Source organism: Acidobacterium sp. S8 (assembly GCF_009765985.1).
Taxonomy (GTDB): Bacteria; Acidobacteriota; Terriglobia; order Terriglobales; family Acidobacteriaceae; genus Alloacidobacterium.
Genome location: NZ_LMUM01000027.1, coordinates 321,777 through 364,696 on the forward strand (window position 1 = coordinate 321,777; position 42,920 = coordinate 364,696).

32 protein-coding genes and 1 pseudogene (1 of these 33 only partly in view) are annotated in these 42,920 nt (G+C 55.9%); 16 read left to right on the forward strand and 17 right to left on the reverse strand.

The genetic code is table 11. The features are described from left to right. From shc to GSQ86_RS11615, 3 genes are all read left to right on the forward strand, one after another. Positions 1-449, forward strand: the 3' portion of a protein-coding gene (gene shc / locus GSQ86_RS11605) for a squalene--hopene cyclase (protein WP_158750093.1). It extends 1,576 nt beyond the left edge of the window; the window shows 449 of its 2,025 coding nt (coding positions 1,577-2,025); its start codon lies off the left edge, out of view; it ends in the stop codon at positions 447-449. A gap of 138 nt (positions 450-587) precedes the next feature. Further along, entirely contained in the window at positions 588-1,727 is a 1,140-nt protein-coding gene (gene hpnH, locus GSQ86_RS11610) for an adenosyl-hopene transferase HpnH (protein ID WP_158750094.1), read from the forward strand. 5 nt (positions 1,728-1,732) lie between these two features. After that, positions 1,733-2,179: a hypothetical protein gene (locus GSQ86_RS11615; RefSeq protein WP_158750095.1), complete on the forward strand. Its 447-nt coding sequence runs from the start codon at positions 1,733-1,735 to the stop codon at positions 2,177-2,179. Positions 2,180-2,295: 116 nt separating this feature from the next. On the opposite strand, the gene GSQ86_RS11620 is transcribed toward GSQ86_RS11615, so the two are convergent. The 7 genes from GSQ86_RS11620 to GSQ86_RS11650 all read right to left on the reverse strand — a co-directional run bounded on the left by GSQ86_RS11620 (position 2,296) and on the right by GSQ86_RS11650 (position 6,791). Beyond that, positions 2,296-2,664, reverse strand: coding sequence for a hypothetical protein (locus GSQ86_RS11620; RefSeq protein ID WP_158750096.1), 369 nt, complete (start codon positions 2,662-2,664; stop codon positions 2,296-2,298). Further along, on the reverse strand, positions 2,661-3,458 hold the full coding sequence (locus GSQ86_RS11625) for a thioredoxin family protein (protein WP_216841122.1): 798 nt from the start codon (positions 3,456-3,458) through the stop codon (positions 2,661-2,663). The genes GSQ86_RS11620 and GSQ86_RS11625 overlap by 4 nt, the downstream gene beginning before the upstream one ends. A gap of 93 nt (positions 3,459-3,551) precedes the next feature. After that, positions 3,552-4,280, reverse strand: coding sequence for a thioredoxin family protein (locus GSQ86_RS11630; RefSeq protein WP_216841123.1), 729 nt, complete (start codon positions 4,278-4,280; stop codon positions 3,552-3,554). Between the two features lie 110 nt (positions 4,281-4,390). Continuing rightward, positions 4,391-5,071, reverse strand: a complete 681-nt coding sequence (locus tag GSQ86_RS11635; RefSeq protein ID WP_158750098.1) for a hypothetical protein — start codon at positions 5,069-5,071, stop codon at positions 4,391-4,393. Positions 5,072-5,094: 23 nt separating this feature from the next. Next, positions 5,095-5,562 (reverse strand): SRPBCC domain-containing protein, encoded by a 468-nt coding sequence (locus GSQ86_RS11640; RefSeq protein ID WP_158750099.1) that lies wholly within the window; start codon positions 5,560-5,562, stop codon positions 5,095-5,097. Further along, the gene (locus tag GSQ86_RS11645; protein ID WP_158750100.1) at positions 5,559-5,936 is read right to left on the reverse strand and encodes a helix-turn-helix transcriptional regulator; all 378 of its coding nucleotides are present in this window, start codon (positions 5,934-5,936) and stop codon (positions 5,559-5,561) included. The genes GSQ86_RS11640 and GSQ86_RS11645 overlap by 4 nt, the downstream gene beginning before the upstream one ends. Before the next feature lie 141 nt (positions 5,937-6,077). Then, positions 6,078-6,791 (reverse strand): hypothetical protein, encoded by a 714-nt coding sequence (locus GSQ86_RS11650; RefSeq protein ID WP_158750101.1) that lies wholly within the window; start codon positions 6,789-6,791, stop codon positions 6,078-6,080. Positions 6,792-7,035: 244 nt separating this feature from the next. On the opposite strand from GSQ86_RS11650, the gene GSQ86_RS11655 reads away from it, so the two are divergent. Together GSQ86_RS11655 and ligD are read left to right on the forward strand one after the other, a co-directional pair. Further along, positions 7,036-8,343: a M23 family metallopeptidase gene (locus GSQ86_RS11655; protein WP_254062316.1), complete on the forward strand. Its 1,308-nt coding sequence runs from the start codon at positions 7,036-7,038 to the stop codon at positions 8,341-8,343. A 118-nt stretch (positions 8,344-8,461) separates the two neighbouring features. Next, entirely contained in the window at positions 8,462-9,784 is a 1,323-nt protein-coding gene (ligD, locus tag GSQ86_RS11660; RefSeq protein ID WP_158750102.1) for a non-homologous end-joining DNA ligase, read from the forward strand. Here the strand turns inward: ligD and GSQ86_RS11665 are convergent. Continuing rightward, a complete protein-coding gene (locus tag GSQ86_RS11665) occupies positions 9,771-10,913 on the reverse strand; it encodes an ATP-dependent DNA ligase (RefSeq protein WP_254062317.1) in 1,143 nt (380 codons plus the stop codon). The two genes, ligD and GSQ86_RS11665, sit on opposite strands and share 14 nt — an antisense overlap. A 211-nt stretch (positions 10,914-11,124) precedes the next feature. Here GSQ86_RS11665 and GSQ86_RS23475 point away from each other — a divergent pair. The 5 genes and pseudogenes from GSQ86_RS23475 to GSQ86_RS11685 all read left to right on the forward strand — a co-directional run. Further along, positions 11,125-11,703 (forward strand): annotated as a pseudogene (locus GSQ86_RS23475) (ATPase domain-containing protein); the annotation flags it as partial. A gap of 263 nt (positions 11,704-11,966) precedes the next feature. Further along, positions 11,967-12,674: an ATPase domain-containing protein gene (locus GSQ86_RS23480; protein WP_254062327.1), complete on the forward strand. Its 708-nt coding sequence runs from the start codon at positions 11,967-11,969 to the stop codon at positions 12,672-12,674. A 228-nt stretch (positions 12,675-12,902) separates the two neighbouring features. Continuing rightward, positions 12,903-13,823, forward strand: coding sequence for a sensor histidine kinase (locus tag GSQ86_RS11675; RefSeq protein WP_158750103.1), 921 nt, complete (start codon positions 12,903-12,905; stop codon positions 13,821-13,823). 523 nt (positions 13,824-14,346) lie between these two features. Next, positions 14,347-15,048, forward strand: a complete 702-nt coding sequence (locus GSQ86_RS11680; RefSeq protein ID WP_158750104.1) for an SRPBCC family protein — start codon at positions 14,347-14,349, stop codon at positions 15,046-15,048. Positions 15,049-15,061: 13 nt separating this feature from the next. Next, the gene (locus GSQ86_RS11685) at positions 15,062-16,255 is read left to right on the forward strand and encodes a zinc-dependent alcohol dehydrogenase (protein WP_158750105.1); all 1,194 of its coding nucleotides are present in this window, start codon (positions 15,062-15,064) and stop codon (positions 16,253-16,255) included. 94 nt (positions 16,256-16,349) lie between these two features. On the opposite strand, the gene GSQ86_RS11690 is transcribed toward GSQ86_RS11685, so the two are convergent. Further along, on the reverse strand, positions 16,350-17,783 hold the full coding sequence (locus GSQ86_RS11690; protein ID WP_254062318.1) for a glucoamylase family protein: 1,434 nt from the start codon (positions 17,781-17,783) through the stop codon (positions 16,350-16,352). Positions 17,784-17,929: 146 nt separating this feature from the next. Here GSQ86_RS11690 and GSQ86_RS11695 point away from each other — a divergent pair, with 146 nt between their 5' ends. After that, positions 17,930-18,943, forward strand: coding sequence for a carboxypeptidase regulatory-like domain-containing protein (locus tag GSQ86_RS11695; RefSeq protein ID WP_158750106.1), 1,014 nt, complete (start codon positions 17,930-17,932; stop codon positions 18,941-18,943). A gap of 45 nt (positions 18,944-18,988) precedes the next feature. On the opposite strand, the gene GSQ86_RS11700 is transcribed toward GSQ86_RS11695, so the two are convergent. The 7 genes from GSQ86_RS11700 to GSQ86_RS11730 all read right to left on the reverse strand — a co-directional run bounded on the left by GSQ86_RS11700 (position 18,989) and on the right by GSQ86_RS11730 (position 30,373). Beyond that, on the reverse strand, positions 18,989-20,575 hold the full coding sequence (locus GSQ86_RS11700) for a multicopper oxidase family protein (RefSeq protein ID WP_254062319.1): 1,587 nt from the start codon (positions 20,573-20,575) through the stop codon (positions 18,989-18,991). Positions 20,576-20,586: 11 nt separating this feature from the next. Next, entirely contained in the window at positions 20,587-22,200 is a 1,614-nt protein-coding gene (locus GSQ86_RS11705) for a phospholipase C (protein WP_254062320.1), read from the reverse strand. Positions 22,201-22,260: 60 nt separating this feature from the next. After that, positions 22,261-23,424, reverse strand: a complete 1,164-nt coding sequence (locus tag GSQ86_RS11710) for a sugar MFS transporter (protein ID WP_158750107.1) — start codon at positions 23,422-23,424, stop codon at positions 22,261-22,263. 526 nt (positions 23,425-23,950) lie between these two features. Further along, positions 23,951-25,999, reverse strand: coding sequence for an alpha-L-arabinofuranosidase C-terminal domain-containing protein (locus tag GSQ86_RS11715; protein ID WP_158750108.1), 2,049 nt, complete (start codon positions 25,997-25,999; stop codon positions 23,951-23,953). 438 nt (positions 26,000-26,437) lie between these two features. After that, positions 26,438-27,247 carry a response regulator gene (locus GSQ86_RS11720; RefSeq protein ID WP_158750109.1) on the reverse strand — a complete coding sequence of 270 codons (810 nt, stop codon included), beginning with the start codon at positions 27,245-27,247 and terminating at the stop codon, positions 26,438-26,440. After that, complete coding sequence (locus GSQ86_RS11725; RefSeq protein ID WP_158750110.1) at positions 27,237-29,381, reverse strand: sensor histidine kinase; 2,145 nt, start codon at positions 29,379-29,381, stop codon at positions 27,237-27,239. Before GSQ86_RS11725 ends, GSQ86_RS11720 begins: the two co-directional genes overlap by 11 nt. Then, the gene (locus GSQ86_RS11730; protein ID WP_158750111.1) at positions 29,378-30,373 is read right to left on the reverse strand and encodes a substrate-binding domain-containing protein; all 996 of its coding nucleotides are present in this window, start codon (positions 30,371-30,373) and stop codon (positions 29,378-29,380) included. Before GSQ86_RS11730 ends, GSQ86_RS11725 begins: the two co-directional genes overlap by 4 nt. Positions 30,374-30,714: 341 nt before the next feature. Between GSQ86_RS11730 and GSQ86_RS11735 the strand changes: the two genes are divergently transcribed. Both GSQ86_RS11735 and GSQ86_RS11740 read left to right on the forward strand, forming a co-directional pair. Then, positions 30,715-34,335: a carboxypeptidase regulatory-like domain-containing protein gene (locus tag GSQ86_RS11735; protein ID WP_158750112.1), complete on the forward strand. Its 3,621-nt coding sequence runs from the start codon at positions 30,715-30,717 to the stop codon at positions 34,333-34,335. A 158-nt stretch (positions 34,336-34,493) separates the two neighbouring features. After that, positions 34,494-36,683, forward strand: coding sequence for a tetratricopeptide repeat protein (locus GSQ86_RS11740; RefSeq protein WP_158750113.1), 2,190 nt, complete (start codon positions 34,494-34,496; stop codon positions 36,681-36,683). Positions 36,684-36,735: 52 nt separating this feature from the next. On the opposite strand, the gene GSQ86_RS11745 is transcribed toward GSQ86_RS11740, so the two are convergent. Then, entirely contained in the window at positions 36,736-37,284 is a 549-nt protein-coding gene (locus GSQ86_RS11745) for an FKBP-type peptidyl-prolyl cis-trans isomerase (protein ID WP_174239959.1), read from the reverse strand. An 89-nt stretch (positions 37,285-37,373) separates the two neighbouring features. On the opposite strand from GSQ86_RS11745, the gene GSQ86_RS11750 reads away from it, so the two are divergent. The 3 genes from GSQ86_RS11750 to GSQ86_RS11760 form a co-directional block, all read left to right on the forward strand. Beyond that, a complete protein-coding gene (locus GSQ86_RS11750; protein ID WP_158750114.1) occupies positions 37,374-39,068 on the forward strand; it encodes a 30S ribosomal protein S1 in 1,695 nt (564 codons plus the stop codon). A gap of 379 nt (positions 39,069-39,447) precedes the next feature. Further along, entirely contained in the window at positions 39,448-40,266 is an 819-nt protein-coding gene (locus tag GSQ86_RS11755) for a hypothetical protein (protein ID WP_158750115.1), read from the forward strand. 57 nt (positions 40,267-40,323) lie between these two features. Beyond that, positions 40,324-42,920: hypothetical protein (locus tag GSQ86_RS11760; protein WP_158750116.1), on the forward strand; the 2,597-nt coding region annotated here is incomplete at its 3' end.

The following is a 42,920-nucleotide window of genomic DNA, read 5'->3' on the forward strand; positions in this document are numbered from 1 at the left end:
ACATCTACGGAACATTCCTCGTCCTGCGCGGCCTCGAGGCCATCGGCGTCTGGAACCACGAGCCGCAGATTCAGCAGGCCGCCGAATGGATCCGCATGGTGCAGAACTCTGATGGCGGCTGGGGCGAGAGCTGCGGCAGCTACGACGATCCCAACACTCGCGGTGTCGGAATAAGTACGCCCTCGCAGACTGCATGGGCCATCCTCGGGTTGCTCTCCGCAGGCGACAATCGCAGCGACAGCGTAGCTAAGGGAGTTCGCTGGCTGCTTGAGCACCAGATGGAAGACGGTAACTGGGACGAAAGCACCGGCGAGGGGATGGAGCGTCAGGCCATCTATACCGGCACTGGTTTCCCGCGAGTCTTTTACCTCGCTTACCACCAATACCGGAACTACTTCCCGCTGCTGGCGTTGACGAACTACAAGAAGGCCATGGAACGGAGCAATTAGTATTCGTTGTTGTTCTGTGCGCAGCGAAGGATCTGTTTTTAGGCATTTAGGTAGAAGGACCGGACTTTAGCCCGGTGAAATATATATCAAGATCAGGGCCTTCAGGCCCGGGCTTTGCCAAGCCCCTCAAGGAGGAAAATGGCTGTACCAGTTTCCCAGGCATGGACCGTAGCCAGCTACGTCCTCAAGCAAAAGATCAAGGGCCGCAAGCGGTATCCGCTTGTGCTGATGCTGGAGCCGCTCTTCCGCTGCAATCTGGCCTGTGCCGGCTGCGGCAAGATTCAGTATCCCGCCCACATCCTCAAGCAGGACCTGACCCCGGAGGAATGCTTCCGTGCAGTCGAAGAGTGCGGCGCGCCGATGGTTTCCATCCCCGGTGGAGAGCCGCTGCTGCATCCCAAGATGCCGGAGATCGTAGCCGGACTTGTCGAGCGCAAGAAGTACGTTTATATGTGCACGAATGCGCTGCTCCTTAAGGAAAAGCTGCACCTCTTTAAGCCGAGCAAGTATCTCTCGTTCTCGGTCCACGTTGATGGCCAGCGCGAGCACCATGACTTCTCTGTCTGCCGCGAAGGCGGATATGACATCGCGATGGAAGGCGTTCATGCCGCCGTGGCTGCAGGCTTCCGCGTCACGACCAATACGACCCTCTTCGATGGTGCCGATCCGAACTCTGTGCGCGCTCACTTTGACGAGCTCATGGAAGCAGGCGTAGAGAGCATGATGGTGTCGCCGGGCTATACCTACGACAAGGCTCCCGATCAGAACCATTTTCTTGGCAAGGCAAGATCGCGCAAGCTCTTCCGCGCCATTCTTTCCAACCGTAAAAAGAGCTGGCAGTTCAACACCCATCCCCTGTTCTCAGAGTTTCTGATGGGCAAGCAGAACTTCGAGTGCACGCCCTGGGGCATGCCCACGTTCTCCATCTTCGGCTGGCAGAAGCCCTGCTATCTGTTGCAGGACGGCTATGCTGATACCTTCGAAGATCTGATGGAAGCGACCAACTGGGAAAACTACGGTGCGAAGAGCGGCAATCCGCAGTGCGCCAACTGCATGGTGCATTCCGGCCATGAGGCTAGCGCTGTTGACTACAACTTCAGCTCGCTCAAAGGCTTTCTTGTAACGGCGAAGAAGTACATGTTCCCGTCGCTTTACCCGGATGCGGGAGCGCAGAAGCTGCTGAACGAGTGGAAGCCGGAGCATACGAGTCCGCTGGTTCAGATACAGTCTCCCTCCACCACATCTGACAAGAGCCTGCAGACCGTTTCAGGAGATTAAGAAATATGGCGACAGAGCAGCAGGAACAATCGAGAATCGAACAGCTGCGGCACCAGAATGCAGATGAGCTGGAGCATATAGCAGGACGCGAAAAGGAAAATCTTGAGGGCTGGATACCGAATCTAGCTTCGGATGCAGAAGTACGCGAAGCGCTGGAGAAAGCCTTCGATTATCGCGGTGACATTACGGTTACCCGCAAGGACGGTTCACAGGTCACGGGTTATCTCTTCGATCGTCGCACTGGTACGTCGCTGGCCGACTCAGCGGTACGCATCATTCCATCGACCGAGCGCACCAAGCTGACCATCCCATACTCTGACATTGCAGCTCTGGCTTTTACTGGCCGCGACACCGCTGCCGGAAAGAGCTTTGAAGCGTGGGTCAAAAAATATTGGGAGAAAAAAGCGGCAGGCGAAAAGAACATCGCCATCCAGCCGGAAGCTTTGGACTAATTTTCTAAATCACTAAGCATTCTACTTGCCGTCATCCTGATGACTAACGGGAGGAAGAATCTCAAGCCAAGTTGGTTTAAGATTCTTCGCCTGCGGCTCAGAATGACGTTTTGTTTTCATGGAATGAAGAATGAAGTGGATGACCCACATCTCGAAGAGATGTGGGTTTCAAAAGTCAGGATTTCACCGGGTGCCCCATCCTTTCGCGCTGTCCGGTGTTTAGCAAGAAGGGCGCGCTGCATATACCATCCTGCAAGCAACACCATCGCTCCGACACACAAAACTATCATCGCTTCTCTTAAATAAGCAGCAGTTGAAACCGAAACTCCGACTCCGCCAATCAACGCAACATAGGCGGCAATGCACATCGGGCATTTCGGAATCAACACCAGCAGCACGCCGGAAATGACACCACCCGAGGCGGATCGCCAGAGACCGCGCCGCGCTGCTGCGGCCTTGTGACCGCAGCAGGCATGCGCGTTCATTCGTCCCCCTCGCAGCCGCAGGCCATCTTCTTCGGTGCCGCTACATAACGCCCCTGCTCATTTACTGAGCCGCCGGCTTCATAACGATCATGGTGCCGCACCCAGTCCGTCAGGTTGTAGCGAGGCCCATTTTCATTGCGGCCCTTCGGCGTAATGTCGAGATACATGTAGGCTCCCACGAACATCTCATCTCCACGCCCATGCGTCGAGTAGGTATGGAAGATGTCGCCACTTGAATCGCGATAAAAGACGCTGTCGCCGGAAAGCTCTTCGCTGAATGCGGAAATGAAATTGTAGTTGTAAGAGACTTGTCCGCTTGCGATTTGCTCTGGCGTATATGACACATGAAAGTCATAGTTGAAATCGCTGCCGAACGACGATACCCACTTGAAATTCCAGCCCATGCGCTTTCTGAATGCCTCGATCTCGGGAATCGGAGCCCGCGATACAGAAACGAAGCTCACGTCATGGTGTTCCAGGTGTGCAAGCGTCCCATCGATATGGTCCGACTTGAACGAGCACCCGACGCAGCCTTCTTTCCATCCCGGGCCGAGCATGAAGTGTTGAACAATGAGCTGACTGCGCCCATCAAACAAATCCGCCAAAGTCAGCTTGCCATCTGGCCCTTCGAATTCGTAGCTCTTTTCAACACGCACCCACGGCAACTCGCGCCGTTCGCGCCGCAGTGCATCGAGTTCGCGGGTTAACTCTTTTTCCCGAGCCAGCAGTGCTCTGCGGGCTGCCAGCCATTCCGTTTCTGACACTATTTTGTGGCTTACGCTCATCGTGGTCATTCGCAGATTCTCCTTTTAGGAACTTATTCAGATTTGTGATCCTCTCCGCAGTGCTAAAGCATCACGGAGAGGCGATCTCACAGGTTTTCATCTCTATCTACTGGTTTTGTAGCGGTCGTGATGCCGAACCCACGCCATCGGGTCGGGGCGCAGGTGTTCTTCATCGCGGCCCTTCGGTACTAGATCAAGGAAGTGATAGGGCAGCAACATCCCTTCGCCACCGCGCGCATAAGAAGAGTAAGTGTGAAAGACATTTCCCGCTTCGTCTTTGTAAAAGACGCTGGTGCCGGTCGCCTCATCGGCAGGGAAGCCTTTCGTATTGTAGTTGTAATCAAATTGGCCGCTCCGCATCTCCTCCGGCGTAAAGGAAACGCGATAATCAAAGTTGAAATCGCTGCCGTACGACGAAGCCCATTGAAAGCTCCATCCCATGCGTTTTTTGAACTCGGTGATCTTCTCAAGCGGCGCGCGTGAAATCGCCATCAGCGTCACATCGCGCTGCGCCAGATGTACCACCGCGCGATCAAAGTGATCGGCTGCCATCGAGCACCGCGGGCATCCTGCGTCCCACTCCGGCCCGAACATGAAGTGATACACAATCAACTGACTCCGCCCATCAAAAAGCTCAGCTATCGTCTTTTGACCTTCAGGTGTTGCGAAGAGGTAGTACTTTTCAACCTTTACCCAAGGCAATGCAAGCCGTTTCTTGCTTAACGCATCATGTTGTCGTAAAAGTGCTTTTTCTTCGGCCAGCAGGGCCTTGCGTGCTTCGACCCAATCCTGCTCTGAGACGATTTCGTGATTTTCCGTAACTACACTCATGACATTCTCCATAAGATAGATAAAAATCCACAGTTTAAGACCAAGCGGTGCCTACATTAGCTTTCGCTGTTGTATGGCCCGTCTCTCATCCTTTTCGAAGACGATTGCTGTTACTTTAGCTGCGCCTTTACCGCCAGCGTGCGATCCACAGGAATCACCGTGATGGCGAATGGCGTTCCCGCATCGTCGGAAATGACTGGCAAGCCGCTGTTTCCCTCATTGCCGCCAAGCATGGCGTTTGTGTAATACGGCGTGTAGACCATCATGTGTGGACGCCATGCCCCTGCAGGTCCCAGCTTCTGGTCTGCAGAGAGCATGTAGGCAAAGCCGACGGTCTCCATTCGTGGCAATTCGCCGCGGGAATAGGCTGCCTCAATCGCATCTGCGATTTCGTCAGGTCCTTTGCCTTCCATGGCAAGGCGTGCCCTCATTTCCTGGTATGGCATGACCGTGCGGACCGCCACCGGGTTGAAGCAGATGGGCGCGCGCGTCTGCGGATCATACACAAGATTGCGATTTGCTGACGGCGTAAACGTCGGCGCCCCCCAGCCGCGCATCACCATGCACACAAAACCGTTGTCTCCTTCTTTGGCAACTTTATAACCAGACGCCGTAAGTAATTTAATCGTCGCGTGCGCTGAAATATTATCTGGAGCTGCGCTTCTCGCCAGTGCTATTTCGGCTTCTGGCGACATCATGTACTCAGGTAGCGGAGGATACTTCGGAGCCTGTGCCAGTGCGCCTGCAATCCAGAAACAGGTCATCAGGGTGACCGGCAGAACGGCGCGCATTATATTTCTCGTGGCGTTGTGCCTCATATCCTCTCCATTCGCCGCTCAATACCAGCCGTTACATTGCTGAAGAAGTTGTCCCAGCCCTTATTCACCTCAAGGCCGTCCATCAGATGGTGTGGAATCAATCCAATCGCACGGTGCGAAAACTCGATGCGCGTAAGGCCGCTCTCTTCGTTCAGCCGGAAGATCACGTGGTTGACCGCAGGCGCTGACATGAACATGGGTCCATGCATCTCCAACAGCTCAGGCGGTTTGATTGACTGGACGATACCCCAGCAATGTCCAGTGTTGCTGCCGAAATCGCGATACCATCGCCCACCTGGCCACGCTTCCAGAGTCAGGTTGTGACGCTCTTTGGTTGGCGACTCATTCAGAGGACCCATGTTTTCTAACACCGTCTCCCAGACGATATCGATAGAAGCGGCAATCTCGATCTCGCGAACAACCTCAAGTATTTCCACCGCTTGCTCTGATACTTTCGTGCTCATTTCTCCTCCTTGTCTCTTCCGATCTGATTTTCGCGGGCAATCCGCTCCGCCATCTTCTGCTCGGCGCGTATCTTGATCCTGTCGAGCTGATGGGTCCAGTAGCGCTCATATACCTTCACCCAGTCATGCACAGGCTTCAACTCCTTTGCGTTAAGACGGTAAAGGCGCATCTGTCCGCGCTTGCTCACTGTCACCACGCCCACCTTGCGCAACACGCCAAGATGCTTCGAAACGGCAGGCTGCGGCAGCTTGAGTCGCAGCACAACGTCGCCCACAGCATGCTCTCCGCCGTCTGACAGCATGCCGATAATCTCCCGCCGGCGCGGTTCAGCAATCGCGTTAAAAACATCGGCGGTAGTTGCTGCTCTTGCCATGAAGAGAACTGTATATTCCTATATAGGAATATGTCAAGTTGATTGAAGAGATTTTTTTGGAGCGTAAAAGTGCATAGATTAGATAGGGAAACCGATACTAATCCGGTGGAAAAATGCTGCGAGACGCAACGCTTTTTCCGGCTAGTCAGCGACCATCAACTCGCCGGGCAAAATCGGTCTTGTGCGAGGCAACAGCCCAAAGACGGCGGCCATTCCAACCCCGCCAAGCATAAGGATATAAACCACCAGCTTCGTGACATCGGTGGTGTGTGTTTTAGGCAGCGCCTTCCAGAGAACTAGCAGTACCGCCTGCGCCAGCGTCACTGCCCAGACCGTTCCGTAGAAATAACGCCGCTCCGTGCCTTCGCCCTTTGTGGAACGCCGGACACGCGGAAGCATAGCCAACAATCCAAGCAGCAGAATCAACCCGCAAAGAGGGAAATACCCGTACCGGTAAATCTGCATCATGTGCCAGCGCCGATTCACAGCCGCATCCACCAGTCCCGCCAGATTCAGCAGCGCAAAGCTGAGTGCGGCATTCCAGGCAAATGTGTAGCAAACCCGGCGATAGAGCGGGTTTGACCGGTCCTCATCGAAACGCAGTATGTAAGGTGCAGGCTCAGCGCCTGGCAGCTTGCCGCGGTACGCAGCAATCCCGGTACCGACTAACACCACACCCAGCCATAGGACGTTCCTCACGCTTCCGCCAGCAGCAAATAAATCAAACATCAGCCATCCGGGAGCAAGGAAGAAGACCCAGATCCATATCGGCCAGTGTGCCAGCCGGTAAATCCGCGTATTGCGTTCGCGTATCCTGCGATGCGCCGCATATTCCACTTTGATCGAATAGGCCATGGGTGAAAGCGGTCTCCGGACCGAGGTCGAGGAAAAGAGTGTCTTCTGATCGAGTGCTGTCTTAGACGTTTGACACGACATCAGTCGATAGATCTTGTTTGCCAGCCATCGTACTTGCTCTGCCAACCCGGAGCAAGCTGCGTTGTCCATGGTCGCTGAGCGGCACGATTACGTGGTTGGTACATGGACGGCGATACGCTGAATGCCGACCACAGAATTTGCTCATCAGACGCTAAAATGACTTGTGCGAAAAATCCTTCTTATTGTCCTTGTCCTCGTAATTTTGCTGCCGATTGTCCTTATCTTTGCGCGTTCAGCTACGCCAGTAGTCGACGTGCCGACGCCTATGGTCTCTCTCGGTCAGGCCACTCCCATCACCGTGCGCGTGCGTGATCCACGCGGAATTCGGAGTCTCGCTGCATCTGTCGAGCAGAATGGTGTGCGTTATTCCGTCTGGAAAGCCGATCAGCCTTCACAGGCCACGGACAGCACCTGGAACTTCACTGCCGGAGTAAAGACCACACCGCAGCTGAAAGATGGCAAGGCTAAACTGATTCTTGAAGCTACATCGAACGATCTGCTCCGGAAGACCGGACGATGGGAGCATGAGCTCACCGTAGTAACGCAGCCGCCCAGCGTCAGCGTCGATTCCGAGCAGCACTACCTGTATCTTGGCATGGCTGATCTGGCTACGTTCAACATCTCCGGTGCATGGACGGAAGCAGGCATGCGTGTCGGCGATCAGACCTTCCGCGCATGGCCCATGCCTGGTGGCAAGCCCGGCTATTTTTCGCTCTTCGCTTTCGCGTGGAATATGCCGCCGGATACGGTTCCCGTGGTCTACGCTTCAAATGGTGCGGGAAACGATGTAACCAGCCCGATCGTATTCCAGTTCCCTAAAAAGGAGCAGCCGAAGTACACCGTTCACGACCTGCAGATCACCGATGCCTTTGTCCATAAAGTGGTGAATGAGCTTGATCCGAACGGCTCCGGCGATCCTGTGGCGCGCTTCGTAAAGATCAACAACGAAATGCGTCGCGCGAACAATAAGGTGCTCGCAGATCTGCGGCTCAAAACCGCCGATAAGTTTTTGTGGTCGCAGCCTTTCGCGCGCCAGGCCCATGCTCAATCAGAGGCGACTTTCGCCGACCTGCGAAATTACATCTATCAGGGGAAGAAGATCGATCAGCAAGTGCATCTTGGATACGACCTGGCAGTTACTCAGCATGTGGGTGTAGAGGCATCGAACGATGGCCGGGTAGTATACGCGGCGCCGCTTGGCATCTATGGTAACTGCATTGTGGTCGACCATGGCTATGGACTGCAAACGCTTTACGGTCACCTGAGCCATATCGATGTGCATGAAGGCGACATGGTGAAACGAGGGCAGGTAATGGGCACTAGCGGACAGACAGGAATGGCCGGAGGTGATCACATCCACTTCGGCATGCTGCTCGATGGCGTGCAGATCGATCCCAAGGAATGGTGGGACAGTCATTGGATTAAGGATCACATCGCAAAGCGCATCGATTTGCCTGGCTTCCATGACTAAGTAATTGCGATTCTTCATATGGTGATTAGTCGATCGCAGCGGATGGAAGGATATTCCTGCGATCGACCTTGGTCCGTGGATCGGCATCTATTCAGTTGGCTGGAGGGAAACAGATCCCGTGAGCAAACAGGAAGATGTCGAGATACTTTCGATCGATGGCTACGAGGTGCGCGTCACTCATCCCGGGAAGCTCTATTTTTCGAGAGAGGTAAAGCTCTCGAAACTCGAACTCGTGCGGTATTACCTTGCAGTTGCACCAGGGGCTCTCAACGGCATTCGCGACCGGCCAATCGTACTCAAACGCTTCGTCAACGGAGCGGAAGGCGAAGCTTTCTATCAGAAGCGAGCACCTTCCGAACATCCGGAATGGCTCCAGACCGTGACGCTATCGTTTCCTTCGGGAAGGACAGCCGAAGAACTTGTTGTAGAAAATACCGCGGGTCTTGCATGGATCGTCAACCTTGGATGCATTGAGCTTCACCCTCACGCCATTCGTTCCAAAGATCTGAACCACCCCGATGAGCTGCGTATCGATCTGGACCCGGGGCCGGGAATAGGCTGGGCAGACGTACGGCGAGTCGCTCTTGAGGTGAATGCGTTTCTCGAAGAGCTCGGGCTTCGCGGGTGGCCCAAGACGAGTGGTTCGCGCGGGATGCATATCAACGTGCGCATCGAGCCACGCTGGACCTTCGACGAAGTCCGCCGCGCGGCGCTCGCGCTGTCGCGTGAAATCGAACGTCGCGCTCCTGCTCTGGCCACTTCGAAGTGGTGGAAGGAAGAGCGGCATGGCGTCTTTCTCGATTACAACCAGAATGCAAAAGATCGCACCACTGCGTCGGCATATTCGGTCCGACCGCTTCCTGATGCCCGCGTCTCGACTCCGCTCAGATGGGATGAAGTGGCAGAGTGTGACCCCGCCGATTTCACTGTGCTGACGGTGCCAAAGCGCTTCGCAGAAATCGGAGATCCGCATGCGAACATGGACTCCGACGCAGGTTCTCTGGAGAAGCTTCTGGATTTCGCAGCCAGAGACGACGCCGCAGGGCTGGGCGACGCGCCCTGGCCTCCGCACTTCAAAAAGACGGCTGATGAGAAATCGCGAGTAGCTCCCTCCCGCGCCAAAAAAGCGACGACAAAGCCAAGAGAAAAAATGCCGCTTCTGGTTGTAGCGAATTCGCCTGATAAAGCAGCCGCTATCGCCGGTTTGGAAAGATGGAAAGCCAGCTATCCAAAAGCCGCCCAATTTTTAGCGGTGGAAGATGTGCTGATCGATTCCATGCGCGGCCGATCTTCTACATGGACACGAGTTCGTGTAAACCTGCGCAACGTTCCGGAAGATCTGCGACCGGATCAGGGGACTCCCGATCCTGACGATGATCCCACGCGAAAGCAGCGCGCCGAGCGTCCATCGCGAAAGCGGAAGGCAGTTACCGGTTCTTAGGAAAGATAGCCATCAGCTCTTCCGGCGGCACTACTTCCAGTTGCGCGTAGGTGCAATCCTTCGGAGGCTTATCGAAACGCCATCTGAGAAACTGCGCCATATGTCGAAAGCGCCCGCTTTGCATGTGCTCATAAGCGACTTCTGCCACCAGCTCAATCCGCAATGGTTCCCAGGAGAGATCCTTGCCTTGGCTCCAGCGGCTTTGGCCACCGGGCATTCTCTGCGGCCCATCACCGCTTGCGGTTTCGTCATCCGTCGAGTTGTTCCAGGGATGATCGGCAAGAGCATTCTCTCGATAAGGCGCCAGGTAATTCACCAGCTCATAACGCTTTTCAAGAGGAAAGCTCCCGCATACGCCGACATGTTGCAACGAGCCCGCATCATCGTAAAGGCCGAGCAGCAACGAGCCTACAGCAGGGCGGTCGCCCTTCCGATACCAGCGAAAGCCTGCAACCACGCAATCACAATCGCGCTCGTGCTTGACCTTGAACATCACCCTTTTATCCGGTTCATAAACGCCGCTCTTCGGCTTCGCCATTACGCCATCCAATCCAGCGCCCTCAAAACGGCGAAACCAATCCAGAGCCATCTTCGGATCATCGGTCGCTGGAGTGATATTCAGCGGCGGGGAGGCCGACGACAGAATGGACTCCAGCTCGCTTCGCCGCTCGATGAAAGGCTTCTCTCTAAAATCGTGGTGGTCCTTTGAAAGCAGATCGAAAAATACGATAGAAGCCGGCATCTGATGGCTGAGAAGCTTTACTCTCGATGCCGCCGGATGAATGCGCAGTTGAAGAGCATCGAAATCCAGCGCGCCACGATTTGCTATGACGATTTCGCCGTCGAGAACGCATCGATCAGGCAACTGTGAGCGCAGCGGATCAAGCAATTCCGGAAAATAGCGATTCAGCGATTTCTGCTCGCGGCTTTGAAGCAGAATCTCATTGCCGTCGCGGAATATCAGTGCCCTGAAGCCATCCCACTTCGGTTCATAAATCCAGTCTGCTCCCAAAGGTAATTCCGAGACGCGTTTGGCGAGCATCGGCAGAATGGGCGGGTTGGCAGGCAGCGACATGTTGAGCGCCAGATTTATTTCATCGTCCGATTTTTTTGGAGCAATCTTTGCCATAACTCCTCTTCTCCATCAGGCCCGCAGCCAGCCGCTGCTCATCTCTTTTTTTGCGCCGTCGCTTTCTTGGATGCGGTCGAGGTTTTTACGTCGGCAATTTCTGGCATGAGGCTTTTGTTTCAAGCAACCGCGTGCCGCAAAAAGTTAATCAAAAATATTTTGGAAAAACAGACAATCGTTGAATTCCTTGGAGTATAGAGCGACTGTAATTATGAATGATTCGCAGGATGGTTTTCTTGGTGACGAGAATTCTTTGCAAGTAGACAGTCGCCTCACGCAGCGACTAGTGACGGGTATCGATGGGCTTGACGACATCCTGCACGGTGGTCTCCCTGTAGGTCATCTTTATCTGGTCGAGGGGGATCCAGGTACCGGGAAAACTACGCTGGCTCTGCAGTTTCTTCTCGAGGGCGTACGGCGAGGCGAAAAAACGCTCTATGTGACTCTTTCCGAATCGAAAGAGGAACTTGAGCAGAGCGCCAGATCTCACGGATGGTCGATGGGAGCTCTGCATATAGCTGAAATGATCCCGGCTGAGAATGATCTGGGGCCAGAAGCGCAATACACGGTCTTTCATCCCTCTGAAGTCGAACTCGCGGATACCGTCAGTTCGATTTTCAAACAGGTGGACGCCGTGCGACCGCAGCGGCTTGTTTTCGATTCACTTTCTGAACTCAGGATGCTGGCGCGCGATCCTTTGAAGTATCGCCGTCAGATTCTTGCCATAAAGCGGCATCTCTCCGGCCGCGACTGCACCGTGCTCCTGATCGATGACGGCACCGCGGAACGAGGGAACGATTTGCAGCTTCAGAGTATCGCTCACGGTGTGATCCAAATGGAGACATCGACCGTGACTATGGGGTCAACCGTCGTCGAATCCAGATTCGCAAACTGCGTGGCACATCATTTCGCGAAGGTTTCCACGATTACACAATCGTCACCGGCGGCATTTCGATCTATCCGCGTCTCATCGCAGCAGAACATAAACCGGGCTTTGAACGAAAGCATGTACCCAGCGGCATTCAGGAACTGGACGATCTCTTTGCCGGAGGCATCGATACCGGTACAAGTACGCTTCTCACTGGCCCTGCCGGCTGTGGCAAATCAACTCTTGCATTTCGTTATGCAGTTTCCGCCGCGCAGCGAGGCGAAAAAGCAGTTTTCTTTGCGTTTGATGAATCTGTCGAAACGCTACTGAACCGTGCTGACGGCCTGGGCATGAACCCGCGGCCGTACGTTGCCAGCGGGCTCCTCGAAATTCAGCAAGTAGATCCAGCTGAACTTTCTCCCGGCGAGTTTGTATCCAGGGTTCGAGGGCTGGTGGATGGCCAGAAGCTTCATGTCATGGTCATCGACAGCATGAATGGTCTGCTGAACGCCATGCCTGACGAGCAATTTCTAGCGCTGCAGCTACATGAGCTGTTTTCCTATCTAGGCCAGCAGGGCATTGCCACCATTGTTACTCTGGCACAATATGGCGTCATCGGGACAACAATGACTTCGCCGATCGATGTGAGTTACCTCGCTGATACTGTCTTGCTCTTCCGCTATTTTGAAAGAGCGGGTGAGATACGGCAGGCATTGTCGGTGATAAAGAAGCGTAGTGGTCCTCACGAAAGGGCGATTCGCGAGCTTATTTTTGGCAAGGGCAGGATTTTCGTGAGTGCCCCGCTCACAAATTACGAAGGAGTTCTGACCGGAGTGCCACGACCAATTGAATCGCCTTCCCCGGTGGAGGGCTCTCCAGTTGCTGGTGTCTAATACCTCGCTGCTCGATCAGCGAACGATCGTGTTAACGCCGACGGGGAAAGACAGTCATCTCATTGTCAACCTGCTCGAACGGAGCGCTTTGTTCGGTTATCCGGTCGGATCTGTACGCTCACTTTGTGTTGAAGTCGCGAAGGGAGCCGGGGCATCCATCATCTCTGAGGAGGCTCTCACAGGCGATGCGGTCGCCGAGATCCTTAATCTACTTAGGGAACAGCCGTCGTGGTCGGATTTTCCGTTACTGCTTTTGACAGTCGGGGTCGTGTCACGATAGAGAGTGAACGGCTGCGTCAGCTGCGTCGTCCTTTAGGCAATCTTTTTCTGCTTGAACGTCCAATTCGGCCAGAGACACTGCTGGGAACTCTTGAGATCGCCCTGCGAGGACGTCAAAGGCAGTATCAGATTCGTGATCAAATTCTCCAGTATGCAAATGCGCAGGAGGCGCTTCTTCGATCAGAAAAATTAGCGGTTACCGGGCGTCTGGCAGCAAGCATTGCACATGAGATCAACAATCCGCTCGAAGCAGTCACCAATCTGCTCTACCTCATACGGATGAACCAGTCGCCGGAAATGATCAATGGATACCTTGACAAGGCTGATCAGGAGCTTGCCCGCGTAACTGAGATCACGAAGCAGACGCTCCGCTTCTACCGGGAGCCTAATAAATTGGCGCAGACCGATGTCGCGAGCGTCGTGGATTCGGTGCTCGTTCTTTACCACTCGCGCCTGGTAGCTGCGAATGTAACAGTCGAGTTTGAAGTCCTTACGCCTTCCGTTTCGGTTCTTTCGAGCGCCGGGGAGTTGCGGCAGATTCTCGCGAACCTTGTCGGCAATGCCGTCGACGCAATGAAAAGCGGAGGCCGGCTACGCATTCGCATCGCGAAAGAGAAAGCATGTCGGCAGGATGGTAACGAGCGAGTACGTCTCACCATCGCCGATACAGGCTCCGGAATCCCGCACAATCTTTTGCCCAAGATATTTGAGCCATTCATCAGTACCAAGGGAGAAACTGGGACAGGGCTCGGACTATGGGTCACGCAAGAGATTATAAAAAGAAACGGATGGAAAATTACTGTACGCAGCCGGTCAGATTCCGACATAACCGGAACAACTTTCTCACTTCAAATGCCCATCGTGGCCTGACGATAGGCAATCCAAATTGCATCTTGCCCTGAGAGGGCATCAGGCATTTTGCAGGCTTGACAATATCCTTCACTTCTAATTTTTTTGGATGGCCATTGCCAACAGCATTGATCGTGGCTCGTCCTACTTCCTGCAGGATACAAATTCCTGCCGGGTAAAGTGCGCGGCAAAAGGGGGATAGGGCCTGCTAGAAACTTGTAATAGGTCTTAATATTTTTCTGGCCGGGTGCCGCTTTCATAAAGCGGGGACCGGAACATATAGGAATTCTTAAATAACCCATCAAGACGTTTGGGTAGCGCCCTTTACGCGGGCCCATGCGACTCGTCTTTGTTCAGTGCTGTCGGTACCCGCACCAGTGAGCGTCATCTGCTAAAAGAGGTCCGTTTTGACGGGCCTTCTTTCCTTTGAGAACGCCAGGCCACGCGAGTTCTCATTTGTGCGTCTACTTGAGTACGTCTGCGGAAAGCGAAGGCTGACGATCCTGAAGAATCGGCGTTGCACGCGACACGCTGAGGAGATCCTATGTCAAATGCATTGAATGAAAAGCCGAATGCCGAGAGCCTGCCGGTATCTGCAAGTGCGGGCATCCTTTTAGACGGGCGTTACATACCACCGCCGCAAGACAAAGATGGAAAGATCTGGGTTAGGACAACAGCATTGGTGCAGGCGGATGCAGAGGAGTTATACACGGTTTGGCGGAACGTTGAAGCCGCTCCCCTCTGGCAGGAAGAGTTGACGCAGGTTACTGCAACGGGGCCGACCACCTCTCGTTGGGTGATGGAATCGAGAGGGAAGACGATTGAGTGGGACTCCGAAATATTGGCTGATGAGCCGGGAAAACGAATCGCATGGCGCTCAATTGGCGGCGACTCGGAGAACGCAGGCGAGGTGATTTTTGAAAACGCGCCTGGAGGTCGAGGAACCATGGTGACGGTGCTGCAAGAGTTTCGCATGGGAAAAATGACGAGTGCATGGGAAACGCTAGTCGGGCGCAGCCCCAAACAGGCGATCATTGAAAATCTTCGTCACTTCAAGGCGCTCTTAGAGACAGGCGAAATCCCAAGAACGCAGGGCCAACCGCACGAGGATCGCGGAATGATTGGAAAGATGAAGGGATCAGCTTACGGCGAGAACATAAAAACGCGCCGGGAAGCGATCGCCTTGCAAGTTGAATTGGATCCTTGCTTAAGGAAGATACGGCCTCACCTATTACCGAGAAGCTGAAAATGGAGGAATTATGAAGGCTGTTTGCTGGATGGGAACAGGAAAAGTTGAAACTTTGACGGTAGCGGACCCCGCACTGTTAAATCCTCACGATGCAATCATAAAAATTACGCGTACAGCGATCTGCGGGTCCGATCTGCATCTTTATGATGGCTTCATTCCGACAATGGAATCAGGTGATATTCTCGGCCATGAGTTTATGGGAATTGTAGAGGAGGTCGGCCCGGAAGTTACTAATCTTCAGCGGGGCGATCGCGTCGTAGTGCCGTTTACCATCGCCTGTGGCAATTGCCTCTTCTGTAAAAAGAAAATCTGGTCAGCCTGTGACAACACAAATCCCAACGCACATCTCATGGAAGCGGCATATGGATATTCGGGATCGGGCCTCTTCGGATATTCCCACATGATGGGCGGTTATGCAGGTGGGCAGGCACAGTATGCGCGCGTTCCGTTCGCGAATGTTGGGCCTCTGAAAATCGAAAGCGACCTGCCTGATGAGAAAGTGCTGTTTCTTTCGGATATCTTTCCAACCGGATATATGGCGGCGGAAAACGCGCAGATCGAACCAGGTGACACGGTTGCCGTGTGGGGGTGCGGGCCGGTGGGACAATTTGCAATTGCGAGCGCCTTCATGCTCGGCGCAGCTCGCGTGATTGCGATTGACAGATTAGAAGAGAGAGTTGAATTAGCCCGGAGTTTGGGTGCCATCACAGTTAATTATTCAGATGAAGATGTAAGTGTGTTGACCGCCCTGAAAGATCTTACAGGCGGAGTTGGACCAGACAGCTGCATTGATGCCGTCGGACTCGAGGCGCATTCGGCTCAGCTACAGGGCGTATACGATAAAGTTAAAACCGCTCTGATGATGGAGACGGACAGACCGAGTGTGCTGCGGCAGGCAATTCAAGCGGTGAGGAAGGGTGGAACTTTGTCTATCCCGGGCGTGTATGGCGGTTTGTTAGATAAAGTGCCCTTTGGGGCAGCGTTTGGCAAGGGGATCACGATGAAGATGGGTCAAACCAATATGCACAATTACATGAAGCCGCTTTTGGAAAGAATTGAGAGTGGTCAGATCGATCCGAGCTATATCATTTCTCACCGCATTACGCTGGATGAAGCTCCAGAGATGTACAAGATCTGGCGGGACAAAAAAGAAAAAGTGACGAAGATTGTCATTGATCCATGGATGGAAAAAAGAGCGGCGTAATTAGTCGATAGGGCTTTAAACGACCAGGCCTGCGATCTCGATTTTGAGATTGCAGGCCTGTTTCATTCCATCGCATTAGACTCCATGGACAAATCTACTTAGGCGGTGGATAGCTCTTAAAGCCTGCATTGGTCATTCCGCGTTGCGCTTCGGGGTTTTTCATAAAGGTTTCCCAAACAAATGCAGTGCGCGCATTTTCCACCATAAGCATGATGATTCCAGCATCGATACCGACGATGTCAGTGTCATACCATTTTTTTAGCGGATTGAAGGCATCCACAAAGCCGTAGGGGGTCCAGGCTTGTGGGTAGCGATTTTTTATATTTTTCAGAACGCGTAAAGTGGCATCCGGAAGAAACGGCAGCGAACCCCCGGCAGCGGCGGGTACCACTGTCCCATCAATAGGGCCCATGGCCGGAGGGCCACCCCAGATAACGTAGCCTTTGTCGGAATCTGAGGCGGTAATACCCCAGAGATCATCGCTGTAATCGGGAAAGTTTTTGCCGAGTTCTATACAAAAGCGCCGATGGACATCGGTGGCGATGGCCGAGTTTTGAAAATAGTCCGCGTATTTGTCGCGTTTATAACGAAAATCAAACCAGGCCTGGGAATATTGATGCACAAAGAGGGGCGCAAACGAGCCTATGTAGCGCATGCCGTCATACTCAAAAGTTGTTCGTTTCCAAGCCAACCATGCCTCAGGCCGCAGTGGATGCCTGGAAGAACCCATCCCTAGCAGATAAATCATCATTAATTCGCTGTAGTAGTCCCACTTGTTAGGAAGAAATCCAAATTCAGGTGTCCAACCGAGAGGCAGCAGTGCCGTGTCTTCCGAGAGCCAGGTCCAGTCCACGCGGTCAAAAATAGCCTTCGCGAGTTGGCTAATGTCGCGATCGCGAAAATGCTGCCGGCAGGTAAGAATGCCGCAAAGTAATATCGCGGTATCGACAGAAGAGACTTCAGAATCCCAGATTCTTTCGCCCGTGTTGATGTTGGCGAAGTGATAGAAAAATCCGCGATGTGTGGGCAGTGTTTTCCAAAGAAAGGCGAGCGTCGTAATCACGCGCACTCGCGCGTCCTGGTGGGAAACAAAGCCGCGCTTTTCTGCGATGCATATTGCGGTCAGACCAAAGCCGATCGATGCGATGCTGGCAACCACGCTGGCGTCATCCACCCGCACATTGCAGCGGTCTTTAATCAGGCCGGTCTGCGGGCTGGCCTGCTCCCAGAAGTAGAGAAACGTTCTACGTTGCAGGTCATCCAGAAACTGCTCATCTTCCGGCGAGAAATTAGCCTGCCCAGAAACCGATTTTGCCTCTTCACGCTTTCGATCCGGTTGCTGTTGCGCGGCTGTCTGTGCCAACACAGGTAAAAATTTCGATTGTGCCAGCGGCAGACCGACAGAAACCCCAGCGATCTGGCGCAGCAGGTGACGTCGGGAAGTATGGCTGATGGGTCTGTCGACTATTTTGCGACTTTGTACTTCGTTGCATTCGCTTGTTTCATCGACACTTTCATCCATGCTCATTCAGTCCATCCACTTTTGGCTGGCAATCAGTTACCGGCAATGCCCCTGCATTGAATAATAGATGCACGGATGCATGATAAGACTTGCCATGGGCGGCATTTACTATGAGTTAAGCGTCCAACCTGTTTGTTCGCCGGGATTGCATAATGGGGAAGAAAATTGTCTGGACGGTCATCGCGGTTACAGCAGTCGTCGTAACTCTACTGTTATTGCACGTGCACCGCTTGAAATCGATCTATGTGCGGCAGTCGATACCGATTGAAGGCGCTGTGATCCAGCGCGATGTTGATTCAAAAAAAGAACTGCCTATAGCCGATGTGGTGATAACAGCATCGGACGGGGTGAAAACTGCCGTGACGCGGTCCGATGCCTCGGGATACTTCAAGGTTGTTCTGCAGAAGGGAGTGCTGTCTGGAAAGCCTGTTACGGTAACCTTCCGGCATTCGTCTTACGAGCCCCTCGACTTGAATGTGCAAACAGGAAGATTAGGAACTCAAAACATCCTGTATGTAGCGAAAATGGTTCCGCTCTCTACCAACATGAAAACAGCCGGATCGAGTCGTCCCGAAACAGTGGTCTCCAATGTTCGAGTGAGATATACGATCAATTCCCGAACGGAAACCAATGTAGGGAGTGCGGTCAAGACGTTTCAGGTGGTCAATGAAGGCAATGTGCCCTGCGATCATCAATCTCTGTGTTCACCGGACGGGAAGTGGAAAGCGTCGTCCGCATCTGCGATGCTGGATGCTGGAGCGGACAACGCCTTTGGAAGTGTACGGGCTTCTTGTATCGCCGGGCCGTGTCCATTTACGCGGATTGACTCAAGTGGATTTATTCATGGCGGACGCAACATTCACGTCTCAGCTTTGAACTGGTCGGACACAGCTACCTTCCTGATGGAAGCTGAGGTCTTTCACACGGCAATCAGTTCCAATGTCCGCGAACTGTACCCTGTCATCTTTGGCAGGGCGTTGAACTTTACTCTGCCTCCCACTCAGGAAGGCGTGAGTCTTGAGGCGGAAGTGAATGGTTCCCCGATGGTATTTCCACTTGGACCGGATCTTAATTTAAGCTGGGCCGTCTGCAATGTCCGAACGGGTACGGACAAAGAAAAAACCGCCGTTTACCGTTGTGAGCTCAAGCCGGACTATAGATTCTGATCGCGGTACATAAATATGCTGCGAGCAGGGGCGGCATCACGCTTCTCAGGCAATTACCTCGTAAGGGCGCATCATGTCATTGGCTTCATGTTCAAGGATGTGACAATGCCATAGATATCTGCCCGCATATCCTTTGAATGGAACGATGATGCGCGTCACCATTTCCGGAGGGCATTGCACCACATCTTTCCAACCCATTTCGTGTGCGGCGGGAGCTATCTTTTCGCCCGTGAATGTCAGTTGTTCATTCGACAAGTAATCATAAGTTGCAAAGCTCTGGCGATCGAGAACCTGAAAGCGCACCATGTGCAGGTGGATGGGGTGCGTATCCTGCGTGAGATTGATGAGACTCCAGATTTCTGTCGAATTCAGCTTTACGATCTCGGTCACCGGATCGGCCCAATGTTTGCGGTTAAGCAGCATCACCATCGGCTCACCGTTATCGCCGTCATATTCGTTCAAAGTCATCTCGCGGGTACGAATGGATTGGCTCTCAGCAATCCGCGTTATCGGGTGCAGTGTTTTTGGTACGCGGCTCTCGTCAAGCGTTTTCTCTCTGCTCACGCGGAACTCCATCAACTGCAACGCATCGCTGATGAGTCGAACACTTTCGTCGCGTGACTGGCTGAAGTCGATGACAATATCGGTGCGCTCCGATGGCGATAGCACCAGCCGATTCAACTCGACCGGCATGTCAAGTAATCCCTGATCTGAGCCGATGACCTGAAAGCTCAAGCCATTGGAAAACGCGAGCGAAAAGAAGCGTGAGTTCGCCGTATTTGCAATGCGCAGCCTGTACCTTCGCGCTTCCACATCGTGATATGGCTGCACTTTGCCATTCACCACCATGGCATCCCCAAGATATTCCTGCGCCCAGGCTCCTTCGTCCGGTGGATACGGATAATACAGTTGGCCCTGCGGATCGAAGCTGCGGTCATAGATAAGTAGCGGCAATTCGTACTTGCCGGAGGGGAGGCCTAGACTGTCCTCAACCTCGTCCCGCAGGAGATACCAACCCATCAGTCCGGCAAAGATGTTCAATCGGCTCACGCCCATCGCGTGATCGTGACACCAGAGGGCTGTGGCATCCTGATGGTTCGGATAAAAGCACAGCTTATTTTTCCCTGGGCCATACCAATCTTCCGGATAGCCATCACTGATCGACGGCACCCGCGCACCGTGCAGGTGTGTGGAAGTGCGAGTCGGCGGAGCGTCGGGCATCTGATGGATAGGGAAGTTCAGAGGCAGAAAATGCTTGTCCGGCAATTCGTTCCACCAGTCGATCAGTACACCTTCGTCCTTCCTGGATTCGAAGAGAACGGGTGCTCCACTGCTGCCATAACTCCATATCTGCGAAGCCGGCAAATCGCGATGCAGCTTCCATGAAATGCTGCGTATTCCAATTTTGTAATAAGGTGCGTTGTCAGCGCCGGGGATGGCTGAGGAGCGTCGTCCGGTTGGAAGCATGCGTTCCGGCAGCGGCAGAGGATCGACGAAAGGCTGCAGCTTCATCGCGTCCAACGTTCTTGGGCGCTGCATCGCGTGCATTGCTGAGCCCTTCGCATGCCTGTTCAGCAGAATGCTTCCGGCGGCGAAACCTGACCGCTTTATTAATTCTCTGCGTGTCAGCACGGAATCACTACCTAATTCCCCTTAGTCTTGACGAGACCGGTTTCCGGATCGACGATCAATGGCTGCGTATTCTGCGGCTTGTTTTTACTGAAGTCGAGCATGCTGTTTAGCGAGCCGGACCTGGCATCGAACGAACCTTGGCCAATCCGATTTCCACTCAGAAAGATATCTTCAATCAAGCGGAGAATGGATGTCTGATCGGTCACGGTGTGGTCTACGTAGTTCGGCTTCGCCCATGGTGAAATCACCAGCAACGGGAGCCGCGGGCCGAATCCGCAGCGTCCGTAGGCATGCTTCGTCCTGGCATCGACGCCTCCCAGAGCGGTCGAACCATTGCCGCATTTCCCTGCACCATTCAATTGATCCAGCTTCGACTCAGAGCCGTTTACGGTTGGACCCATCAGATGGTCATACCAGCCATCGGAGTCATCGTAGGCAATGATGATCACGGTGTTCTTCCATTCCGGCTGCTGCTGAATGAGGTTGACCATTTCGACTACGAACTTCTGTTCATCCAGTGGACTGGAATAACCTGCGTGACCATCCTCGTAAGCAGGCGCCTTAAGAAAGGCGATAGCGGGGAAATTGCCTGCCTTCACAGCATCGACAAAGTCGTGCGCGTCATATTGATGGTTCGCGGTTCCGTCGGCATTTGTGCCGATGGTGGTTACAGACTTCGGTCGAACATGCAGAGGGTTGGCTGTCGACTTGTAGTACTGGAATGGTTCGTGATGCGGCAGGTAATCGCGTGTGTAGAAGCCGGCCAGCGACTTCGAACTGCGTCGGCAGCCTGTTGTGCCGTTTGGGTTCACCGCGGTCAGGTCGAATCCACCCTGGAAGAATCCCCATGAGACGTTGGCTGCGGTCAGCATGTCTCCAATGTTGCGGCTCGTCATATGGACGAGCGAGTCGGAGGTGCTGGAGCAGAAGTCGCCCGATGGGAGCGGGTCGGCGATGAGTGTGTACCCGCCGTTGCCATCGTCGACGATTCCGCCCTGTGCATTCTGGTCATTCACAACACCGTTTGTCTGGCCTGAGGCCAGGTTGATGGCTCCCAGTGTCGATGGGCCGAACTCTACGTCGAACTGGTGGTCGCTCATGGCGAAGTGCTGGGCATAGTTCCAATAAGCGGTGACGGTGTTGCCGTCAAAGTAGCCCATTGTTAGCCCGCTGGTGGCGGCTACGCCGGATTTCTCACCGGGCACGCGAGGACCGTCCGCATGGCCAACCGACTTGGGAAAGAGATCCATCTTGCCGTTGTTGAAGGCGAGTTGTTCGGCGCGGTAGCCGTGATCCTGGTCGGCGGTGACGGCCTGATCGCGGCGCAGTCGAAATGGATTGGCGCGTCCCGCGCCGTTCTCCTCGTTCAGGAAGTTCGGGTTCTTCGTCAGCAGATCACCTGATAATCCTTCGACGGATGGCGTTCCGGGAAGGGGCGTGAAGGCTGGTTCTCCTGACGGATTCACAGCATGCGGATAGGTGGCGAAGTAATGGTCGAACGAGACGTTCTCCTGAAAGATGACGACGATGTGCTTGATGGCATCTTTCGGCTGAATCGCCTGGGCCTGATACATGGCAGATGTCGTCAGAAGCACTCCCACGATTGCCAGAGAAGCTTTTAACAATATTCTTTCCTTTCGTGCGCTGGTTCTTATTCTTACGCTATCAACTTCATCGCTGCACATTCAAACCTTGACCTCGCTTCGCTCGATTCTCGCCTGCGTGCGTAGTTGCAGGAGGAGCATGATGCAGGAGGCTATGAGTGGGACCGCCAGCCCGGTTCGTAAGGAGCCGCGCATGGTGGCGATCTGTCCGGTGAGCCACGGAAGTGCTGCGCCGCCGAGGCCGCTGATGGCGAAGACCCACTTCGATTCCGATGGACGGCTGGTAATCGCGAGCACCTTCGAGAGGCACAGCGGGAAGATCGGTGCCATCATGAGGCCGGAGAGTGTTGCGCTGGTGATGCTCATGGCCGGCGTTTGGCTGATAAGCAGCAGAGCGTTGCTCGCGATCAGCGCACAGACGCAGAACATCAGCAGTTGGGTTTCGGTGACGCGCCGCAATACAACGGGCGCTGCAAATCTTCCGGCGAGAAGCGCGATCCAGAAGAGGGAAGTCACGATGGGCGCATAGAGTCCGCCGGAATGGAGCAGGCGGCCGATGTAGGTCATCATCCATCCGCTAACGGAAGACTCGACGCCAACGTAGAGAAAGGCGAAGACGGCCAGCGGTATCAGCAACGACCATCGCGCGCCGCGAGTCTCGAGGACGCTGGTTTCATGGCGCACGGCGGAGAGGCTGGAAAATTCGATGACGAAGAAAATCAGCGGCAATACGGCGGCGAGAGCCAGCCCGGTATAGATGGTGATGGAGGCGTGATCGCGCTCCCATAGTGTAGCCAGGCCGGGGCACAGAACAGCGCCGAGTCCCCAGACAGCGTTGAGCGATGAGAGCACGGAACCGCGCTTTGCGCGATAGATGCTGGCGATGATCATGCTGGTGGAGGTCATCGACGAGCCGAGGCCAAGGCCAAAGCAGAACAAAAGAACTGGCGCAAGGTATCCGTGACAGAGCGCGACCAGCACAGCGCTGATGATGAGCACGACGTATCCGCCGATGAGGCTGCGATAGAGGCGAGACTGCACAAAGATCGAGCCGGAAGAAGAGCCTGCAAACTGCGCGGCGATGAGGAAGCCGGAGTGGCTGTCGCTCAATCCCCATGCGTGGCTCAGCGCTGGAAGTACGCAGCCGAGCAGATTGGTGCCAATGCCGGTGAGGACGAAGCCAAAATACAAGCTGGCGATCAGCGCAACCGGTGGCTTGTTGTTATCTCTCGCTGGAACTCCCATGCCCACTTTCCGGAGAGGCCGTTTCGCCGGGAAATTCGGCAATATGGCGGTCCCGTGCCATCGTATCGCATGTGCCGGGGGTTTTACCCCTCCCCCTCCTCGGGGGGCTCCGTTTCATTTGTTTTCAATAGTTTAGCGGGGGATCATCCCACGCTATGCTGCTGATTCTGTTTAGGTTAGGTCCGTTCTAGTGTTTTCAGTCACTTAGCGGGGGGTCCTGTTCTGCTGTCGGTTTTATGTCCTAGTTTCAGTTTAGCTTTTTATGCGGTAATTCTCTGCCATTGATTGTTGTCACGATTATGTAGTGGTGTCAGTGATTTACGGAAGATTGTGGGTTAGAGGGGGCTTGACACGCGTTTTTCCGGGTATGAAAAGCCCGGCTCTTCCTGCCTGATTTCGGGTAGCTTATTTGCTTGGCCGAATGTCAGTGTTTGGAGTGTTTGCTTCCCACCCTTTCGCAAAACGCGCGAAAGGATGGGGCACCCGGCACCCGGCTTTTTGCGCGCGCCAGCCTGTCGGCGTTTGGTCATCCTTTGCGGTGGAGGGTGATGACGGTGATGCTTTCGTGGGGGAAGACGTGGTGCAGGCCGTCTTTTGACACCTGGCCTTCGGTTGTCACCGGAGTGACGCGATCGGGTTCGTCTTCGTCGTTTTCATCGCCAATACTGCTTCCTTGCAGCGTTTTTACTTCCGCTTTGGCGCCAGAAGTGAAGCCGGAGACGCGAAGGTTGGCGGGGATATCGGTGTCGAGGCTGCGGTTGACGCAGAAGAGGGTGAGGGCGTCGCCCTTCTCGTTCAATGCGGCGACGACATCGAGGTAGGGCACGTTGGCGATATCGGGGATGCGGCCAACGCCGTGCTGGACGGAGTAGCTGCCTGCATCGGTTTGAACGGAGACCGGGCGCGTGGCGTGCGCGGTGGAGTACATGCGGAAGGCCCAGTAGCCGGGCGCGGCATAGACCTGGCTGCGTTTTTTCCAGATTCCGGCGAACTCCATGACGCCGGTCATGTCAGAGATGGGAACGATGGAAGTGTTGCGCATGAGCATGTTGAAGAAGCCGGCGGTGTCGATGGCGCCGCCCATATTCGCGAAGCTCGGCGTGCCGGGTTGGTGACCGATGAAGAGCCATTCCGTAAAGGCGATGTGCGCCTTGTTGGCGAAGGCCGGATTCTGATTGATCTGCTCCTGCATGGTCTTCAGGCGTTCTTCAAGGCCGATGGGCAGGGCGAAGGCTGCCTGCGCGATGAAGTCGTTGTCGGCGTGCGGGGTGCGCGTGTCAGTGTTGGTGACGACGAAGTGGGTGGAGAGATAGTCGAACGTTCCCGCGGGATTGGTGAGCTGGGTGGCGTTCCACTTGCTGTAATTGTCAGGGTCCTGACCGGTGGCGATGAGCTTCGCATCGGGATCGACGGCGCGAAGGGCCTTGCTGAAGGCGGCGGTGCGTGGGGCGAGTTGTTCGAGGGTGGGATAGCCGACGTTCCAGCTGCCCCATAGCTCATTGCCTAATTCCCAGGTGAGGCCGCTGTGCTTGTGCCCGTGCGCGTAGATGTAACGCGCCCACTCGGCTGCTTCTTCGGGAGTGCCGCTGCCGAGATTGAGAGCGACCTGCGGCTCCGCTCCAATCAGATCGCAGAAGTGCAGGAACTCGTCGGTGCCAAAGGTGTTGTATTCGGGAATGCCCCAGGCGACGTTGAGCATGCTGACGCGCTTGTCGCGCGGGCCGATGCCATCTTTCCAGTGATAGGACGAGGTGAAGTTGCCCCCGTAGCGCAGGAGCGGCGTCTCCATGGCTTTGGCCATCGCCACTTCATCGGGGTCGAGTCCGTCGAGCGCGTCCTTCGGCATGAGCGAGAACTGATCGACTTCCATCATGGCGTCGCCTTCGACTTCGAGCACGAAGTCGGCAGGATCGAGGCGATGAATCTGGCCTTCTTTTAGCTGGAAGGTGAAGTTGTATTTCGTCCATTGATCGGAAGCGGCGTCGATGTGCGCGGTGGCGAGGACTTCGCTGCTGTCATGCGGGCGAATCGAGACCGTGAGTCCAGATTGGCCGCTGAGGTGGCGCGCGTAGAGGCTGCCAACGTAGTCGAGCGTGCGATGGACGGGGAGATAGACGCGCTGACGAATGCCGGTTGGCTGATCGGGCAATCCCATGATGACGAGGGAGCGCCAGGAATTTGCTGCGCTGCCATAGCGGAGTTCATAGCGATTGCCCTGGCCGTAATTGAGCGGCTCCCACGGCAGTGGCAGCCCGAGTTGCGAGGCGCGGGTGAGTGCCGGATCGTCATGCAGCATGCGGGTGACGTTTCCGGCGCTCCACATGCCGGATTCGAGGCTGGGGTTCTGGAGAATCTCTGCCCAGAGGCCGTTGTAGGTCGAATTGCCGATGGGTTCGAGGAAGCTGCCGAAGATGGTGCGGGGAATTTCGCTTCCGGCTGTTTTTGAGGCGTCGACCTGGATGGTGGCCGTGGGAGGGATGGGGTGATTGACGGTGATTTGAGCAGCGGTGAAGATGGAAGCGCTTACACATGCGAGTACAGGCAGTAGCCGGGAGATCGGAATTCTGTGTTTCAAAAATGCCTCCGGGAAGTCTTTCTGGAATGCTCCAACACTATAAACGGTTTGGTTGGTGGTTGACCAAAGGGAGGTGCGCGCTTTGCGCGGACGGAGAAGCAGCTTCGCTGCGGGTCCTTCGACTGCGACTCACTTCGTGAGTCTCCGCTCAGGATGACGGCATTAGAAGTAAACTTCGGGCGCTCAGGGTTCGCTCAGGATGACGGCATTAGAAACAAGTTTCGCTGCTTCCCATTCCCTGCGACTCGCAAACTGCGCGAGATGATGGGCCCAGCCCGGTGCTTTTATCCTTCAGGCTTACTGGCTTGTCTTAATTGAGAGTTTTGCTTTCCCACCCTTTCGCAAAATCGCGAAAGGATGGGGCACCCGGCACCCGGCGTTCGGTCGCTTTGCTTAGGAGGACAGTTCTTTTTGCTTTCCTCTTATATTTTCAGGTGCCTAGTTTTCGGAGCCGGGGGTGTTGCGCATCATGGCGAGGGAGGCGGCGGTGCTGTTGAGCTGGAAGTCGTATTCGCGGACGACGCGCATGACGGCGCGGCGTGTGTCTTCAGTGTGTTTGCCTTTGTTGTGCAGGACGCGGGAGACGGTGGCCATGGAGACGCCTGCGCGGCGGGCGATGTCGGCGATGGTGGCGCGGCGGCCCGGAGCTGCGGTTTCGCTTTCAGATTCGCTGGTCGATTCGAGGGTTTCAATGATGGCGTTGAGATGCTGCCATACTCCGGCTACGCTGGTGTGCAGCTTCTGAGCTACTTCTTCGTCGGTGAGCCCGTCGGCGATGAGGTCGAGGATTCCGGCCTGACGCGAATCGAGGTTGGCGCGGGGCACACGGTCGGCGAAGCGCGCTGCGATGTGAGGAGGGAAGTAGCGTCCGCCGGCGTGGACGGCGTGGATGGCTTCGATCATCTCTTCTTCAGAAGAGGCCTTGAGCAGATAGCCGTGGGCGCCGGCGCGGATGGCCTGATAGATGTCTTCATCGCTTTCATAGGTGGTGAGGACGATGGCGCGCGGGGCATCTTTCTGCTGGCGCAGCTCGCGCAGCACTTCGAAGCCGGTCATGGTGGGCATGCGGAGATCGAGCAGAATGATATCGGTTGTGGCGGCGAGTGCGATGGCCTGTCGGCCGTCGGAAACGCTGCCGGCCACTTCAAGATCGGGGTAGGTCGCCAGCATGGCGGCGAGTCCGGCGCGTACTACGGGGTGATCATCGGCGATGAGGATGCGGATTGAATTTGCGCCTTCACGAGGCATGATTTCGAGGCTCCTGGCCGTCACCATCATCATATGCGAATCGCCAGAAGGGACGCTTGTCTTTTGGAATGGGCGCGTCGACGATGATGCGCGTTCCGGTGCCGGGCGTGGTGTGGATTTCGAGGGTGCCATCGATACCCTCGGCGCGGCGGCGAATGCCGGTGAGGCCGAAGCCGTCGGATTCAGGCTTGGGAGTGAAGCCGCTGCCATTGTCTTCAATGATGAGGCGGATGCCGGATGCGGCGTAGATTGCCTTGATGAGCAGATGGCTTGGATGGCCATGCTGGATGGCGTTGGCGATCGATTCCTGTCCGATGCGGAAGAGGCTATCGAGAACGCGCAAGGGGATGGACTGCGCTTCTCCTTCCACATTGGCTTCTATGACGACGGGTGCCCGGCCGACCATCTGACGCGCGGTTTGTTCGAGGGCGGTGATGAGACCGTTGGCTTCGGTGGCGTCGGGGCGCAGGGTGGTGATGCTGCGGCGTGCCTCGTCGTGACTGTGGCGCACGAGATCGCTGGCGCGGTTGAGCTCCTCGAGGATGATTTCGTTCTGGAGCGGCGTGTTGCTCTTCGAGATGCGGTTGCGGATGGCGCGAAGCTGGAAGCCGATGCCGGCGAAGCTCTGCGCGAGGGTGTCGTGGATTTCGTGAGCGAGGCGCTCGCGCTCGTCGATGACGGCGCGGAGCCGCCACTCTTCTGCGCGGCTGTAGACGAGATGCACGAGGAAGCCGAGGCCGAGCATGGTGAAGGCGAGGATGATGATGTGCTCCATGCTCCACCAGGGCGGTCCGACGAGGACTTTTATGTCTTCAGTAGAGCTGACGAGCAGGACGAAGGGAACGGTGTTTTGCGTGTGAGTGGCATCGACGAGGCAGACTCCGCGCAAGCGGACGAGGCTTCTGGGCTGGAGCGCCTGGAAAGCCGAGGTGGTCGCGGGGGAAGTGGCGATGGCGCGAAAGATCTGCGCGCCGTCGCTCATTTCGAGCACGGCTGCACCGTCAGCAAAGCGGAATCTTCGATAGAGGTCTCCTTCTACTTCGACGAACATGGCGTGATAGGCGCCGGTGGCGGCCTGGTCGGCTGTGATGGAGAGCGGCGGGTTGGGCGGAACTCCGCTGAGCGAGGCGAAGGTCGCGTTGCGGAGGGTGGCGGTGAGGCCGTGCGGATAGACGTCGCCCTGGGCTTCGACTTCATCGCCGACGCGCAATGAGGCGGGCTGCTTGAGATCGACCTGGACGCCGCCTGTTGAATCCTGAATGTAAAGCGGGTTGGTAAGAATGACGGAGCCGTGGATGCGGGCCCGGGCCGGGTGCGTGGAAGAGAAGAGGCGCAGGCTTTGGATGGATTGGAGTGGTACGGTGTGCGGCGCTTCCGGAGGATGGGGTGGCGGAGGCTCGGCCTGCGTGCTCCCCTGGTTCGTGGGGTAGAGGGCCATCTTGGATGGGGCTTTTGCGCTGGCCAGCAGGGCGGCTTCTTCTCGCGAGAGTTTTTCGACGCGCAGGTTGCGCCAGATGCCTCCGGCAACCATGGAGCGCAGGGCGATGCTGCCATGCGTGAAGCAGTGGGGATCGTGAGCGGTTATGGTGGCTTCGTTATTTGTGCCGATGGCGGTTGCAGATACGCTGATGCTGCAGCCGAAGGCTCCGATCTTGAGGTGATACCAGGTGCCCTCTTTGACGCCGCCGGGCATCTTTACCGGGGGATACTCGATCCATCCATGCTCGGCGCGGCCCAGCAGGAGCGACTGGTCGGTGGTGCGGAGGCCCGCGTAATAACCGTTGTAGGAGTCGACGCCACGCTCGATATCGCTGGCGCGGACGATGAGTCCGGCGTCGCCTCCGCCGAGAAGCAGCATATCGGCTTCGACGGAGTAATCGCGCCAGTACGAAGAGCCGGTGGCGAATTTTGCGCCACGGTCGCTGGAGTCGTTTTTGACGGCGCCGTCGGCGAGACTCCAATTGCCGGAGTAGGGAGTCCATTCGTCGGTTTGGCCGGAGGCGAAGGTGTCGTGGTACGGGAGACCACGCCAGGGGCTTCGCAGATAGAGAACAATCGCAGCGGCGAGCAGCAGGGCGATGCACGCGAGAAAGAAGACGCGGCTTCGTAGAAAGGAATGAGAGCGCGGGGTCATGGAGTGCGTCCCCAATCCATATTGACGAGCTGGCGGACCTGCGGCGAATCAATATTTTCGCGCGTGAGGAGCACGGGCTGCAGCTTGATCTCCTGAGAGGGAAGAGTGGTGTCGCGGTTGGCAGCCAGCAGCTTCATGGCGCGGTAGCCCATCTCGTAGGTGTCTTCGCCAATGAGCGAGTCGACGACTCCGCTGCGTATCTGGTTAGCCAGCTCGACACTTTGTTCAAAGCCAACGAGCTTGATAGCGTCGGTGGATGCTTCGGACTGAAGTGCATTGACGGCTCCGTAGCTGGCGATGGCTGACAGGGTGAAGATGGCGTTCAGATCGCGGTGCGTGTTGAGCACTTCTTCGGCGATCTGCTGGGCTTCGGTGATGTTGTGGGTACCGGTGCGGCGGTCGGCGATGACGATGCCGGGGAAGTTTGCTTCGAGGGTGCTTTCAAAGGCGTGGAGGATGGTGAGCTCGCTGAGCGATTGCGGGTTGACTCCGAGGACGGCGACGCGTCCATGACCGTTGAGGATGGTTCCAATGCGCATAGCCGCCATGCGCCCGCTGGCCTCATCGTCGTTGACGATATAGGCGAGGTTCTGGCGCGGTGGAATGAGCAGCGATGATGCGATGATCACGGTGTGGATGCCGTTCTGCAATGCACGCTCCACCGGCGACATAAGGGCGAGAGGCTGATCGGGTGCGAGGATCAATCCCTCGTAGTGCTGATCGATGACGCGGTCAACGAGCGCAGCCTGCTCCTGGATATCGTCTTCGCTTGCCGGGGCGTTCCAGTACACCTGAATGTCAGACGAGGCAGCGGCAAATTGCGCGCCGGCGTGGGCCGCTTCCCAGATAGTGAAGGCGGTGGTGCGGGGAATGACGGCAACGGTATATTGCCGTTTGCATGCTGCAATGCCTGCCAGAAAAAGCCATGCGCAGCACCAAAGACAGCCTTGGCGCAGCTTCCAGGCCGCATATCCTGCTTGAGTTCTCATCATGCGAGGGTGATACGAAGTGTATCCGATCAGGCACAAGGCTTCTTTTTACTGAATATTCCGCCATGCAGTGTCATCGATCAGAAAACAGTTGACAATCGTTATCCATGTTTTATATCAACAGTACCGAGAATGTAAGCGTTTCCAGACACGATGGAAGCGGTTACCCAAAAAGACGAACATCTTTAAATTCTCCTGGTAGAAGCAAACAAACTCGATGGAAGCGCTTACCGATCAGAGAAGGCGATTTCCAGGACAACGTCGGACTTAAAACACGTGAAGTTTCAGCCAGAGCAACAACAATTTGTTAGGAGGAAGAGATGCGAAGGAATATCTGGAGACACATGGCAATTGCTTGCCTGTGCATGTTGACTATTCCATTGGGAATGGTGATGGCGCAGACGGTGCGCGGCGGCCTGGCTGGGACAGTCACCGATTCCACAGGCGCGGTTATTCCCGGGGCGAATATCCAGGCAAAAAATCAGAGAACGGGCGATGTTTCGACGGCAGTTTCCACTTCCGCCGGACAGTACCGTTTTCCGGAGCTTCCGCTCGGCAGCTACGACGTAACGGCATCCGCCGCCGGGTTCAAGAGCTCGGTATTGACCGGCGTGCAGGTACAGATCCAGCAGATTACGGCGCTCGACGTGACCCTTCAGGCCGGCGGCGCTGCTGAGACGGTCACGGTGGATGCGAACGCACCGACGATCCAGACGGAGTCGTCGGATATTGGCGGCATAGTTTCAAGCAAACAGATTGTGGAGCTCCCACTGGCGCTTGGCGGCGTAGGCGCGCTGCGATCTCCGGAAGCATTCGAATTCCTGCTGCCGGGCACAACGGGGCCGGGCACGGCGAACAGCAATAACGGAATTTTTCTTTCGAAGATTGCAGGCGGCCAGAACTATGGCAACGAAGTGCTGATTGACGGAGCCAGCCAGCAACGCAGCGAGAACGGATCGTCATTCGACGAAGAAGCGCCATCGGTTGAAGCGCTGCAGGAATTCAAAATCACGACCGCGCTGCCTCAGGCTGAGTATGGGCGCACGACAGGCGGCATCGAAAATTTTGTGACCAAGAGCGGTACGAACAGCTTTCACGGCACCGCGTATGAGCTCTACCGGAATGAAGATCTGGACGCAAACACATGGTTCAATAACGGCGACCTGGCATACTACTGCAGCGGGAGTAACAATACGCCAGCCTGCAGATCTACGTATGTAACGCCAGAAGATAAGAAGAACGACTACGGCGGCACGCTTGGCGGTCCGGTATGGATACCGAAAGTATTCAACGGTAAAGACAAGCTCTTCTTCTTTTTCAGTTGGGAGCAGCTTGCCTATAACGTGGGCGCGACCAACACCAGCAACGTTCCTACCGTAGCCATGCGCAACGGCGATTTCTCCAACCCCCTGCTGTACAGGACCGATCTAGCGCCGGTAGGAACGAACCCATGCCAGGGCAACGCTCCGGTTTACCAGGGTGAAATTTTTGATCCGACGACTGAACGGACTGTAGCGACTCCAAACGGCCCAGTCGCATGCCGCGATCAGTTCCCGGGAAACAAGATCGATCCCAGCCGTTTCAGCCCGGCTGCGGTGAACATCATGAACTACTATCCGCTGCCGACGAATGATCAGCAGTTCAACAACTTTGTCTATCCCAGCACGATTCCGATCAATAACACGACTTACACCGTCCGCATCGACGCGAACCTCTCTGACAGAAATAAGCTGTGGGGTTCCTACAACACTCGCGAAAACAACCGGACCTCCGGTGGCAATCCTTTAATTCCCGACCCTGTGGATCCGAATACGTGGAAGCAGGATTTCATCACTCATTTCGGACGCTTTGGGTGGGACTACTCTTTTAGCCCTACTCTGCTGAACCATCTAAATTTCGGCACCAACCGCAGTAACAGCATCAACTATGCCCAGGCGCTTTTTGCAAAGGTGAACTGGACGGAGCAACTCGGTATCGGCAACGCCGATTCGATGAACTTTCCGCAGATTACAAACGGAAACGTCGTCAATCTTGGAAACCCTGCACAGAATGATGACAACGTAGACAATGGAATGCGCTTGAATGAAAGCGTTGCCTGGGAAAAGGGTCGCCACAGCATGTCTTACGGCGTCGATCTTCGCTGGCAGCAGTATTCGCCTATCGACGGAAACAGTCCGGTGCTTAACTTCTGCGGCAATGAGACAGCTTCGGCGGCGGGTATAGCGGACGGTTACGGCTTTGCCAGCCAGATGCTGGGCCTTGCCTGCGGCGGCAGCCAGAGCATTATTCCTCACCAGTCGCGCTGGACCTCCTGGTACTACGGGATTTTTGCTCAGGATGATTTCAAGGTGAGCAGAGACCTGACGCTGAACCTGGGCGTGCGCTGGGATGTAGATCTGCCGCGCCACGAGGCGAAGGACTTCACTTCGAATTTCGATCCGACGGCCAATGATCCTGAATTCAACGTTCCGGGTGCGCTGGTCTTCGGCACGACCTGCAATGGCTGCAATACGGCTTGGGCCGATACGTATTACAAGGACATTGCTCCGCGCGTGGGATTTGCTTATTCGCCTTCTTCGCTGCAGGGCAAGACTGTGTTCCGCGGCGGTGCGGGCATTATGTTCGGACCGTTGCAGTATTCGGATTTCGGCGGCAGCATGAACACCGGCTATCGCGCCAATCCTAGCTTCCCGGATAACGGATTCGACCCGTCCTTCACGATCGACAATGGGTATCCAGCGTTCCCTCAGCCTCCAAATCTCGATCCGGGCATATTTAACGGTCAGGCTGTCTCTGGCTCCTACATTGAGAAGCAATATGGCCGTCCTGCCATGGTCAGCGAATGGACGATGCAGATCCAGCAGGAAGTTGCCAAGGATCTGATTATGACGGTTGGATATGTAGGGAACAAAGCGCAGAATCTACATTCCAACATTCAGAACATCAACAATATCGACCAGAAATATTTCTCGCTGGGCAATCACCTGAACGACCAGGTGGTTGGCAATACAGTCGGGGTAAACCAGCCGTTCACCGGCTTCAATGATCTGTGGCATGGAGCGCAGGTACAGCGCGCACTGCGTCCCTTCCCGCAATACGACTACATCGACAGCGGCTGCTGCCTGCAGAACGTCGGCATGTCCAGCTACGAAGCGCTGCTGACTTCACTGGAGCGGCGTTTCCGCGACGGCCTGAACCTGATGGTTTCCTATACATGGTCGAAGTCGATTACCAACTCCGACAGTCTGTTGCCGAACAATGGTGTAGGCGTGGCCCAGGTTCAGAATGTGAATAACCTGCACGATGAGAAAGCAGTCAGCGCGCAGGATGTTCCGCACACGGTGGTTTTGAGCTGGTTGTATGAACTGCCGTTCGGCCATGGCAAGACGTGGCTGAATCATGGAATCGCCAGTTACGTAGTTGGCGGATGGGAAGTTGGCGCGGTACAGCGGTACATGTCGGGCCAGCCGATATCATTCTGCTGCGCGACCGGGATTCCGGGCTTCCAGAACTCCATTCGTTTCGATCGCGTTCCGGCCTCGGATTTGAAGAGTGTTGCGTATCATCAGGGAACCATCAATCCAATTGGCGCGCAGACTGCCAATCCGAGTACGAATGCCCTGTTCAACCTGGACACGATTCGTCAGCCAAATGGAGGCGCATTCCTCGACGAGAATGCGGTGGCGAATCGCGGTGAATATGGCGCGTTTTCGCTGGGCGACATGCCTCGCGTGACCGGAGAAGTGCGCACCCCAGCCTATTACAACGAGGACATCAGCATCCTGAAGAACACAACGATTCACGAGAATATCGTGTTTCAGTTGAAGTTCGAGCTGCTGAATGCCTTAAACCGGCATACCTTCAATATTCCGGACGTAGCGCCGAACGACAATCTGTTCGGTGTGCCGAACGGAACGTTGACAAACCCTCGCAATATTCAGGTTACTGGAAGAATCAACTTCTAAGTGGCTTGAGCCAACAGGAAGTGGCATCGCTGCCGCTTCCTTCCGTACTTGAAAGCCTCCCAGCTCACCAGGCCTTCCTGGTGAGCTTCTTTTTTCGAAGCCTTGAAAAGCTGAAGACAAAAGACTGGTAGCGCGGGGTATACTCCTGCTGACTCTTCATGATGTTCGTAGAAACCAGGATTTTTCGTTATCTCAGGCACGCTGCGTTCGGCTGCTGCTTCGCGGGGCTGTCCGTTTATGCCCAGAACTCGTCGTGCCCGGCGGTTTCGCCGCATGACCTATCTCCGGCTGACGAGGCTTATGCGCAGGGAAAGTATGACGCTGCCGAATCGCTGTATATGCAGGCGTATTTGAAGAAGCCGCGGGATGTGGCAATTTCATCGGCGATGGTACGGACGCTGCTGCATGAGGGGAAGGTCTCGGATGCCGAGGCGATGGCGAAAAAGGCGCTTGAGAGCGATGCGAAATCAGCGATGGCGCTGACGGCGATGGCAGAGGTCCAATTCCAGAAGGGGCAGCCGTGGCTTGCGTTGGAGACGCTGGATGATGCGGTGAAGGCGGATAACTGCTATGCGCGAGCGCACCTGATTCGCAGCCGCGTTTTCCGCATCGACTCGATGTACGGGTCGGAGCGCAAGGAACTGCAGGCGGCGTATGAGATCGACCCGGAAGATGCGGATATCAAGCGGGAGTGGCTGCGGGTGGATTCGCCTGCAAAAGACATTGAAGGCACGGAGCAGGCACTGGTCACGATGAAGGACGTGGATGCCGATCTGCGCGAGAAGGCGATGGCCTCAGTGCACGCGCTGATGGGGCAGCTTACGGAGAATTCGCTGACGTGCAAGAGCAATCCGATATCGGCGCCTGTAGTATTGCCGCTTACGCCGATGATGGCGGATACGAAGCATGCCACGGGATATCGTCTAGAGGTAGGGCTTCCGCAGGGAAAGACGAAGTTGATTGTGGATACGGCCGCTTCGGGCTTGTATATCACCCGGGCATTGGTGGATGCGAATGGTTTTCAGCATCGCGATGGAGATCCGGTGAACACGGTTCGCGCCGACAGCGTGCATATCGGGTCGCTTGAGTTTCGCGATTGCCTGGTGGGAGTGAGCGATGTGCCGTTTCCGGATAAAGAGAGCGGATTCGTAGGCACGGATATTTTTGCGCCTTACCTGGTGACGTTAGATTTTCCGGCGGGGCGGCTGGAGCTGGCCCCGCTGCCTGCGATCGCCGGCGAAAAAGAAGATGCCATGCCGGGAGATCGTCCGCGCATTGCAGCGTTGGCGGGATATGCGCCGGTTTACCACCGTCAGCAATTTTTGCTGGTTCCGATCACGCTGAACAAGAAGGAACGCAGGCTGTTTGTTCTGGATACCGGAATGCGGATGAGCACCATGACTCCCGGCGTGGCGCATGCGGTTTCACCGACGAAGGTGAATTTTACGAATCCGATTCCGACGGCGAATGGCGGCACGGTGCAGATTTATCGCGACAATTTCGAGCTTCAGTTTGCCGATCTGGCGGTAGAGAACCAAGGTCACATATTGGATTTTGATCCGGCGGCGATCGATGAGAGCGCGGGCTTTGAAGTCGCTGGCTTGATGGGCTTCGACGTATTGCATTCGATGACGATCCACATGGATTACCGCGACGGGCTGGTGAAGTTCGAATCGGCGGCTGCAGATGCCGCGGCGCAGGGGTCGATGATTTCGACGGTGAAGCCGGGTGTGCCACCTCCGGTTGCCGATGAAGCCTGCGACCGGTACGTGGATCAGGCGGGAGATCTGCCGACGAATGTGACGATTGAAGGCCAGATTGTGGGATGGCTCGAGTCCGGTCATGCGAAGGTGGGGCAGCCTGTCTCGCTCAAGATGATGCATGACTGGGAAGGAGAAGGCTGCGAGCTACCAAAGGGCGCGATGATTTATGGGAGTGTGGTGGCGTCGTCTGGCGATAAGAGTGGCGGCAGGCTGGCTCTTATGTTTGATCATGGCGATTGTGCCGGGGAGAAGCGAAAAGCGCTGCTATTGCGGGTGATTGGTGTTGTAGGTCCGCCAGCAGAGCGCAAGGCATTGCATGACGCGATGCCAACCCAGGTGTCTGGCGGAGGGAGAGATATTTCGCAAACAGCGGCGGCGATGGACATCAAGGAAGATGAGAATCTGAATCCGGGCGGTGCCCCTGCGACGGTGCATCCGGGTATCGTGGTGGGTCTGAAGGGAACTACGATGACGCCCGAGGCCGGACCGCAATGCAGCGCATTGTTGTCCAGCGTAGGGCATAGCGTTCGGCTGGATGTCGGAAGTGAGCTGATTCTGGCGATGGAGAAGATGCCACAGCCTTAGAAAAGGGGCCGGGCCTAAAGGCCGGCGCTTCTAACTGAAAAGCCTTCTCATTTCAGTTGCTCTGCGGCTGTGGCGGCGATGCGGGCTGCGGTGGCGGCGTGGCTGGTGGCGCATCGGAGATGGCAAGCAACTCGATATCGAAGATCAGGTCGGCTTTCGGCGGGATGGGTCCACGTCCGTTTTCTCCATAGGCAAGCTGGTAGGGGATGAAGAGGCGGCGCTTTCCGCCTATGTGCATGCCGGCGAATCCGGTATCCCAGCCGGGGATGACGCGATGCATGCCAACGGGAAAGGTGATGGGCTGGCCGTGATCGTAGGATGAATCGAACTTTGTGCCGTCCGAGGCGAGCCAGCCGGTGTAATTCACGGTATAAAACTTTTCCGGCACAGCGATATCGCCGGTGCCGATTTTGATATCGATGTATTTGAGCGCGTAGGCGGTGTGCATCACGCCGGGAGCAGGTGGAATGTTCTTTGGCAGCGGCGTTGTGGAACTGGCCGCCGTGCGCGGATGCGTGGTATGGCTGGCAGGTGCTGTTTGAGCATGAACCGAAGTGGCTAAAAGAAGAGCGAACAAGGAAAGATTGGTAGAGAGCTTCACTCTTCGATGGTAAGGCACATCCGCCGGTGACGGGCCGCGGATTTTTGCGTCGATGGCCTGCTGTGCCAGAATGAAGATTGCAGGTCATCATGTCGAATCCAAATCTTTCAGAAGCGCAGCCCACCCCTGAGAACAACCTGGAAAACAACGAATCGTTTGGCGAGTTACTCGCCCAGTTCGATCAGAGCCACTCGCATAAATCCGAAGGAGGCGGAAAGCAGTTACAGGGAACGGTAATTTCCGCTTCGGCTGAATCTGTTTTTATCGATATCGGATTCAAAGTGGAAGGTGTGCTGCCGGTATCCGCGTTTCAACAGACTGGAGTGCCCAGGCCTGGCGATAAGCTGCCCGTATCAGTGAAAGGGCGCAACGAGGAAGGCTACTACGAGCTTTCGCTCTTCAAGATTGCGCAGCCTAAGGACTGGACGTCGCTGGAGCAGGCTTTTGCAGAGAAGGCGACGATCACTGGTACAGTGACTGGCGTGGTGAAGGGCGGTCTGACGGTCGATGTGGGCGTGCGCGCATTTATGCCTGCGTCGCGCAGCGGCGTTCGCGACGCGGCCGAGATGGAGAAGCTGGTGGGGCAGGAGATTGTCTGCCGCATCACCAAGCTGGACGTTGCCGACGAGGACGTGGTGGTGGATCGCCGCGTGGTGATGGAAGAGCAGCAGCTCGCTGTGCGCGAGCAGCGCTACGGACAGGTGAAGGAAGGCGATGTGGTGCAGGGCACCGTGCGCAGCCTTGCCGATTATGGTGCCTTTGTCGATGTAGGCGGCGTGGATGGTCTGCTGCATGTGAGCGATATTGCGTGGAGCCGCATTACCAAGCCCGGCGATGTGCTTACCGAAGGTCAGCAGATTGAAGTGAAGGTTCTGAAGATCGATGCGGAACAGAAACGCATTTCTCTTGGGTTGAAGCAGCTGCAGAAGCATCCGTGGGAGGATGCGCCGGAGAAATATACGGCTGGAGACCGCGTACGCGGCACGGTGACGCGGCTGGCTGATTTTGGCGCATTTGTAGAACTGGAGCCGGGCGTAGAGGGGCTGATTCACGTCTCCGAGATGTCGTGGATCAAGAAGGTTCGCAAACCGAGTGACATTCTGAAACAGGGCGATGTGGTGGATGTGGTAATCCTGGGCATGAATGTCGGCGAGAAGCGCATTTCACTGGGGTTGAAGCAGGCGCTGGGCGATCCCTGGGCGGATGTTGCGCAGCGATTCCCGGCTGGGTCTGAGATCAGCGGACCGGTGACCAGCTTCACCAAGTTCGGAGCGTTTGTGCAGCTGGCCGAGGGTGTAGAAGGCATGGTGCACGTAAGCGAGATCAGCGCTGAGAAACGTATCCAGCACCCCCAGGATGTGCTGCGGACAGGCGAGCAGGTAAAGGCGCTGGTGCTGGCCATCGATAAAGATAAGCGGCAGATCAAGCTGAGCATGAAGCAGCTGATTCCAACGGGACTGGACGAATATCTGGCTGAGCATAAGGTCGGCGATTCGGTCTCGGGACGGACCATGGATGAGCGCGGCGAGTTTGTGCGCGTGGAACTGGGCGAGGGAATTCAGGGCTATTGCCGGAGTTCCAATTCAGCAGAGGCCGCAGCAGAGCCGCAGACGAGCGGGGCAGTGGATCTGTCGGCGTTGAGCTCGATGCTGAAGACACGGTGGAAAACAGGCGATGCTCCGGGCGGATCGAAGACAGAGGCGCTTCGCGCGGGGCAGGTACGGAGTTTTCGCATCACGAAACTGGATTTGGCCACGAAGCGTATCGAACTCGAACTTGCTTGAGAGCTTACGGGTGTAAGTGCTTTTAGCTTGATCAAATCTACCCGAACATTGGGCGTGTTCGATGTGGCGACGATCCGGGCGAATTCTATGTAAAATAGAAGATAGTTTGCGGAACCGGCCCTTCGCTATCCTGAGTTCACTATCTTCTGCGCAGCTTTGAGCGCTAAACAGGTACAGAAGATCTTCGAGAATTCATTCGAAACTGAATCCTGTGCGATGAGAGACTCGTCTGCAGTATTCTTCGTCTGTATCTATGAGGCAGTGTGCACTTGCGCCGTGGAGGAGTTCGCCAAGGTGAAATGCGACCGCAGAAATGGATGAACTGACACCCAGGATGTATTGTTTTTCGATTCCGAGGCGGATTGTATTCGCATTTTTCATGACTGTTTTTTCGCTGGCGAGCCCGATAGTATGGGCTCAGTCGTCGCATTTGGCCGCGTCCGGTACGGATTTGCCGGACGAACCGTTGCCAGCCGATCAGGATCAGCAGCAATCGGCTCCGCCTCCGCCTGCCGCAGAGAAGCAAAAAACAGACCGTGAACAGGCGGCGGAAGACCTGAAGAAGGAAGAGAAGCAGCGCATCCTGGGAGTCGTGCCGAACTTCACCATGATGAACAACGCCGATGCGCCGCCGTTGAGTCCGAAGCAGAAATTCCATTTGATGTTCAAGAGTACGACCGATCCGTACGCGTTTTTTGTGGCAGCTTTTGTTGCGGGCATCGGACAGGCGGACGACAGCCATCATGAATATGGACAGGGCGCAGAAGGTTACTTTAAACGCTTTGGCGCCGCATATGCTGATTCATTTGACGGAGCGTTCTGGGGTAACGCGGTCCTGCCGATCTGGCTGCATGAAGACCCGCGGTATTTTCGCAAAGGTACAGGCAGCGCTGGCAGCCGTATTCTGCATGCGGCCCTGTCTACCGTGTGGTGCCGCCGTGACAATGGAACATGGGGACCGAACTATGCCAATGTCGGAGGAAATATCATTGGCGGTGCCATCTCGAACATTTACTATCCGGAATCTGATCGTGGCGCGGAACTTGTATTCACCAATGCCCTGACGGTGACAGCCGAAGGAGCGATTGGAGCGCAGCTGGTGGAATTCTGGCCGGATATTGTGCGCCACTATCGCAACAAAAAGCTTCAGAAAGCCAATGCGCAGAGCGCTCCAAAGGACGCCGCGCCGCAGCAATAATTCATAGCGATTTCGAATATGGTGCGGATATCGATATCATGCAACTGATATCCCACCATGACACGCTCACTTCGAATTCTTCTCTTCGCCTGCTTCTGTTCTTTCCTGATTGCTTCCGCTTCAGCCGCTTCTCACACCGTAGTTTTCTTCGAGCCGGGATTTCCCGCAGCTGATTCTCCGGCTGTTGCGGAAGGCGCGCTGCATGCGACTTTTTCCGATGCGGAGTTTACCGGGGCGCAGCAACTGGCCTCTGCGCTGGAGAAGCCTGAAGCGAATCTGCTGGTGATGCCGTATGGATCGGCTTATCCGGAAGCGACGTGGCCTGCGATTCTGCGGTATCTGGATCGCGGCGGAAACTTGCTGGTGCTGGGCGGCAAGCCGTTTACTCGCCCGGCTTACGCGGGTGGTTCGGGCTGGCAATTACGCGCTCCCAGCGTGGCTGTGTCGCTCGAACTGTTCATCCATGACTATCAGGAAACACCCGGGTCAGACTCACTTACATTCGAGCCCAATAAGGATGTGCAGCCTGAGGTTACCGCCTTCGGCTGGAAGCGGGCCTTCAGCCCGGTGCTGCGGCTGTCGGTAGTTCCGATGTACAACCGCGATGGCTCGACGGGCGATGAAGATGCCGATCTGACGACGCTGGCCTGGGGCGTGAAGGATGGGCACAAGCTGGCTGCTCCTATCTTTGAGATTGATCACAATACCAGCCGGTTCGTGGGCGGGCGCTGGATTTTTGTTGCCTGCGAGCCTGATGCCCGGTTTTTCTCGAATGCACAGCTGTTGGCTTCGCTGACGCAGTTGGCGACGAGGCGGGACGATCGCTTTACGCTGCGTCCGCGCGTGCCGTTGTTCTTGCCGGGTGAGGCGCTGGAACTGCGTTATGAGCAGGCGAATCTGCTGAGCACAGAGCCTGCGGACGATCAACTGAAGATCAAAGTGACTGCGGAGGATGGCGGCAAGCCGGTTGAGCTGACTGTGCCTGCGGATGCTTCGCATGCGATTACGCTGCCTGCTGATGCTGCGGACGGCAAGGGCTTCCACACTGTGGAAGCGACGCTGGTACGCGATGGCAAACCGCTGCGTGTGTATCGCAGCGGCTTCTGGATGCGGGACTGGGAATATCTGCGCTCGGGGCCGAAGCTCACGGCGGGCAGCGATTACTTTGAACTCGACGGCAAGCCTCTGCCGGTTGTCGGCACCACCTACATGTCGAGCGATGTGCAGCGGCTCTACCTGATGCGGCCCAATGCGTATGTGTGGAACCAGGACATGGCGCAGATTCATGGTGCCGGGCTGAACATGATTCGCAGCGGGTTGTGGAGTGCATGGGAGCCGGAGATGGCTCCGAATGGCGAGGTGAGCGAAGACGCGCTGCGGACGATTGAAGCGTTCCTGATGTGCGCGCGCCATAATCAGCTTCCAGTGCAATTCAATTTGCTTGCATTTTTGCCGGACAATTTTGGCGGAGCGAATGCGTATCTCGATCCGGCGGCGTGGCGCGGACAGGCGCTCTATGTGAATTCGCTGGTGAAGCGTTTTCATGATGTGCCGTTTCTCGCGTGGGATTTGATTAACGAGCCGAGCGCGAATAGCAATCTGTGGAAAGAACAGCCCACCGGGGATGCGTTCGAGCAGAAGGCGTGGCGGGAATGGCTGGCGGTGAAGTATCCCGATCAGGCGAAGCTGCTGCATGCCTGGGCGGAGCCTTCGTTCGGTATTGGACGCGATTTGCAATTGCAGCCGTCGAGTGCTTCACCGGAAACCGCTGCTCAGGACCCGTTTGCGCTGCCGAAGGCCGGCGCGTGGGGATACGATTCGGTGCGCGCGGGTTATAACCCGCTGAAGGTGTATGACTACTTCCTCTTCACGCAGGATACATTTGCGGACTGGGTGAAGCGGACGAAGGATGTGATTCGCGCGACCGGATCGCAGCAGCTTGTCACGGTTGGGCAGGAGGAGAACGGCGTGAGCGGGCGGCTGTCTCCGGCGTTCTATTCGCAGCTGCTCGACTTTACGGCCGACCATACGTGGTGGGATTTCGATGGGATTCTGTGGGCTTCGCTGGCGGCGAAGTTTCCCGGCAAACCGATGCTGATTCAAGAAACGGGTGAGCAGCGGCGGTTGACGATGGACGACCATTTGCGCTTCTCCGCGCAGATTGAGGCGTGGCAGCTGGAGCGCAAGATTGCGATGGCCTTCGCGCAGGGTGCCGGGGCTCTGGAATGGGTCTGGAACGTGAACAGCTACATGTCGAACGACAACGAGATCACGATCGGCGCGGTTCGTCCGGATGGGACGGAGAAGCCGGAGGCCGAGGTGCTGGCGGCGTTCGCGAAATTCGCGGCGAAGAGCCCGGCGAGCTTTACCCATATCGATCCCCCTGCGGTGACGATGGTGACTTCAAATGCGCTGCAGTACAGCAACATGAATTCGTTCGCGCTCGACACGCAGAAGCATGCGCTGCGGGCGCTCTGCTACGAAGATCACACGCCAGTACGGATGCTGGCTGAGAACCGGCTTGCTGAGCTTGGCCAGCCAAAACTGGTGATACTGCCTGCCCCGCAGGCTTTGACGGATGCGGCGTGGGAGCAACTGCTGGCTTATGTCGATCACGGCGGGACGCTGCTGGTTTCAGGGCCGGTTTCGCGTGA

Excerpts from the sequence above, each read along its gene's own strand:
- GSQ86_RS11695 (WP_158750106.1), top strand. The coding sequence starts at position 17,930 with ATGGGGAAGAAAATTGTCTGGACGGTCATCGCGGTTACAGCAGTCGTC.
- GSQ86_RS11680 (WP_158750104.1), top strand. The coding sequence starts at position 14,347 with ATGTCAAATGCATTGAATGAAAAGCCGAATGCCGAGAGCCTGCCGGTA.
- GSQ86_RS11735 (WP_158750112.1), top strand. The coding sequence starts at position 30,715 with ATGGCAATTGCTTGCCTGTGCATGTTGACTATTCCATTGGGAATGGTG.
- hpnH (WP_158750094.1), top strand. The coding sequence starts at position 588 with ATGGCTGTACCAGTTTCCCAGGCATGGACCGTAGCCAGCTACGTCCTC.
- GSQ86_RS11725 (WP_158750110.1), bottom strand. The coding sequence starts at position 29,381 with ATGACCCCGCGCTCTCATTCCTTTCTACGAAGCCGCGTCTTCTTTCTC.
- GSQ86_RS11690 (WP_254062318.1), bottom strand. The coding sequence starts at position 17,783 with ATGAGCATGGATGAAAGTGTCGATGAAACAAGCGAATGCAACGAAGTA.
- GSQ86_RS11630 (WP_216841123.1), bottom strand. The coding sequence starts at position 4,280 with ATGAGTGTAGTTACGGAAAATCACGAAATCGTCTCAGAGCAGGATTGG.
- GSQ86_RS11685 (WP_158750105.1), top strand. The coding sequence starts at position 15,062 with ATGAAGGCTGTTTGCTGGATGGGAACAGGAAAAGTTGAAACTTTGACG.
- GSQ86_RS11665 (WP_254062317.1), bottom strand. The coding sequence starts at position 10,913 with ATGGCAAAGATTGCTCCAAAAAAATCGGACGATGAAATAAATCTGGCG.
- GSQ86_RS11645 (WP_158750100.1), bottom strand. The coding sequence starts at position 5,936 with ATGGCAAGAGCAGCAACTACCGCCGATGTTTTTAACGCGATTGCTGAA.
- GSQ86_RS11755 (WP_158750115.1), top strand. The coding sequence starts at position 39,448 with ATGACTGTTTTTTCGCTGGCGAGCCCGATAGTATGGGCTCAGTCGTCG.
- GSQ86_RS11635 (WP_158750098.1), bottom strand. The coding sequence starts at position 5,071 with ATGCGCGCCGTTCTGCCGGTCACCCTGATGACCTGTTTCTGGATTGCA.
- GSQ86_RS11625 (WP_216841122.1), bottom strand. The coding sequence starts at position 3,458 with ATGACCACGATGAGCGTAAGCCACAAAATAGTGTCAGAAACGGAATGG.
- GSQ86_RS11615 (WP_158750095.1), top strand. The coding sequence starts at position 1,733 with ATGGCGACAGAGCAGCAGGAACAATCGAGAATCGAACAGCTGCGGCAC.
- GSQ86_RS11730 (WP_158750111.1), bottom strand. The coding sequence starts at position 30,373 with ATGATGAGAACTCAAGCAGGATATGCGGCCTGGAAGCTGCGCCAAGGC.
- GSQ86_RS11740 (WP_158750113.1), top strand. The coding sequence starts at position 34,494 with ATGATGTTCGTAGAAACCAGGATTTTTCGTTATCTCAGGCACGCTGCG.
- GSQ86_RS11650 (WP_158750101.1), bottom strand. The coding sequence starts at position 6,791 with ATGGCCTATTCGATCAAAGTGGAATATGCGGCGCATCGCAGGATACGC.
- GSQ86_RS11710 (WP_158750107.1), bottom strand. The coding sequence starts at position 23,424 with ATGGGAGTTCCAGCGAGAGATAACAACAAGCCACCGGTTGCGCTGATC.
- GSQ86_RS11620 (WP_158750096.1), bottom strand. The coding sequence starts at position 2,664 with ATGAACGCGCATGCCTGCTGCGGTCACAAGGCCGCAGCAGCGCGGCGC.
- GSQ86_RS11640 (WP_158750099.1), bottom strand. The coding sequence starts at position 5,562 with ATGAGCACGAAAGTATCAGAGCAAGCGGTGGAAATACTTGAGGTTGTT.
- GSQ86_RS11720 (WP_158750109.1), bottom strand. The coding sequence starts at position 27,247 with ATGCCTCGTGAAGGCGCAAATTCAATCCGCATCCTCATCGCCGATGAT.
- GSQ86_RS11750 (WP_158750114.1), top strand. The coding sequence starts at position 37,374 with ATGTCGAATCCAAATCTTTCAGAAGCGCAGCCCACCCCTGAGAACAAC.